This window comes from Pseudomonadota bacterium, from assembly GCA_039193195.1.
Taxonomy (GTDB): domain Bacteria; phylum Pseudomonadota; class Gammaproteobacteria; order Steroidobacterales; family JBCBZW01; genus JBCBZW01.
In genome coordinates, this window is sequence record JBCCWS010000006.1 from 173,014 (window position 1) to 220,078 (window position 47,065).

38 protein-coding genes and 4 pseudogenes (1 of these 42 cut by a window edge) are annotated in these 47,065 nt (G+C 63.5%); 21 read left to right on the forward strand and 21 right to left on the reverse strand.

Annotated elements, in window-relative coordinates:
* The 5 genes in view from AAGA68_08250 to cobD are tightly spaced (at most 23 nt apart) and all read left to right on the forward strand, a layout consistent with a single transcriptional unit that may run on beyond the window.
* Positions 1-356, forward strand: the final stretch of a protein-coding gene (locus AAGA68_08250) for an ABC transporter substrate-binding protein (protein MEM9385041.1). It extends 520 nt beyond the left edge of the window; the window shows 356 of its 876 coding nt (coding positions 521-876); its start codon lies off the left edge, out of view; its stop codon occupies positions 354-356.
* On the forward strand, positions 353-640 hold the full coding sequence (locus AAGA68_08255) for a hypothetical protein (protein ID MEM9385042.1): 288 nt from the start codon (positions 353-355) through the stop codon (positions 638-640). The genes AAGA68_08250 and AAGA68_08255 overlap by 4 nt, the downstream gene beginning before the upstream one ends.
* Positions 641-648: 8 nt before the next feature.
* The gene (locus tag AAGA68_08260; protein ID MEM9385043.1) at positions 649-2,205 is read left to right on the forward strand and encodes a cobyric acid synthase; all 1,557 of its coding nucleotides are present in this window, start codon (positions 649-651) and stop codon (positions 2,203-2,205) included.
* Positions 2,202-3,254, forward strand: a complete 1,053-nt coding sequence (gene cbiB, locus AAGA68_08265) for an adenosylcobinamide-phosphate synthase CbiB (protein MEM9385044.1) — start codon at positions 2,202-2,204, stop codon at positions 3,252-3,254. Before AAGA68_08260 ends, cbiB begins: the two co-directional genes overlap by 4 nt.
* Positions 3,255-3,277: 23 nt before the next feature.
* Positions 3,278-4,276, forward strand: coding sequence for a threonine-phosphate decarboxylase CobD (cobD, locus tag AAGA68_08270; protein MEM9385045.1), 999 nt, complete (start codon positions 3,278-3,280; stop codon positions 4,274-4,276).
* On the opposite strand, the gene cobU is transcribed toward cobD, so the two are convergent.
* From cobU to AAGA68_08295, 5 genes and pseudogenes are all read right to left on the reverse strand, one after another.
* A complete protein-coding gene (gene cobU / locus AAGA68_08275) occupies positions 4,260-4,778 on the reverse strand; it encodes a bifunctional adenosylcobinamide kinase/adenosylcobinamide-phosphate guanylyltransferase (protein MEM9385046.1) in 519 nt (172 codons plus the stop codon). The two genes, cobD and cobU, sit on opposite strands and share 17 nt — an antisense overlap.
* Before the next feature lie 180 nt (positions 4,779-4,958).
* A pseudogene (dksA, locus tag AAGA68_08280) lies at positions 4,959-5,402 on the reverse strand (RNA polymerase-binding protein DksA).
* Between the two features lie 422 nt (positions 5,403-5,824).
* Positions 5,825-6,100: a cobaltochelatase subunit CobN gene (locus AAGA68_08285; protein MEM9385047.1), complete on the reverse strand. Its 276-nt coding sequence runs from the start codon at positions 6,098-6,100 to the stop codon at positions 5,825-5,827.
* A gap of 29 nt (positions 6,101-6,129) precedes the next feature.
* Positions 6,130-10,029: a hypothetical protein gene (locus AAGA68_08290; protein ID MEM9385048.1), complete on the reverse strand. Its 3,900-nt coding sequence runs from the start codon at positions 10,027-10,029 to the stop codon at positions 6,130-6,132.
* A gap of 167 nt (positions 10,030-10,196) precedes the next feature.
* Positions 10,197-10,904, reverse strand: a complete 708-nt coding sequence (locus AAGA68_08295) for a hypothetical protein (GenBank protein MEM9385049.1) — start codon at positions 10,902-10,904, stop codon at positions 10,197-10,199.
* Between the two features lie 470 nt (positions 10,905-11,374).
* Here AAGA68_08295 and AAGA68_08300 point away from each other — a divergent pair, with 470 nt between their 5' ends.
* Complete coding sequence (locus tag AAGA68_08300; protein MEM9385050.1) at positions 11,375-14,011, forward strand: protein kinase; 2,637 nt, start codon at positions 11,375-11,377, stop codon at positions 14,009-14,011.
* A gap of 90 nt (positions 14,012-14,101) precedes the next feature.
* Here the strand turns inward: AAGA68_08300 and AAGA68_08305 are convergent, their stop codons facing one another.
* Positions 14,102-14,896, reverse strand: coding sequence for an aldo/keto reductase (locus tag AAGA68_08305; protein ID MEM9385051.1), 795 nt, complete (start codon positions 14,894-14,896; stop codon positions 14,102-14,104).
* Between the two features lie 100 nt (positions 14,897-14,996).
* On the opposite strand from AAGA68_08305, the gene AAGA68_08310 reads away from it, so the two are divergent.
* The 6 genes from AAGA68_08310 to AAGA68_08335 all read left to right on the forward strand — a co-directional run bounded on the left by AAGA68_08310 (position 14,997) and on the right by AAGA68_08335 (position 21,435).
* Positions 14,997-15,932, forward strand: a complete 936-nt coding sequence (locus AAGA68_08310) for a LysR family transcriptional regulator (protein MEM9385052.1) — start codon at positions 14,997-14,999, stop codon at positions 15,930-15,932.
* A 313-nt stretch (positions 15,933-16,245) separates the two neighbouring features.
* Positions 16,246-17,769: a serine hydrolase gene (locus tag AAGA68_08315; GenBank protein MEM9385053.1), complete on the forward strand. Its 1,524-nt coding sequence runs from the start codon at positions 16,246-16,248 to the stop codon at positions 17,767-17,769.
* A 954-nt stretch (positions 17,770-18,723) separates the two neighbouring features.
* Positions 18,724-19,209 carry a type II secretion system protein GspG gene (locus AAGA68_08320; GenBank protein ID MEM9385054.1) on the forward strand — a complete coding sequence of 162 codons (486 nt, stop codon included), beginning with the start codon at positions 18,724-18,726 and terminating at the stop codon, positions 19,207-19,209.
* 75 nt (positions 19,210-19,284) lie between these two features.
* Positions 19,285-19,917 carry a hypothetical protein gene (locus AAGA68_08325; GenBank protein ID MEM9385055.1) on the forward strand — a complete coding sequence of 211 codons (633 nt, stop codon included), beginning with the start codon at positions 19,285-19,287 and terminating at the stop codon, positions 19,915-19,917.
* A 422-nt stretch (positions 19,918-20,339) separates the two neighbouring features.
* Positions 20,340-20,756 (forward strand): MbcA/ParS/Xre antitoxin family protein, encoded by a 417-nt coding sequence (locus AAGA68_08330; GenBank protein MEM9385056.1) that lies wholly within the window; start codon positions 20,340-20,342, stop codon positions 20,754-20,756.
* Complete coding sequence (locus AAGA68_08335; protein ID MEM9385057.1) at positions 20,749-21,435, forward strand: RES family NAD+ phosphorylase; 687 nt, start codon at positions 20,749-20,751, stop codon at positions 21,433-21,435. Before AAGA68_08330 ends, AAGA68_08335 begins: the two co-directional genes overlap by 8 nt.
* A 704-nt stretch (positions 21,436-22,139) precedes the next feature.
* Here AAGA68_08335 and AAGA68_08340 read toward each other — a convergent pair.
* The 3 genes from AAGA68_08340 to AAGA68_08350 all read right to left on the reverse strand — a co-directional run bounded on the left by AAGA68_08340 (position 22,140) and on the right by AAGA68_08350 (position 24,881).
* The gene (locus AAGA68_08340; GenBank protein MEM9385058.1) at positions 22,140-22,895 is read right to left on the reverse strand and encodes a hypothetical protein; all 756 of its coding nucleotides are present in this window, start codon (positions 22,893-22,895) and stop codon (positions 22,140-22,142) included.
* Between the two features lie 255 nt (positions 22,896-23,150).
* The gene (locus AAGA68_08345) at positions 23,151-24,518 is read right to left on the reverse strand and encodes a peptidoglycan-binding domain-containing protein (GenBank protein MEM9385059.1); all 1,368 of its coding nucleotides are present in this window, start codon (positions 24,516-24,518) and stop codon (positions 23,151-23,153) included.
* Between the two features lie 228 nt (positions 24,519-24,746).
* Positions 24,747-24,881: a hypothetical protein gene (locus AAGA68_08350; GenBank protein MEM9385060.1), complete on the reverse strand. Its 135-nt coding sequence runs from the start codon at positions 24,879-24,881 to the stop codon at positions 24,747-24,749.
* An 83-nt stretch (positions 24,882-24,964) separates the two neighbouring features.
* Here AAGA68_08350 and AAGA68_08355 point away from each other — a divergent pair, with 83 nt between their 5' ends.
* Positions 24,965-25,192 carry a hypothetical protein gene (locus AAGA68_08355; protein ID MEM9385061.1) on the forward strand — a complete coding sequence of 76 codons (228 nt, stop codon included), beginning with the start codon at positions 24,965-24,967 and terminating at the stop codon, positions 25,190-25,192.
* Positions 25,193-25,260: 68 nt separating this feature from the next.
* On the opposite strand, the gene AAGA68_08360 is transcribed toward AAGA68_08355, so the two are convergent.
* Together AAGA68_08360 and AAGA68_08365 are read right to left on the reverse strand one after the other, a co-directional pair.
* Complete coding sequence (locus AAGA68_08360) at positions 25,261-27,006, reverse strand: molybdopterin dinucleotide binding domain-containing protein (protein ID MEM9385062.1); 1,746 nt, start codon at positions 27,004-27,006, stop codon at positions 25,261-25,263.
* A gap of 26 nt (positions 27,007-27,032) precedes the next feature.
* Positions 27,033-27,512: pseudogene (locus tag AAGA68_08365) on the reverse strand (molybdopterin-dependent oxidoreductase).
* 135 nt (positions 27,513-27,647) lie between these two features.
* On the opposite strand from AAGA68_08365, the gene AAGA68_08370 reads away from it, so the two are divergent.
* Both AAGA68_08370 and AAGA68_08375 read left to right on the forward strand, forming a co-directional pair.
* The gene (locus AAGA68_08370; protein MEM9385063.1) at positions 27,648-28,367 is read left to right on the forward strand and encodes a hypothetical protein; all 720 of its coding nucleotides are present in this window, start codon (positions 27,648-27,650) and stop codon (positions 28,365-28,367) included.
* Between the two features lie 73 nt (positions 28,368-28,440).
* A complete protein-coding gene (locus AAGA68_08375; GenBank protein MEM9385064.1) occupies positions 28,441-29,193 on the forward strand; it encodes a DUF3307 domain-containing protein in 753 nt (250 codons plus the stop codon).
* Here AAGA68_08375 and AAGA68_08380 read toward each other — a convergent pair.
* The 8 genes and pseudogenes from AAGA68_08380 to AAGA68_08415 form a co-directional block, all read right to left on the reverse strand.
* Entirely contained in the window at positions 29,128-29,985 is an 858-nt protein-coding gene (locus AAGA68_08380; GenBank protein MEM9385065.1) for a penicillin acylase family protein, read from the reverse strand. The genes AAGA68_08375 and AAGA68_08380 overlap by 66 nt on opposite strands.
* Positions 29,894-30,883, reverse strand: coding sequence for a penicillin acylase family protein (locus tag AAGA68_08385; GenBank protein ID MEM9385066.1), 990 nt, complete (start codon positions 30,881-30,883; stop codon positions 29,894-29,896). The genes AAGA68_08380 and AAGA68_08385 overlap by 92 nt, the downstream gene beginning before the upstream one ends.
* A gap of 323 nt (positions 30,884-31,206) precedes the next feature.
* Positions 31,207-32,982: a hypothetical protein gene (locus AAGA68_08390; protein ID MEM9385067.1), complete on the reverse strand. Its 1,776-nt coding sequence runs from the start codon at positions 32,980-32,982 to the stop codon at positions 31,207-31,209.
* 130 nt (positions 32,983-33,112) lie between these two features.
* Positions 33,113-34,837: a hypothetical protein gene (locus tag AAGA68_08395; GenBank protein MEM9385068.1), complete on the reverse strand. Its 1,725-nt coding sequence runs from the start codon at positions 34,835-34,837 to the stop codon at positions 33,113-33,115.
* 425 nt (positions 34,838-35,262) lie between these two features.
* A pseudogene (locus tag AAGA68_08400) lies at positions 35,263-35,874 on the reverse strand (isochorismatase family protein).
* Between the two features lie 337 nt (positions 35,875-36,211).
* The gene (locus tag AAGA68_08405) at positions 36,212-36,511 is read right to left on the reverse strand and encodes a hypothetical protein (GenBank protein MEM9385069.1); all 300 of its coding nucleotides are present in this window, start codon (positions 36,509-36,511) and stop codon (positions 36,212-36,214) included.
* Between the two features lie 26 nt (positions 36,512-36,537).
* Positions 36,538-36,714 (reverse strand): hypothetical protein, encoded by a 177-nt coding sequence (locus AAGA68_08410; GenBank protein ID MEM9385070.1) that lies wholly within the window; start codon positions 36,712-36,714, stop codon positions 36,538-36,540.
* 30 nt (positions 36,715-36,744) lie between these two features.
* Positions 36,745-36,879, reverse strand: coding sequence for a hypothetical protein (locus tag AAGA68_08415; protein MEM9385071.1), 135 nt, complete (start codon positions 36,877-36,879; stop codon positions 36,745-36,747).
* A 424-nt stretch (positions 36,880-37,303) separates the two neighbouring features.
* Here AAGA68_08415 and AAGA68_08420 point away from each other — a divergent pair, with 424 nt between their 5' ends.
* From AAGA68_08420 to AAGA68_08430, 3 genes are all read left to right on the forward strand, one after another.
* Positions 37,304-39,421: a hypothetical protein gene (locus AAGA68_08420; GenBank protein MEM9385072.1), complete on the forward strand. Its 2,118-nt coding sequence runs from the start codon at positions 37,304-37,306 to the stop codon at positions 39,419-39,421.
* Positions 39,422-39,922: 501 nt separating this feature from the next.
* A complete protein-coding gene (locus tag AAGA68_08425; protein MEM9385073.1) occupies positions 39,923-40,396 on the forward strand; it encodes a hypothetical protein in 474 nt (157 codons plus the stop codon).
* A gap of 145 nt (positions 40,397-40,541) precedes the next feature.
* Entirely contained in the window at positions 40,542-40,769 is a 228-nt protein-coding gene (locus tag AAGA68_08430; GenBank protein ID MEM9385074.1) for a DALR anticodon-binding domain-containing protein, read from the forward strand.
* Between the two features lie 1,013 nt (positions 40,770-41,782).
* Here AAGA68_08430 and AAGA68_08435 read toward each other — a convergent pair.
* Positions 41,783-42,799, reverse strand: coding sequence for a hypothetical protein (locus AAGA68_08435; GenBank protein ID MEM9385075.1), 1,017 nt, complete (start codon positions 42,797-42,799; stop codon positions 41,783-41,785).
* Positions 42,800-42,856: 57 nt separating this feature from the next.
* On the opposite strand from AAGA68_08435, the gene AAGA68_08440 reads away from it, so the two are divergent.
* Complete coding sequence (locus tag AAGA68_08440) at positions 42,857-44,122, forward strand: hypothetical protein (GenBank protein MEM9385076.1); 1,266 nt, start codon at positions 42,857-42,859, stop codon at positions 44,120-44,122.
* Between the two features lie 619 nt (positions 44,123-44,741).
* Positions 44,742-45,122, forward strand: a complete 381-nt coding sequence (locus tag AAGA68_08445; protein ID MEM9385077.1) for a hypothetical protein — start codon at positions 44,742-44,744, stop codon at positions 45,120-45,122.
* A 203-nt stretch (positions 45,123-45,325) separates the two neighbouring features.
* On the opposite strand, the gene AAGA68_08450 is transcribed toward AAGA68_08445, so the two are convergent.
* Entirely contained in the window at positions 45,326-45,628 is a 303-nt protein-coding gene (locus tag AAGA68_08450; GenBank protein ID MEM9385078.1) for a hypothetical protein, read from the reverse strand.
* An 85-nt stretch (positions 45,629-45,713) separates the two neighbouring features.
* On the opposite strand from AAGA68_08450, the pseudogene AAGA68_08455 reads away from it, so the two are divergent.
* Positions 45,714-46,894: pseudogene (locus AAGA68_08455) on the forward strand (acetyl-CoA C-acyltransferase).
* Positions 46,895-47,065: the final 171 nt, after the last annotated feature.

Below are 47,065 nucleotides of genomic sequence, written 5' to 3' on the forward strand. Positions count from 1 at the left end.
TGCCTGTTGAAGCGCTGTACATGACGCCATCGGGCGTAAGCCCCGGCCCGGGCACGCTGGTCGACGAGATGATGCGAACTGCAGGGCTACGCAACTTCCAACGTCGGCCCGGCTGGCATCCCCTGCCACTGGAACGGTTGGCCTACGAGCGCCCCGACCTTCTCGCGCTCGCGTTCTTCGACACCAACACGAACCATGCCGATGCTTGGTCGCCATCGGCGCACCCCATCGCTCAACGCCAGCTGCGGGAGCTGCCCAGTGTTTCGCTGGATTCCGCGTGGGTGGCGTGTGGCGGTTGGTTCCTGGTGGACGCCGTAGAGGCACTCGCCGCTGCCGGGCGGGAAGCGCTCAGGTGAGTGCATCTGGGAACTGCCCCACCAAGACGTGGTTGCTCGTCGAGCTGGGCGCGGCAACTCAAGTGGGAGTGATGTTCGCCGCCATTGCGCTGGGGACCACAGCGCTACCCCCTGGGCGTAGCGCTGCCGCCCTGTTCAGCGCCGGTTCGCCGAGCCACGGTATCGTCGTTGGGGAGTTTCGCCTACCGCGCGCGTTGGCGGCAATGCTGGCTTTCGAGGCACTGCCCAGCCACGGGCTCGGTGCTCGCCTGCCCAATGCCGCATCACCTGTGAGCGGTGGCTGAGGTCTCTAATGGCGGCACGTGCCCTCATGATACAAGGCACCGGTTCCAACGTCGGGAAGTCGGTGATCGTTGCGGGCCTCTGTCGTTTGGCACGGCGCCATGGGCTGCGCGTTGCGCCATTCAAACCGCAGAACATGTCGAACAACGCGGCGGTCACGCAGGAGGGTGGCGAAATTGGCCGCGCCCAGGCGCTCCAGGCGCGGGCAGCCGGTGTGGTGCCCAGCATTCACCACAATCCTGTACTGATCAAACCAGAGAGCGACCGCGGAGCACGGCTACTTCTGCACGGCCGTCCGATCGGTCGCCTCGAGGCGCGCCACTACCGCGACCGCCGCGAGCGGTTGCTGGGCGGGGTGCTCCACAGCTTTTCCCATCTGGTCACGAACAACGATCTAATCCTCGTCGAAGGCGCCGGAAGCCCCGCCGAAGTCAATTTGCGCGACGGCGATATCGCCAACATGGGGTTCGCCAGCGCGGCCGGTGTGCCCGTGGTCCTGATTGGCGATATCGACCGGGGTGGCGTCATCGCTTCCATTGTCGGTACCAAGACGGTGCTCGCGCCAAACGATGCCAGCCACGTGCGTGCTTTCATAATCAATCGCTTTCGCGGAGACCCGGATCTGTTCGCCGAGGGTATCGAGGTCATTCATCGGCAGACCGGCTGGCCATGTCTCGGCGTCATTCCATGGTTGGACGTAGTCGGTCGACTTCCCGCTGAGGACGCTGTGGACCTGGAGCGACCTATCGCCGGTAATCGGCAGGCGGTGAAAGAGCAGGTGCGGGCATTTGTCGAGCCACTGCAGATCGCGGTTCCGCTGATCTCGCGCATCGCCAATTTCGATGACCTTGACCCACTGCGCGCGGAACCCAACGTCGAGCTTCGCTTCGTGGTGCCAGGCACACGCCTTCCCGCAACCACTGATGTAGTGCTGCTGCCAGGTACCAAGGCCACCCTGGGCGACCTCAACATGCTGAGAGACCAGGGATGGGCGGAGCAGATCGTGGCGCACGCGAGGCGTGGTGGTTGGGTCACCGGGATCTGCGGTGGGATGCAAATGCTCGGGCGATCCGTTGCCGATCCGCAGGGGCTCGACGGTGTCCCCGGGGCGACCGAAGGCCTCGGTTTACTGGACTTTCGTACGGTGATGGGACCCGAAAAAGAAGTGCGCGAAGCGAGCGGTCGGTGTCTCGCGAGCGATGCTCCCGTGCGTGGATACGAGATCCACTCGGGCAAAAGTGAGGGGGCCGCGCTCACCGCGCACCCGATGCTGCGGCTAGAGCGGCGCTTCCATGGTGCGCGCAGCCCCGACGGGCGGATCGAGGGGTGTTACCTGCACGGGTTGTTCACCAACGACGCCTTTCGGCGCGCTTGGCTGGAGAGACGGCGACCCGGCGCAGGCTCGACCCTTTCCTTCGATGCAGAAGTAGACGCAGCGCTCGACGAGCTGGCCGACCGACTGGCCGAGCATCTGGATATCCACCAGCTCTTCGACATCGCGTCCGCGCCATCGCCGTCAGAGCCATCGGCCTCAGAGCCGTCGCCGTCCCCGGCCTCCAGTCCGTGAGTGCCACCGGCGCCGCCACCGTGCTCGTGGCGCTGCTGGTGGAGTGGCGCTTCGGGTGGCCCGACTGGCTCTATCGAGCGATACGCCACCCTGTCGTCTGGATCGGATCTCTGGCCGCCTGGTGCGAACGGCGGTTCAACGTGGCGCACCACCCGCACGCCCTACGCTACATCGCTGGCTTGATGACCTCGGTTGTGATCCTCACGGTCACGGTGGCGGTAGCCTGGAGCGTACAACAGGGCACATGGGGCGTATTCACCATTTACCTTCCAGATCTACTAGGTTATCCACCGAACGTACCCACGCTCATTGGCGCGACCGCGCAAGCGACCTCCGCCGTCGTCGTCACGGGCGTTGTCGCCTCCAGCCTGATCGCCGCCAGATCGCTGCGTGAGCACGTAACAGATGTGCACGCACCCCTTAGCCGCGGCGAGCTGCACGCCGCCCGTGCCGCCGTCGCCCGGGTAGTCGGCCGGGACATCGATTCCTTGGATGCGCCCGCAGTGGCGCGCGCGTCAATCGAAACACTGGCCGAGAGCACCTGCGATGGGGTGGTCGCGCCACTGTTCTGGGGCGTGTTGCTCGGCCTGCCCGGCATGGCCGCTTACAAGGCCATCAACACCCTGGATTCGATGATCGGACACCGCAGCGATCGCTTCCACGCGTTTGGCGGATTCGCCGCCCGCCTCGACGACCTCGCTAACTGGATCCCCGCACGCGTTACCGCGCTCTTGATCGTGACGGTGGCTCACAAGCGGCATCAGGTCGCCTGGAGAACGGCACGACGGGAAGCAGCCAACCACCGCTCGCCGAACGCCGGCTGGCCCGAGGCGGCAACGGCGGGCATGCTGGATGTGCGGCTATCGGGGCCGCGCCAGTACGAGGGGCAGACAGTGAACGAACCTTGGATCAGGCCGCAGGCGCCCGATCCCGATGCCAACACCCTGGCGACGGCGCTTGAGCGCTATCGCACCTCGATCGAACTCGTGCTGGTGCCGGTGCTCGCGGGCATCACAGCGTTGGGCCTGATCCTGGGGGCCGCCTGGTGAGCGGAGAGTTCTCGGCAGATCTCATGCACGGCGGTGCGCTGGATATCCTCCAGGCATCATTCCCCGAAGCACCTACTCCCTGGGTTGATCTTTCCACGGGCATCAATCCTTGGCCGTGGCCGATCCCCACGATTCCCGAGGGGTCGCTCCATCACCTACCCACCCGCGCGGCCTCCGATGCTTGCCGGGAAGCAATGGCCAGCGCGTTCGGTGCCCCGGTGGACAGTGTGCTGCCCGTGCCCGGCACCGAGCTGATCATCCGCTTGCTCCCCACCGTGCTCGGCGCATCAACCCGCCGAATCTGTCTGGGCCGCACGACGTACGCCGATCATGCGAACGCGTGGCGCGCTGCCGGTGCCGCCATCCGCGAGGTCGACGACCCGCTGGCAGCGAGCTCAGACGAGGACGTCGTCGTGTGCAACCCCAATAACCCAACCGGGCAGGGGTGCGACCGGGCCGAACTGGAAGCGGCACGCGCGGCGCGTGAGGACACGGGCCATTGGCTGATCATCGATGAGGCGTATGCGGATCTCACCCCGGCCCGATCGCTCGCCCAATGGGGCGGACGTGACGGACTGGTGATCCTGCGATCGTTCGGCAAGTTCTTTGGCCTGGCCGGCGTCAGGCTCGGCGCGCTCATCGCGCCGCATCGGGTAATCAAGGCGGTAGAGAAACTGCTCGGGCAGTGGGCGGTGGCCGGCCCGGCCCTGTGGCTGGGAACGCTCGCCTACGCGGACAAGGGCTGGCACGAACAAACGCGTCAACGACTGCAGCAGGCGCAGGCAAACCTTGATCACACGTTGTGCCAGGTCGCCGCGGCTCATCAACTGTCGATTGAAGGGGGTACTTCGTTGTTTCGCTACGTGCGGGTGCGCGACGCCCATGCTCTGTGGTTCCACCTCGCCCGATCGGGCGTGTATGTGCGCCGATTTCACTGGTCGCGATATCACTTGCGCATCGGACTGCCCGCCGACGAGCAGGGCCTGGCACGCCTGCGCGAGGCGGCTACCCCTTCAGCTTGAGGGGAATGCCGGCGGCAATGAACTCGACCGTAGCGACGGTTTGCGCAACGCGTTGGTTGAGGCGCCCCTGAGCGTCTCGAAATGCCCGCCCCAGGGAGGTCTCCGGCACCAAGCCCAGGCCCACTTCGTTGGACACGAGCACCACCGGCACACCGCTATCACGAAGTGCGGCCAAGAGCTGATCGGTCGCCTCGTCAACACCAGGTTGCACCGCCTCCATCAGGTTGGCCAGCCACAGCGTGAGGCAGTCGACGGCGATGCCGTCCGACCGGTCCTGCAATTGCCCTATCGCCTGCGCCAGGCCGAGCGGCGATTCCACCGTCTCCCAGTGCGCGCCGCGCTCCTGCCGATGACGCTGGATTCGCGCCGCCATTTCGCCATCGCGCGGCTCGGCGGTGGCGATCATCGCGGGCCGGCGCATGTTCTCCATGAGCGCAAGCGCGCGAGCGCTCTTACCTGATCTAGCGCCGCCAAGAACCAGTGTGTGCAGTCGTTCAGTCACAGGCAGATCGCTCTCTAGGTGCCTTGGCGGGTAGGCGTCCGGCCGGACGCGACCTGACCGGTTCGCGAGCTGGTACCACGCCCGGCCCCGCTTACGTCATGAGGAGGCGCTTACCGCTACCCTTGATCCGGAGTGTGTACGCAAGGAGTACGACTAGGCGCCGGCTCCAGGTACCCGGTTTTACTGATCCCCCACGAAGCCGCTCCGTCCATCACGCTTGCTGTAGTGACGCTCGGTGAGTTCGTGCCGTTCCTGCGCTTCCAAGCAGAGCGTCGCGATCGGACGCGCCTCCAGACGACGCAGACCGATCTCCTCGCCCGTTTCCTCACAAAAGCCATAGGTGCCATCGCTGATGCGCTCCAGGGCGGCGTCGACTTTGCGAATCAGCTTGCGCCCCCGATCCCGTGTTCTCAGTTCCAAGCCGAGGTCGGTCTCCTGGGTCGCGCGATCGTTCGTGTCGGGGAGCGCGCCGCCTCCCTCTTGAAGCAGGTTAATCGTGCGATCCACCTCCTCCATCAGGGCACCCTTCCAGTTCTCGAGGATGGTGCGAAAGTGCTCGACTTGGCCTTCGCTCATGTAGGGTTCGTTCTTCTTCGGCTTGTAGGGCGCCACACCGTAGGCGCTGCGTCCCGCGGAGCGATTCTCATGGGGGGCGGTTGCCGCCTTCGATCGCACGCTGGAGCGCGCTACTACCTCTTTCGAACTTGCCTTGGCTTTCGAACTCGCTTTGGCTTTAGTCCTGCCGCTGGCCTTGGCGGTCTTTGTGGCTGCCTTCCGCCGGACTCGTGGTGTTTGCGCCATTCTTCGACCCTCTGTGAGCGGAGCGCGCTACGTTGAAGGAACCCGGCGAGGGCCGCTGATGAGACGCGGCACTCGCACGCCACAAAAGCAGGATACCAACGGGCCTACTAAACGCAGGCCTAGGGATGTTATAGGGTTACGCTTAGAGCCCGCAAGGCTACGGGAGGACGCGAGTTCCGCACGAGCGAGACTGTCTGGTCGGCGCCTCATCCCCTCAGCCACCCCTCCGCCTCCGGCAGATCCGCTCAATCCCCCGGGGCCTGCCACAACCCCTGCTGGATCGCCTCCATCAGCTGCTCGCAGCGGTCGTACAGCGCGTCCGGATTGTGCCGTTGTGGGAACGGGAGGGTGTCGTCGTCGCCTACGTATTCATCGGTCACAGCGGCGTACTGATCGTCCCGCACCAACCTCGCCGTGGCGTCGCAGTCGAACAGGTAATCCACCGTCACCGCCATCTTGAAGCCACCCTGGGAATCAAGGGCCTGGTGCCCTAGTGGATCGAGGGGCCGAAGCCCCTCGATCTCGCCTCGAACACAGAGGGAGACTCTCCCTAGGGCACGATTTCGCTCGGTCCCGGCGGCTGCCCGAGCAGGCCACGGAAGATGACGAAGTCCGCCCCGGTCACGATGCCATCACCATCGAGATCCTGGTCGGGGCTGTCGGTGCTCTGGATCTCGTTGCGGAACAGGAAGAAGTCGATTCCCGTGGTGAGTAGATCGCCGTTGAAGTCACCGTCGCAAAGATTGCCGAAGCCATCGCCATTCGAGTCCCGCTGGTCCGTATTGCTCACGAACGTGCAGTTGTCGTAGGCGTTACCGATGCCATCGGCGTCAGCGTCACTGTCCGCTCCAACGGGCAAACGAACCACGTGCCAGCTTTCCGTGCCCGTGGCCTCCGTGACCCGCAAGCGCCAGTCGACGATACTGCCCTCGCTAGTGCCCAACGACACGAACGGCGGGAGACTCACCGTTAGCTGCTCGCCTGGATCGATGCTATCGATGTTCCAGATCAAGAAGTCGTTGGCACTACAAGAGCTGGAGTTGCCATCGTTCGCCTGAGCGCAGGAAGCGCCCGTGTCGATGCCCCCGGTGGCCTCCGCCTCGTTCAAGTTGTTCAAGCGCTGGGGATAGCGGATGACCAACTGCGCGTCGAGGATCGTGTTGTTGGTGAAGTTATCCACCACGGCGACCACGTTCGTCTGTTGCCCCGGCAGGGCCGGTAGGGGGTTGACGGCGAAGCGTACCGCAAGAGGCAAGGGACTCGACACGTAGCCTGTTTCGCGCACCCGGCGGACCGTGGGGGCGAAGCCGCTGGTGCCTTCGAGCGTGGCTCCTACCACCAGCAGATCGCCGGCTTCGGCCACATTCCTGACGCGCACCTGAACCACTCGTTGACCGATGCTGTTCACCGGGAGATCACCCAGCTCCCAGCGTACGCGCGTGCCCGCAAGGACGCCTCCGTCGGTGGCCCCCAGGAAGATCACGTTGCTCGGCAGCGTGAGTGTAAGAGAGGCATCGGAAATGCCACTCTGCGAGGGGTTGCCGTAGCGGACGGCATAGCTGACCACCTGACCGGGCGCGGCCGGGTCTGCACTCTCGTCGATCGACAGGGCGGCCACGGCGTTGCTGTCCACGGCGAGCGTCGTGCTCTCCCAAGCCCGTGAACCATTCGCCTCGGTGATGCGCGCCTCCCAATCGACCAGCGCACCGCTTGGGGCACCGGTACCCACCGTGACCGGGAACGATAGCTCGACGGACTGGCCTGGGTTGAGCTGGTCGAAGTTCCAGATCAGCAGATCGTTCACGGAGCAGCTGGAGGAGTTGCCATCGTTGGCCTGAGCACAGGAGCTACCCACGTTCAAGCCGCCGAGCGTCAGCGCCTCGGAGAGGCTGAACAGACGTTCGGGGTAGCGCACCAGGACCTCTGCATCGAGAACGGGGCTATTGCTGGTGTTCGTCAGATTCAGGCTGACCAGCACCTGCTCACCGGGCGTTGCCGGGGAGGGGTTGACGTTCATGGACAAGGCAAGGGGGCCACCATCGTTCACGTAGGCCGTCTCGCGGATACGCCGGACGCTCGGCTGGAAGTTGGAGGTGCCCTGGAGCTCACCGTTGGCGGCGAGTAGCGTACCCGGGGCCAAACCTGCATCGACCATGACCGTCACCGACTCCTGGCCGACGAAGCCCGTGGGCAGATCACCGAAGTTCCAGCTCACCTCGTCACCGTTCACCATGGCGCCATCGCTCAGGGCCACCAGGGTGACGGCGGCGGGTAGCGTGAAGGTCAGCTGAGCATCGTTGAGGCTGGTGACCGATGGGTTGCCATAGGTGAGTGTATAGGTCATCAGCTCGCCGGCGGCGATCGGATCCTGGTCTTCATCGATCGCCAGGGATGCGACCGCGTTGGCGTCCACGGCGAGCGTGGTGCTCTCCCAGGCGCGAGAGCCGTTTGCTTCGGTCACGCGTGCCTCCCAATCGATCAATGCACCGCTGGGCGCACTGCTGCCCACGGTGACAGGGAAGGACAGCTCGATGGACTGACCTGGGTTGAGCTGGTCGAAGTCCCAGATGAGCAGGTCGTTGATCGAGCAGCTCGAGGAGTTGCCGTCGTTCGCCTGGGCGCAGGATGCAGAGACGTTCAGGCCGCCAAGGGTCAGCGACTCCGAGAGGTTGAAGATCCCCCCCGGGTAGCGCACGAGTACCTGCGCATCGAGCACGGGGCTGTTGCTGGTGTTCGCTAGGTTCAAGCTGATCAGGACTTGCTCGTTGGGCTGAGCCGGTGCGGGGTTCACGTTCACGGTCAGGGCCAAGGGGCCACCGTCATTCACGTAGGCAGTCTCGCGGATGCGCCGCACGGAGGGGAGGAAGTTGGAGGTGCCTGTGAGCTCGCCGTTGACCGCCAGTAGAGTGCCCGCGGTGAGGCCTGCGTCGACGGTGACCGAGAGCGTCTCGCGGCCGACAAAGCCCGTGGGCAGGTCACCGAAGTCCCAGCTGATCTCATCGCCATTCACCATGAAGTTGCCCGAGGCGGTGAGCAGCGTCGTGCCAGGCGGCAGCGTGAGCGCAAGCTGCGTGTCGTTGAAACTCGTGGTGGACGGATTGCCGTAGTTGAGCGTGTAGGTGAGCACCTCGCCCGCCGGGATGGGGTCGCGGTCCTCGTCGATGGAGAGAGAGGCGACGGCGTTGCCGTCCACGGGCAGCGTCACACTCTCCCAGGCAAGGGAGCCGTTAGCTTCGCTGATACGCGCCTCCCAATCGATCAGCGTGCCACTGGGGGCGCTGCTGCCAACGGTCACGGGGAAGGACAGCTCGATCGACTGCCCAGGGTTCAGCTGATCGAAGTCGAAGATCAGAAGATCGTTGATCGAGCAGGAGCTGGAGTTACCGTCGTTGGCTTGGGCGCAGGAGGCGCTCACGTTCAGCCCGCCCACCGTGAGCGATTCGCTCAAGTTGAACAGGCGGCCTGGGTAGCGCAGGAGCACCTGCGCATCGAACACCGGGAAGTTAGCGGTGTTGGCTAGGTTCAAGCTCACCAGTACCTGCTCGCTGGGCTGCGCGGGCGAGGCGTTGATGTTGACGGACAGCGCCAGGGGGCCACCGTTGTTGACGTAGGCGATCTCGCGCGTGGTGCGCGTGGAGGGCAGGAAGTTGGAGGTGCCGGCGAACTCGCCATCGACCGGCAGCAGAGTGCCCGGCGCAAGGCCCGTATCCACGGCCACGGAGACGCGTTCACGACCGACGAAGCCCGCCGGTAGGTTGCCGAAGCTCCAGCTGACTTCGTTGCCGTCGACCACGGCGCCGCCGGAAGCACTGACTACCGTGGTGCCTGCGGGAACGTCCACGGTGAGAACCGCGTCGTTGAAGTTGGTGACGGAGGGATTGCCGTAGTCCACCGTGTAGGTCAGCAGTTCGCCCGCACCGACGGGATCCTGATCCTCGGCGATCGTCAGGGAGGCTACCGCGTTGCCATCGACGATGATCGAAGCATCGTCGCTGCTGCGTACGACACCGAACTCCGTGACTTCCGCAACCCAAGGGATCGCGCTGCCTTCGAAGGCGCCCGCTGAGACGGTGACGGGAAACGACAGGATCGTGGCTGCCCCTGGCGCTAGCGGGGCGAGGTTCCAGATCAGCAGATCCCCTTCGCTGCAGCTGCTGCTATTGCCATCGTTCGCTTGGGCGCAGGACTCGGACACACTCAGGCCACCGAGTACCAGGCTTTCGGACAGGTTGTTCACGCCCGCAGGGTACGGGGTCGTGACCCTCAAATCCGTCTCGAGAGAAGTGCCGGGATTCGACACCGCAATCGACACGATGACCTGCTCCGACGTTTGCGCCGGGTTTGCTGATAGCTGCACATCGACATCCACCGCGGCGAGGGCTTGACCGCCAACGCCCAGTGAGAGTCCGCAGGCCGCCAGGCAACCCCACCAGGCGGGGTTCCTTCTCATCCTCTCCGTGGGAGGTTGCATTGCATTCATCGTTAAAGTCCTCTTACACATCGCTTTGGATAACATCAACATTCCTTCTCCCGGACATCTTTCGATGTCTCTACGCTCCTCACTAGGTCACTCGTCTTCCTCCCTTGTGGCACTAACTGCCCTGACGTCGCACCGGTCTACGGCTCCGCAAGCCCGCATTTCAGGGCGATCTGAAGACCCAGCAGCGGATTGGTGCGGGTGATTCGCTGCACGCTGTCCCGCGTGAAGTGACTGGCGTGCAAGTTGGGTAAGACGCTCGCGCCAATATCGGCGAGGCACGTGCAGTCCTCTTCGGAGTGGCGACCGCCGAAGAAGGAAACGCAGCCCCTCACGAAGTCGCCGTCCGAGCCACGTGCACCCAGCAGGAGCCAGGCATCGATGCCCTCGGCGATGCGTTTGCCGCGGGCGCTGCAACCGATGGCTGCGGCGGCGCGGCTTCCAGCCGAGTACGGGGCTGCGCTGGTGCTTGCGTACGCTGTGTCGGCAGCCGTGCCTGGGAGTGCATAGCGCCGGCCTACGGCGGCGACGATGGCCGAGGATGAAAAGAACGTAAGCAACCTGGCGCGAGATGTGTGGTGGGCTGGGAAGGCGCAGGTGCGTAGCCACCAGCCGCCGGCGCCGGCAACGAATAGCTGCTCGGCTTGTGTGAAGGGCGTGGCGCAGCGATTTTCGAGAATGGGAAGCACCCGTACGAGGCCCGCCGGCTCCGTCCGCGTCAGGAGGTCCTGGCACGTCGAATCGGCGAGGGCATCGGCGCTCCACAGGCTCAGCCCCAGGATGAGGCTGAACAGGGCCCTGAGAGCACCGAGAGCACCGAAGGGCGTGCTTGGCCAGCCGACGCTCATCGAACGCGCCCACGAACCCTTGCGGCGCTGGCCGTGCTGTTGCCGTAGTGCATTGGAAGTGGACTCCTTCGTATCACCTTCGGCCCTTCGCGCAGGGCCACCTTGGCGCCGCCGGGGCACCCCCGACCGATCCTCAGGGGACGAGAGTGCGAAGCGCACCGCGACCGCCGCACTACTTCGCAGCGTGTTGCGGCGTTCGCTCGCGATCGCCCTGACGATGGTGCTGGTGGCTGCGCGCTGGTGGCGAGGGGCGAAGCTTCTCGGAAGTGTTTCGAACGGCCAAAGGGGTCGGGAAATCAACCCCTTGGGCAAGTCTCTCGGGAGTTTGATGGGGCCGCCCTGGCAGCGCTTGGGGGCGTACTAGAGGCAGTCTCCCGGGGGCATTTGAGGGCGATGGCGCCACGCGATCAGCGCGAGGAGTGCCGCGTGGTCGGCACGCCTTCAGGCCTTGCAATCAAGGAGACCAATCGATGGACGGTGACTTGCTTCTCGCCGATGGACGCTTCGAGTACGTCTACGGCGACAACCAGATCGTGTTGAACACAGCTCGCCGCCAGCTGCTCATCGACGGCTCACCGGTGCAGCTCGAGCCAAAACCCCTGGCAAGTTTGGTGCAGCTCATGCACTCGCCGCGGGCTCTGCAGCCGTTTCAGTACGGTCTGACGCCGGACGAGGCACGCAAGGTAGGTCAGTGGATCCATAAGGTGCGCAAGGCCCTAGGCCAGCGCTACAAGGCGCTGATTCAGAACAAGCGCGGTGAGGGCTACGTCTTCGATGGCGAGATTCAGCGCCGCGTGCTCGATCAAGTACTGCCAAGCACCCGTTTAAGCTGCGGCGATCGGGTAGGCGACTGCCTGCTGGAGATGGCCCTAGCGGCGCGTGATGGCGTAGAGGTGTGGCGAGCTCGCCTCGACGAGGCGGTGGTCGTGGCCAAGGTGGCAACCGACGGGCAGGGCGCCCGACGCTTGGTGCGCGAGTATTCCTTTTGGCAGCTGATCGCCACTCAGGTGCCCGATCACGCGGCCTTGTCCCCGCCCCTGCACGCGCAATTCGATGACCCCTACCAGCACCTGCTCTTCAGCGACCAAGGGCAGGATCTTCTCACCTGGCAGCTCTGTGCCAGCGAACCCTGGACGATGCAGGGCAAACTGGACCTGGCAACACAGCTCCTGGAGGCGGTCGTTGCGCTCCATGGAACCGGCGTGATCCACGGCGATCTAAAGCCAGCGAACATCCTCATTGCGCGGGACCATGGGTGCACCTGGCGCCTGCGACTCACGGATCTGGGCTGTGCCCGCAAGCGCTACGAGGAGGTGTTCGCCGAGAACAACCTGCGCCCGATCGGCTTGACCATGAGCGAGCAAGACCTAACGGCGGATGGCGGAACTCCCCTGTACGTCGCCCCCGAGTGTTTGCGATCGGGGCCCTCTGCCGTTGGCGATGTCTTTGCCCTTGGGGTGGTTCTATACCAGCTGTTCGCGGGCGACTTTCGCCGTCCCTTCGCCACGGGCTGGCAACGCGAGGTAGATGACCTGGCGCTGCGTGAGCTCATCGCGCGGGCCACGGAGGGGGATCCGGCTCGCCGCTATGGCTCTGTGCAGGAGATGCTTAACGCCCTGTGTCAGCTGGGGGAGCGTACACGAGAGATTAGGGCCCTGGCGCGATACGAGCGCCTGCGTCAGCGCCGCCCCTGGATCGTTGCGCTGCTGGTGGCTCTCGCCCTAGGTACCGTATTTTCGGCAGCCTTCGCCTGGCATGCGCAACGCATGCAGCGCGCTGCCGATACGGAGCGTGCGATCAACAGCCAAGCCACAGACTTCCTGGTCGAGTTTCTACGCGCCGCCGGTGACCCGCGTACGGAGACGGGGGCTGCCTACGAAGCCCTGGCGAAGGCGCTCGATCGGGTGTCCGCAAGCCTGGATCGGGAGGAGCCGGAGGATCTGCGTATTCGCGTGGCGATCAACGCTGCCTTGGTGGAGATATACGATGGTCACAAGCGCCTAGAGGAGCTGTTTCGCGAACGCCGGCGTACCGTATCGCTCATGCGAGCGCTGCACGGCCCCGCCAGTGAGCAGGCGCTCGGGAGTGCCTATCGTCTAGCCGAACGCTTGGCTAGTAACCAGCACGCGGACGAGGCTATCGAGGTGATGGCCAACACGGAACACACACAGATCGTCGACCCGTCGGCCGCGGCCCGTCTAGATCGCCTCGCTGCCTTTGCGCACGCCCGAATCCATGCCGCACACCTGAAGTTTCGGGACGTGGTATCCACCCTGGAGGGGGCCGTGCAGAGCTACCGATTACGGGGTGATGTGGACGCTGACTACCACGGCATCATGTCGGCCTACGCTGAGTCCTTATCCCGCACCGGTGCCCTGGAACTGGCGCTCGAGGCGCTGCGCGAGCTGGACCGCGTGCGTGCGAGAAATGGCCTCGACGTCCCCCTGTGGCAGCGCCTAGCCAGCGACGGACAGAAGGGCCAGATTCTGGGCATGCTCGGCCGCCAAGACGAGGCGATTGCGCAGCTCCAGCCCGTGCTAAGCGACACCACCAAGATGTATGGGCTGCACAGCGCTCGAACGGCCTGGGTCCATGCCACCTTGGCCCAGCAGTTCAACGCCATCGGCCAACGGGAAGCGGCCTTGACCCACTACCTGGCTGCACGCGAGGGCTTTTGTACGGGCGAGATGACGCCCTATTGCGCCTACGTCGGCGGCAACCTCGGCAACCTCCTCTATCTGATGGGGCGCGCGGAAGAGGCACTGGCCCATCTAGATGTCACCCAGGCATACTTCGATAGTGTTACGCCAGCTCCGATGCCGGCGATCGCCCTGTTCAGCTACTACTACGCCAACGCCCTGCTGGAGCTGCGACGTCCGGCGCAGGCGCGTTCCTATCTCGACATCCTGCGCGTGGAGTGGCTCGAAGCTGCCGCGCCTGGCGCCCTGTGGGCCTTGCGACTGCGCCTGCTGGTGGCGCGACTCGCGCTGTACGAGGGAGGCGGCGATCTTGCCCAGTTCGAACTGGCGGCCAACGAGTTGGCGCAAGAGGTAGAGCCTAGTGAAATCGAGAGGCTGGCAATGGTGCCAGCTGAGCTCCTCCCTTGAGGTTGGTGATGTCGAGCTCGTCGAGCAGGGTAACGACGCGTCGGTGCCCCGCAGTACGGGAGTGAGCCGATCACGCGGGTACTCAGTCGATTACACCCGATCCCAAGCCGAGACGTTCTGTTCGAGATGTGCGATTGATGTGGTGCCGGGGATAACGATCACATTGGGCGATCGAGCCAACAACCACGCGAGCGCCTTCACGGGCTCGAGAGTCGCGCCGCGCTTCATCGGATGGGCCCCCAGGGGACCGTAAGGTATGAAGGCAACGTGCCGCTCAGCGGTGTAGTCGACGAGGTCGTCCTGAGTCTCCCGCTCGGCCATGTTGAAGCGGTTCTGCACGCTGGCGATGGGCGCCACCGACAGGGCACGATCAAGCTCGCCGCGCGTGACGTTGGACAGACCGATGTGCCCTACTCGCCCGTCGGCCTGCGCCTCGGCGAGCGCCGCCACGGACACCTCGATGGGCGTTTCCGGATCCACGCGATGCAGCTGGAAGAGATCGATCCGATCCCGGCGAATGTTTCCGAGCGCGCCATCGATCTGGCGGTGGAGCGCGTCGCGGGATCCATCGACCGTGATCTTCCCAGCCGCTGGCTTGTCGACACCGCCCTTCGTGGCAATGACAACGCTCGCGTCGCCGAGCGCCTCGCCCACGATTTGATCCGCAACCTCCGGGCCGTAGGCCCAAGCACTATCGAAAAAGTTCACGCCGAGGGCGGCGGCTCGACGCAATAGGGCGAGGCCATGCTCCCGGTCTTCGAAGGCTCCGTAGTTGCCCGGCTGGCCGGTAAGGCGCATGGCGCCGTATCCAAGCCGATTGATCTCCAGGTCCCTGCCGAGGCGGAAAGTCCGGTTGATGCCCGCGGTGCGATTGTTGTCGTTCATGGCGTTCCTCACGTAGGTGATCGAGTGTGGGGAACACTCTGGCGAGCTTTCGACGACCTCGGTAGACGACTAACGCGGATATCTGATATGCGTATTACGCATGAGCAAAGCCTTCGATCGACTCACCTTACTCAGCACCTTCGTGCGGATCGCCGAAGCCGGTAGCATAAGCGAAGCCGCACGTGGCTTGGGCCTGTCTCAGCCCGCAGCCAGCAGGCAGCTCGCGGAGCTCGAGTCGCGCCTGCGCAAGCAGCTGATCACCCGCACTACACACTCGCTTACCCTGACCGAGGCGGGCGCGGCTCTGCTGGTCGACGCTCGCGCTATGCTGGGAGGCTGGGAAGCCCTGGAAGAGCGTCATCACCACGACGATGGCATCCTGCGAGGGTCCATCCATGTGGTGGCACCTGTCGCCTTCGGCCAAACGGCACTGGCCCGACTGGCCGCTGCGTTTCTCCTGGAGAACCCAGCACTAGACGTCCGATGGGAGCTGGACGACCGCCCCATTCGCTTCGCCGAAGTGGGTTGCGACTGCTGGATCAAGATCGGCGCCGTACCCGATGACACGCTCATCGTTCGGGAACTTGGGTCCGTTGAGCGATTGCTGGTGACAGCACCGACCCTGCGCACCGGTAAGGGTCCCTTGCGCACGCCCAAAGCCGCCGAGAGCCTCCCACTGGTGGCGTTGGCACCGTTCGAAAGCGGGAGGATTCCCTTGCGCCACGAACGGGGAACGCGAACGACCATCTTCCCCCGACCCAGGCTCACGACTAACAATATCGTTGCCTTGAAGGAGGCTGTCCTCGCGGGGGTTGGGATGGCCATCCTGCCCCGTTGGTTCGTGCACGATGACCTCGCGTCCGGTCAACTCCTCGACCTGCTCCCCAGGTGGCGAGCCCCCCGCCTCCCGATCAACGTGGCCTACCCGTCCTCTCGCTACCGACCCAAACGGTTGGTGGTGTTTCTAGATTTTCTTCATCGACACATAAGATCGATCGGCGGTGTGGAAGCAAGCACGCTACGCGCCATCGACTAGCGCACCGACCGACTGTGTGGACCCCGCCAGCCATGCTTGCCTCCGGGGCGACCGACTTGGGTGAACTGCGCGCCTGGGACCTCTGTAGGGTGCCCGGCGACTTCGTCGCCAACGCCACGCCATGGGTCAAACGGCGCCCTGCCTGCGCCCAGAGGTGTGCACCCCCCGCAGGCTTCCATGACAAGCGGGCGGAATGGTGGTTGCGAATGAACGAACTCCCTAGTGCTTCTCCGCCTGATCACATCGTCCGCGGCGACTAGTGCCCCACAACGCCACATGGCAATGTGCACCTTCCTAGGAAGAGAGCGCTGCCATGAACCTCAAACCCCTAACGTCCCTGCGCCCGCAATGCCCACTGTTTGTGGCAGCCGCCTTGGGTGTAGCGTCGCTAGCCGCACACGCAATCACTCCCTCAGCCGCACGCCAGGCGATCGAGGGGACGCAGTCAGGCGAACACGCCGAGGGTCTCGGCGCATTTTCCGTCGACGATCTGCTCCAAGAGCTCGGCGTGCCCGGTGCGAGCGTGGCGGTAATTTGGAACGCCCAAGTGCATTGGGCCAAAGGCTACGGGGTAGCAGACGTGGTCACGGGTCGCCGAGTCGACACGCACACCCTCTTCCAGGCGGCCTCCATCTCGAAACCCGTTGCTGCCATGGCGAGCCTCGAGGCTGTGCAGGACGGCAAGTTCGGACTGCATCAGGGCGTGAATGAGATCCTCACATCATGGAAGCTCGATGGTGAAGGCATGACCTCGCAGCGTGCCGTCACTCCGGCGGCGCTCATGAGTCACACCTCGGGCCTAGGTGATGCCTTCGGTTTCCCCGGCTACCCACCAGGTGAAGACCTCCCAACGACGATCGAGATCCTCGAGGGCAAGGCCCCGTCGAACGTACCTCGCATCTTCATGGAGCGTGAACCGGGCGTGGCATACGAGTACTCCGGTGGCGGCGTCATGCTGCAACAGCTCGTGTTGAGCGACGCAAGAGAGATGCCGTTTGCTCAGCTCATGCGCGAGCGCGTGCTCGAGCCACTGGGCATGGCCGAGAGCACTTACGAACAGCCGTTGCCCGCGTCGTGGGCCGAGAAGGCGGCGCGAGCGCACTCGGCGAAAGGCGAGTCCCGGGCCGCGCCGTGGCATGTCTACCCCGAACTCGCCGCCGCCGGCCTGTGGACCACGCCGACGGATCTGGCCACCTTCGCCATCGAGGTGCAGAAGTCCGTCGCAGGCGAATCGAATCGGGTGCTCGATACCGATCACGCGCGCCGCATGATCACGCCCGTGGGCGTCGGTCGCTTCGCCGTCGGCTTTTCCATCGAGCAGGACGGCCAGGGCTGGTACTTCTCCCACGGCGGCTCCAACTGGGGATTTCGCGCCCGCATCGTTGCGCACGTCTCAAAGGGCTACGGCCTGGCCGTGATGACCAACTCCGATAGCGGCGGCGCGCTCATCGAGGAAATCAGCAAGCGGGTCCAGCGCGCCTACGCGTGGGATGTCCTGGCGGAACCCGTGCCTCGCGGCTATCGGCTTGTCGAGCGCGACGAGATCGACGTCCCCCGTCAGATGCTTGCGCGCTACGTGGGCGTGTACGCGGGAGAGGCGCCGATCACCGTGACCCTGGGTGAGATGGGTCTGTTAGCGCGGGTCGAGGGTGGCGATGGCGACGCGCCGCTCTTCGCCTCCTCGCCTACCGAGTTTTTCCTGAAGGTGGCGCCGATCACCATGGAGTTCTTGAGTGAGGGAGATGACGTGGTCGGGATGGTGCTGGTGGTGCCGTCCGGGGAGTCGTACACGCTCGCGCGGGAGCCGAGCGAGGGAACAGCCGACGCCGAACCCTAACGACCCGCCTCTTCCCTGTCGCACGCCGCATGATCAACACGGCTGATCGCTATGCACCTGGCTTCGCCGATAGCGTCCTGGGGTAGGTAGCGCTGAGCCCCACAACTCTAGCCCGCATGCTCGGACTGACCAGCGGGGGACGGCTTCCACGGTGCATTGGCCGTTAGGCGGCTCTACAGCCCCGGACCCACGCTTGGCGCGGCAACTATGGCATGCCGGTAAACAGGCTCTACCTGTGCGGTAGTGATGCGCATCCGGGTGTCGATGTGACCGGGATGCCTGGCCACCATGCGGGCGCAGGAGTTGGCAAGATGGCCTTCGTGGACTGGTTGCAGTCACGTTGCTCATCGGCGACGCGAATCGACTGCACGAGGCCGGGTGGTGAGCCGTTGGCCGAGCGCCTGGAGCAAGTGTTCACCGATAAGGTCATGTGGAGATGGGACAGGTGATGGATCACCAGGGGAGTTTTGGTATTCACTCTCGAGAGGAATCACGGTCGCGATGCCAGTCGCGGCATTCCCGATCGTCATTTTCTGTTTCCTCGATACGTACTACCTACGATTGGAGCGGAGAGTTCGCAATCTCTAGATTGCGTTTGCAGAATTGCTCCGCAAGGGCGCTGACTCCAACTCTCCTGAAGGCTGAGTTTTCCATTTCGGCCGCGCCGAGGGTCCGCTGAGCTCATAGTGAGCCTACCAATAGTCCTCAGGCGTGCTCGGGGCGAGGTGAACGCTCACTTTGTCTCCGACGAGGGCGTCGCACGAGTTTAGCGCCGCGGCAAGAAACAGGGACCCGACTGGCTCAAGCGTTAGTGTCTGCAATGCTTATCTCCCCGCGCGGGCATGCTCCCCAAGGCTAGCGTTTCCGGCCGTCATTGGGTTAGTGGCGACGTACCGCGAGCATTTTCCTGTGATTTGCCAAACCCACCTTACGGGCCGGCGACGATAACCCTCCATGTCATCCTCCTTGGAGTCACTGCGAATGCTGGGTAGAGACTGGCGCCCCTGGCGATGGGGGAGTATCGCGCTTGGGACCCTGGTGTTGCTGTGGGCCATCAGCTGCTTCGTCAGCAGCAGCGGGTCTCATTCGGACTCGGCCTCAACGAAAGCGATCTCCGACGTGCGAGCTCTCGCGTCGGCCGTGAACTTGTTCGTCCTTGACCACGAACGACTCCCGACAGAGCTCGAGGAGCTGGTGTATCCGCCTCCTGGCACGGTAAGCCTCTACGTTGCAGCGCTGCCCGCAGACCAATGGGGAAGGCCCTATCACTACGCGACGCGCCAGCCCGCTCATGTGCAGGAAGTTCTGCCGTTCTACGTGTGGAGCAATGGGGCCGACGGCCTCGTTGGCGGCACAGGATTTAACTGCGATACGGGGAACTGGAGTCGCGAGGATCGCTGTTACGGGTCGCCATCCGGGGCTTGGTGCGGCGTCAGGTAGGCGCGCGTCTTGATTGTGGCGCTCGGCACGATGACACTGGAAGCACTAACGAGCGCGTCGTACAGGAGCTGTGTGATGAATCAGATATCTTGGGTGGTTTGTGGCATCGTTGCCTTGGCGGCCCCGCTCTTAGCGAGCGTCGGTGAGTGTGAAGCCACAGGAGAGCGCGGTCGCTGCGTCCTCGCCCTGGCCAATAGCGGGCAGGCGGTCATCGTCGAACGCTTCGAGCCCGATGGTACGGTGCCATGGCGCCCGGTAGCGAGCACGACGTCCGCCGAGGTCAGCGTGGATGGTGGTGGTCTGTATCGGGTGTGTCGCGCAGGTGGTGCGCCATGCGACACGCAGGCCCATTGGGTGCCGATCCTGCCCCAGGGCGTCGACGAGATTCCGTCTCACGTTCAGATAGTCGCCGGCCGCCACGGGAGCGCCATCATCTCAAAGAATCTAGGCTATGCGGAGCAGGTGTATCAGTACAACAGCGCTCTGGCGGCGAGGATGTTGGTAGATGTTCGTGATTGCGAGGCGTTACCTGTCCTGGCTCCGCCGATTGTGGACCCCTTTGCCTTCAGCGACCGGCGCAGCTGGGAACGGGCCCTCTTTGAGGCGACGCGACCGTTCCCAGCGCTGCAGGAAACCGCTGAGCTCTCCCGCCACGCCTTCTATCAGGAATATGAGGGATGTCGCCGGGACCTACCGGATTGGTTGTAGCACTTACGTTCAGCTTGGGCGCAGCTGCAGCCTGAGGTAGCGCACGGCACCGCCGCTCACGGCCTGCTTAAAGCGGTCCAGCCAACGCTTAGCCTTTCCAGCTCGAAAGGCAGACTGATCGCGTCCGCGGCAAAGGCGCGACCGGCACTCAGCACGAGCAGGAGACGCTTCCACTCGCGCACTACCTGCGTGAGGCCTGCGCTTTCGTCTACCAGCGAATCGATCTAGAAACCTGCGTCCTCGCACACCTCGCGCCAGCCTACTTCGTTCCGTGCACCACAGGTAGCTTCCCTAGGGCAATGAAAGGCCTACTTATTTCTCGCGCTTACATGGTGTAGAGGTGTTGGGTATGCGTTCGGCAACTGCCCTACTTCGGGCGGAGCGCATTGCCAATTGCGGCATATCTGGATAATAAGAAGCGTATGACAACACCGTTAACCCCTGTTATCGAAGCCCCCGCGCCGCGGCCACTGGCCGAGCTCGATCCCACGGAGATTCGGCGTGTGGCAATAAGGGCCTGTCTCGGTATTGCTAGCCGTTGGGAACTGACACGAGACCAGTCTCTGGTGTTGCTTGGAGGCCCTAGTGAGCGGACGTTCTACCGGTGGCGAGACGGCAAGGTTTCTGGCGTTCCTACCGATACGGTTGAGCGGATTAGTGTCCTGATGGGCGTGTACAAGGCGACTCACATTCTGTTTCCCGTGGCGGAGCGCGCCGACGGGTACGTTAAGCGGCCAAATGCTGCCTTCGGCGGGATGTCGGCGCTTGATGTGATGTTGCAAGGGCGAGTGGACGATCTCTACCAAGTGCATCGGCATCTGGATGCCTGGCGTGGGTAAGATCCGGCGTAAGGACCTCAAAAACACGCCCCAGTTTCGGATCATTCCCTCACGCTTTCCTCCCATCCCAATGTTCGAGGCTCTGGTCGACCCGGAAGAGTTAGAGATCGCTTTCGCCTTGGAGTCGGCAACCAACGATCGCGTCAGGGCTGAGGCCGGAAACCTATTCCTCGTCGACAAGTCGCAGTGGGTGACTGGCCCAGGGGCGAGTATCGTGATGGCCGCGTTCACGCACTTCGGCAGGGAAAGTCGGTTCAGTCGCGGTGACTATGGCGTCTACTACGCCTCGCTCGATGAAGAAACGGCGATCGCGGAGACCGTGTTTCATCAGGAAAGACGATTAAAAGAGACGCAGGAGGACGCCATCGAGCTTGAGATGCGATGCTATTCAGGGACCGCGCTGCTTCCCATGCATGACATTCGCGGGAGCGCACATCAGGCGTTGAGCAACCCGGATATAGCTACGTGGCCAGCGTGCCAGCGTCTGGGAGCTGAACTGCGTGACAGCGGATCGAACGGGCTGCTGTACAGGAGTGCTCGCCGAACGCCCGGGAAGTGCATTGCGGCCTTTGAGCCGACGGCTGTCTCCTTGCCAATACAGAGTCAGCATTTGAAGTACTGCTGGAACGGCGATCGCATCGATCGAGTTTTCTCTGTCTCCGACATACGCGTCTTGTAGAGGGATTGGGAGTAACCGAGGCGACACGCAGGGGGAAGAACGCTATCCAAGTACCTGAGCGCGTGAGCTCGATAAGTGGCCTGATCCTGGCTCGATGGTGCGATTTCGCCACTTGCGCCCGTCGAGGCTCGAGAAGAAGGCTGCTAGTTGCGGGCCTCGAGCAGGATTGTTGCAGGTCGGTGTTGTGACTCTAGGGGGAAAATCGGTTAGAGCGGACTGGTCCTTACCTTGCGCCATGATCGATTGCTCAATGAGCGTAGGGTCTTGGTTCGTTCAGCAGGTTCTTCGTCGATCCGTAGGAAACGCTCACCGAGAACCCCACGCGTCTCGCCAACTGACCAACTGCGAGTTCCTCCGACGTAAGAGTACCGACAGAGAGCATCACCGTCCTGCTATCCGCTGACTCGTTTATCCTCGGTCGGTGGCGACGATTTGCGGTGCTTACACTTTCCAATAGCTCAGCCAGGTGCTGACGTGCCTCACCAGCCTCGAGAAGGTATGTGTTGACCGGCCGAAGGTCCTTTTTCAACTATGTTTTTGAACGGTGTACGGAGCTTCTCGTGTGGAGAAGACCCTTGATCAAACACGCGTGGCACAGCAATCGCTCAAGAGGAGGTGGAGGGTTTGGCAGTCGCGGTTGGTTTTCTTGTCGCTGCTTTTGTCGCTCTGTCGAGCTCGATGGTCTGACCAAATAATATTGCTCGTCACTTGGACCCTACGGGCAGCGTAGGAGCCATCAGGATGGGCGCCGTCGCGCGTGCACCATCCCCACCTATCCAGCCAGCAGCAGCGCTGTTACCGGGGGTTTGTGTTGCCCCCAGGGGGACTCGCGCGCTATCCGAGTTGGGTCCGACGGCCTCTCGAGCGCCAACCGATCGCCAGGAATCCCGTGAGAACCAACGCCAGCGCGGAGGGCTCGGGCACTGCGAACGCCTCGTAGCGTAGGTCGTCGAGCACAGTGATGACGCCGTTACCACCACGATCTCGACGATTTGAACGCGGAAGATGTCCTGCAGCGACTCAAATCCGAAAAACACGCCCCCCGCCCCGGTGCTTACGGAGAACGAATCCAGCAGTTGCTGCGTGTCGTCGAAGATGGAGATGGAAAACGTCGCGAACCTGAAGTCCGCCAGATAGAAAGCAACTCGGTTGACCACCTGGGAGAAGTCCATCGTGAAGTTGCCCTCGGCGATGTTGTTAGCGAGCATATCGCCATTCGACGCGGGCACGTCGCCGAAGAAACCGAAGCGATCAAACGTGTCCAGCGAGCCGATGTTGTCGCCGGTGCCCGTATAGGTCACGCCATCGAGCGTAAAGGACCGTGCGGCTTGTCGGGTGCCGGTGAAATCCTGAACCGTCTCAGATCCCGAGAAATCGTTGAGACCGATCTGTCCCGCTGTCCCGATCGTTGGCAGGCAGATCGCGATGCAAGAGAGCAGAGCCGCAAGTGTTGATCGCATTGGAGGCTTCCCTGTTGTTAGCGGTTGTGGAGACACACCTTATGAGGTGTCTACCGTTACTTGGCGCAGAACGCTCGGAAACTGTGTCGCCGGGTGATAGACAGTCGGACCGCAGCGTGAGGCAAACGAGGTCGCCTAGCTCACAATCGAAAGGGAGTTCCCCCGCATTGTTCGGCGACACCACGCCGCTTTCCGCTGGCAACGGGGTGCGGGGCGTTTCACCCCAACCGCACCCAGTTGCCATGCGTACCTACCTCATTCTATGGACGTCAGCAGTTGGCCCCACGTCCGCCTACCCACTACGCCGTCCACCTTTAGGGGGCGCTGACTCTGATATGTCTTCACCGCTGCCTGCGTGCGCGGGCCAAACACGCCGTCGATCCGAAGGGATGGGGCGTCGCTTAGCGGCGAGCGCCGTAACAGCGTCTGCAATGAGTGAACACCAGGACCCCGGCTGCCTAATGTGAGTAGGGGGCGCAACGAGGCGACCTCGCAGCGCATGTGGTATTGCACCCATTCCGTGCGTATCGGGCCGTTCGCCCCATTTAGGATCTCTAGCTGAACCGAACCGCGATGCTCGCCCTCGGGTAGCGGCTCCACCTGGAAGCTAGAGGCGCCTCGCAGTGGCGTCCGGGGTGAAGGCACCTGATCGGGTAGGGGCACGTACACCGCGAACGAATCAGTCGGGCGAGACGGCAATGATCCTCCTCCTCCGCTCACCGGTGGCGGAAGGGGCAGCGGCACGCTGTGAGTAATCGTCACTGGACCGTCGACAGTTCTCCGGAATACGGTGGATACCGGCCCGTTGGCGAAGTGGAAGCGATATCGCACCTCATGTGCTGCTATCCCAGGCGCCTTCGTGAAGGTCGCTGTTAGCAACAGCTCCGCTGGGCAGGGAACCGTGGCTGGTTCACTGGCCGCGTGAGTCGTGGGTGCACTATCAGGCGTCGTGGTAACGGTGAATCGAGGGAGGATCTCCTCACTTCGACGTGCCAATAAGCTCCCAAACCCAGCGGTCAAGGTAGGCTTGAGGTCGGCCACAGCCTGCGCTCGTGTGCCTACCTCCGTGCAGTGAAAAACGCCATCAAAGTCTCTGATGCAACTTTCCAGGGATGGCGGTTGCTCAAAGAACTCAGGGGGAAGGACATCTGTAGGGTCCGGCAGCTCAGGTGGCGGAATCTCCGTAGGCTTGGGTAGCTTCACGCCGCTATGGTTCAGCCAGGTGATCTGCCTCTCGGTGCTGAAGCTCGCGGTAAAGGACCCTGCGCCAGCGATGATGGGATCTTCCACGCTGAGCGGTACACCGTCCAACTGGGTGGTGAATGTGAAGGCACCGCTATCACATCCCCTCACCGGTCCGCGGGCCTCCAACTCACTTACCAGCGGCACTTGATAACGGCTGGCGAACGCTGACGAGTAGGTTACTCCCAGATATTCAAGTACTTGTTTCGTTCCAAAGCGGAAGAAGCACCATGGTTCATCCCATCCGTCGGGTCTCGTTAGACGGAATCCACAAGCTTCCTCCGGGATCTCGATGGGGGTGGAGTGACCGAGAACTTCGATGTTGGCTCTGGGGGCTCCGGACCCGTCGTATCCATCCCAGTAGATGGTGATGTTAGGCATTCTCTGAGTCTCCGTGTGTCAGATCGCGTCGGGCGAGGTATCACCCGCTTACAGGAGTAGTGACGGCCAAAGGGGCTGAGTTGGACTCGTGAATTGAGTGGAGATATCTAACGGCGAACGCGGGGGGAGGGAGCTGGTTTCACACTTTTCGGTTGACTGTAGTGCAGCCTTTCGCCAATTGCGGCAAGCGCATCGATGGGTGGCGCGGGCGCGAGGCTGGTGAGCGCGTCAACCAGGCGGATCGATCTCCCACATCCTCGCGTCCACCTCCGCCAAGCGGCAAAAGCGCCCCAGCTCTGCGTGCAACTTCTCCACTCGCCCAGCCGTCCACTGCACCCGCGGCCCCTGCCAGAAGTTGATCACGCGAAGCTCACCCGCCCTGCGGTCAGCCTTCGCCTCGGTGGGGCCGCTACTCCACCGGCAGCGAGTTCGGCACGCTCTTCGAGATGGACTTCGACGCTGGCTCCGCGGTGACCTGCACCGGATTGGTGATGGCAACGACGACGGCCGAGCCGATCTCTATCTACGGGCGCAACGTGGGGCAGGACAACTTGTCTGGCACGCCGGATCTGCTGCAGATCAAGTGGTATGGGCGTCTGGGGTTGGGGGGTACCTTCGACAACTGGACCATCTGGCGGGAAGACAGCGGGGATGACGGGGATCTGTATCCCTGATCGCCTGACTGGCAACTGTTTCAGTTAGCTTCGCGGCGGGCGGGTCCCAGCGCCCGCCGCCGCGGGCCTCACGGTTTGTCGAGCACACTTATGCTGACTGCGACACCGTTGAGCACCGCGTTGCCCGAAGGCCCATCCAGTTCGCCGGGCACGAGATCGTTGACACTCACACCCGCGTGGTACCGTGCGTAACGCTGGCGAACACCGCTGAGGCCGTGGCCGTAGCCATGAGGAAGGCTGACCACGCTCCGCCGCATCTCCTCGTGGACCTCTGCGGGCGCCACCACCTCGCCTACCGCTGAACGCACCCGCACGAGCCCACCGTCCCGCACCTCGAGCGACGCCGCATCGTCCGGGTGCAGCCGTAGTGTGCAGCGTTCCGGGCGCTCGATGAGTGACGGCAGGTTGTGCATCCACGAGTTGTTCGAATGCACGTCGCGACGACCGATGAGCAACCAGCGTGCATCCGCCACCCCTTCCAACTCGGCGCGAGCGCGCGCCAACTCGCCCTGAATGCTGTCGTGGGCAAACTCGATCGTGCCCGAGGGAGTACTCAGGTACCCGGGCAGGCGCTCCCGCAGGGGGCCGAAGTCGATGCCGTGGGGGTTGGCTTTGAGGGATGCCAAGTCGAGGCCATCGCCTCCACCATCCAAGCCCCTACCGAACGGGCCCGTGCGCAGGAGCAGATCGAGCAAGCGCTCGCTCAAACTCTCGCCGGTCAGGCTTGCCAGGACCTCATCCACCTCAGCACCGAACATCGGGGAGTTGGGGTTGCTCAGCTCCCGTTCGATAGCGCCTCGCAAGTAGGCTTCCTCAATGGCTCGCGGCTCGTGGGCGAGCGTGCCGTGGCTTGCTAAGTGCGCGAGCTGCAGCAGGACGGACTCTTCCGAGGGGGTATCGCTCGGAAACGAATGAGGCGAGTAGTTGGCCACCGAGCGGATGGCGAAACGCGTGAACACCACATCGTAGTGATCACGCTCCAGGGGAGAAGGCGGCGGCAGAATCACCTGGGCATGGCGCGTGGTCTCGTTTAGGTACATGTCGACGCTGACCATGAAATCGAGGGTGGCGAGCGCCCTATCCAGGCGCGCGCCGTCGGGGGTGGACAGGACCGGATTCCCCGCCACCGTCAGCATCGCGCGTAGCTGACCGGGCCCAGGGCTTTCGATCTCCTCGGCCATGGCGGCCGCGGGCAGTTCCCCCATGACCTCCGGGTGCCCACTGACACGCGAGCGCCAGCGGCCCGTGCGAAAGCCGCGCCCCCCCGCCTGGCCATCGCTCATCCGTTCGTGGGCGGCGAGGGGGAACATCACGCCTCCCTCCCGATCGAGATTGCCCGTCAGTACATTGAGCAACTCCGTCGCCCACGCGGCGAGCGTGCCGTAGCGCGCCGCCTGGATGCCAAGGCGCCCGTAGACCGCGGCGCGCGGCGCCGCGGCGAGTTCGCGAGCAATCTCTCGTGTGACGCTCGCATCGATACCACACCTTGGCGCGACGGCATCAGGAGTGAAGGGCGCAAGCGCTGCATCCAGCTCGTCGAGCCCGCTAGTGAAGGCCCCCAGGCGGTCCAGGGAGGCCAGGCCCTGACTGCGAATCTCCTGGGCGAGGGCGAGGAGCCAGAAGGCATCCGTGCCTGGCGTGATCGGCAGGTGACGATCGGCGTTGCGCGCCGTGAGCGTGCGCCGGGGATCCACCACCACGAATCGCCCCCGCGCTTGCGCAGAGCCTTCAGACGCAGTGGTAGGCCCGGGGCCGTCCACAGGCTGCCGTTCGACGCCCACGGATTGGCCCCAAGCAACAGCAGATAGTCGCACCGATCCACGTCGGGCACAGGCAGCGCCGACGGGTCCCCAAAGAGCAAACCGCTGACGAGCTGCTTGGGGATCTGATCCACCGTAGAGGCGGAGAAGATATTGCGGGTACCTAATGCTTTGAGTAGCGGGCGTAGGAACAAGCCGCCCGCGAGATTGTGTACGTTAGGGTTACCGACGTAAGCGCCGATCGCCTGGCGCGCCGCAGTATCCTCGAGGTAGGGACGCAGCCCCTGCGCGACATGGGCGAAGGCCTCGTCCCAGGTGGCCTCGCGAAACCCGTCGCCATCGCGGATCAGCGGGACGCGCAAACGATCCGGATCGTCGTGCAGCTCCCCAAGCGCCACCCCCTTCGGGCATAGATAGCCGGCGCTGAGCACATCTTCGGCGTCACCGCGAATGCGGGTGATGCTATCGCCTTGCACCGTGATGGCCAAACCGCACATCGCCTCGCAGAGGGGACAGGTGCGATAGTGGACGTGTGGCTCCGTGCTGGGCGAGGCACTCATGCGTTCAGCTTCCGTGGGTCCTTCGATGAGGTCAGTGTACTGCCCCCGCGACCCGACGGTCCTCCGCTGCCTGGTATGCGGCCCTGGCACGTGGTGGTCGTCGGAGTCCACTTGACATACGAATTCGACTGTCTGATGCTAGACAGACTAATTCCACTGTCAATGCCCATGCCGACCACCCCAACGCTCCACGCCGTACTCACCGGCGATCTCATCGAATCGCGTGCTCTTGACGATCAGGAACTCGCCGCCGCCCAGCGGGTGATCCGTCAAGGGGCAAAGGACTACGCCAAAGCGACTGGCCACAAGGTGCCTGGGGCCCCCGACTTCTTCCGAGGCGACGCCTGGCAACTCCTCCTCGACAGCCCCGCCACTGCCCTGCGCCTCGCCCTGCTGTTGCGTGCGCGCCTGCGTGCCGCAACCCTAGGCGACACGCGTATCGCCATCGGCATCGGCTCCACACGGCGCGTGAACCGTCGCAAGACCTCCCTCTCCTCAGGGCAGGCCTTCGAGTTATCTGGCCACGCGCTGGACCGCATGAGTGGCTACTTCGACCTCACTGCCGCCGTTCCCCACGACGTTGGCTGGGCCGCCGAGTGGCTCCCCGTCGTCATGCACCTGTGTAGCGAGCTGGCTCGCGACTGGACCACCCGGCAAGCGGAGACGGTCGCCGTGGCGCTACTGCACCCCGACGCCACCCACGAGCAGATCGGCACCCTGCTACCTAAGCCCGTCAAGAAGCAGACCGTCACCAGCGCCCTGCGCAGCGCCCACTACCGTGCTTTACTCGAGGCCCTGCGCCTGTTCGAAGACTGCGACTGGCCGGCCTTGCTCATCACGGACGACACCCGATGAAACAGCGCCAATCACCTGTCTCATCCCAGACAGCCCCAAACGCCTGTCCCGCACCTCCCAGGACGACGGCATCGTGATCGAAACCTGCGTACTATTGTTGGCCGCCCACCTGCTGGCCGACTTCCCACTGCAACCGAACTGGCTGATCGAGCGCAAACGCCAATTCCCCTTCTTGCTCGGCCACATCGTGGTGGTCGCACTCACCGCGGGTGCCCTGCTGGGCACACTGCATTGGCCGCTACTGGCGATCCTGGTGGCCACCCACACGCTCATGGACGCCGTCAAGCTCTACCTGTTGCGGAACACGCTCGGCGCGTTCCTGCTAGACCAATGCGTGCATCTGGCCGTGATCCTAGGCCTCGCCGTCGCGTTCCCCGATGCCTGGCAACACGGTTGGTGGGCTCAACTCCACCCAGCGCACCTCCCCCTCGCCTTCGCTGCCGTCACGGTGCTGTGCGGCCTGATCGCCACGCTGCAGCCCGGTGCCATCATCATTGCCAAAGCCACGGACGATTTCTCGCGCGAGATCAGCGAGGACCGCCAGGCAACGCAGATCAAAGGACTCACCGACGGCGGCCGCTACATCGGCTATCTCGAACGTCTACTGGTGATGCTGTTGATGCTCGCGGGCTTACCCGCTGGCGTAGGTTTTCTCATCACGGCCAAGTCGATACTACGCTTTGGAGACGTAAAGGAATCCACGCAACGGAAGATGACCGAGTACATCATCATCGGCACCTTCATGAGCTTCGGCTGGGGCTTACTGGTGGCGATTCTCACGCAGGTCGGTGTGAACTACTGGCTGACGTCGCCTGCTAGCGGGTAGCGCGTTCTCCCGAGCCCAACCCGCCGGCGAGAGAATCAGCGTGTGTTCCGCCTGGATCGCGTTGCGCTCCGTTGGGACGGTGAATCGCTCACCTGCCGCAAAGCGTGGCAGGAAATCATCGTAGTGCGGCGAGCGGTAGTGCCGCGACTGACCGGTACTCAGCATGAACCTCGAGGCATCCAGATTCGATAGGTCGTAGATGACTTGCAGCGATGGGGTGAAGTCCGCCGTAGCGAAGCTCGGTGCGTTCGAGGCATCGATGCTCTTGATCATCAAGGTATCCGGGCCTCCCGGGTAGGTGCCAACCCGCGAGAACCGCTGCCCCAGCAACGGCAAGCCGGCGAAGCCTTGGTGAGGGTGGGTCATCGGTGTGGCGTCACCCCACCGCCAGTCGGTCGCCGATTCACCCAGGCGCGTCGCCAGCACCTCGGCAGCGCGCGACAGGGACCGGCGCAGCACCGCCGAGCAGTCCGGCACTGGGCTGTCGCCCGCCTGCGCGAACCACCGCGCATTCTGGCCCTCCAGCACTGCCAGGGCAATCGGCGGCAGCGGCGATCTCCTCATCCCGGGCCACATGGCAGGGCCAAGCTCGTCCGCGGCGAGTTCCTCGTGGAAGAAGCGCATCCACGTGATGAAGACCGTTGGGCCCGCGGAGTCGTTCTCGAAGCGGAAGTCCCACTGCTGCAAGGCGTCGAGCATCTCACGCTCTGCGTCCGTGAGTGCGTCGTGCTCGACTTCGAGCATCTTGGGCACCGCTCGGCTGGCGGGTTCCAGGAAGGTGTCTCGCTGCATCGCCAGGAAGCTGTCCGTCGTGCTTTCCTTGCTGATCCAGGAGCGCGTGGATTCGCATAGCGCAGTGTGGGTCGGCCCAGGCGTCGCTCAGGTAATAGGGGAAACTATCGCCGACCTGTTGCTGGTTCGCGGCGACGATGCGGCCGCTGTTCGGCCCTATCGTCTGTGGGTTGTCCGTGTAGGCAATCGGTGACCAGGTCGATCCATCGGCAGGCCTATAATCGATGATCTGGCCCGCATCGCCTTGCCGCTCGGCGTACCTGCCAGCAGACACGTAGCCGATCTCCCCGTCGACATCCGCGATGATGAAATTCAGGGACGGTCCCGTGAACCTGGAGAGCGCGTCAACGGCCTGCGCCGTGTTCCTGGCGCGGTTCAGGGCGAAGAATGCCGAGAGCGAGGTGTCGCCCTCGAAGTGGACGATCGGCAGCTCCACGAGTGCGTCCGGATCTTCCGAGAAGGCCGGCCTGATCTGGTTGCTCGGGATGATCGTGCCGCCCTCTTCCGTGGCGAGGACGCGCTCCTTGACCTCATTTCCAAAGCGGACCTGGAATACCTCGTCGCGGACGTTAAGGGGCTGCCACACGCCGTCGGACGTTCTCCGGTAGCGCGTGGCGTCTGGATCACCGTGTACGAGGGCCAGGTCCGCCGGATCGACGTTGCCGTCGGTGATGCCCCAGGCGATATGGTCCGTTCGCCCAACCGCGATACTCGGTAAACCAGGCAGGCTCGCCTCCACATGATTTTCACCGGCGATTGAAAGGTGCGTGAGATACCAGAAGTTCGGCAGGGTTGAGGGGAGTTGCGGGTCGTTCGCCAGGAGCGGCATCCCTGAGGTGGTGTGTTCGCCGCTAAGGAGCCAGCTGTCGGAGAATAAGCGGTGTTTTGATGGGCGCAATCGAGGCGCTCGCTGCTCGCTCCTCCTCTACGATAGGCCGAACTTGGAACGGTCGCAGACCCGCGAGCTCGGAGGCTCGCGCATCCGCCGCGTGAAGCAGCAGGCGTTGCGTGAGCGGAGTAGGACGGTGCCGATGTAGATGAGGGGGAGGGGGAGGAGGACGATGACGGCGAGCACTGCGGCGGTGCTGAGGATGAGCTACTTCATGCACGGACCATACGCCACTTTCGGAAGGAATGGTCCGGCGCTCCGTTCAGCCCTAGAGTCGCTCTGGTCGGCACCAAGCCGCTTGGGAAAACGATCAGTACGCTATCCTGCAACGGTCACTCGAATTGCCTAGTTAGTTCACCGAGGGGCACCCCGAGTGAGATGGTATTGAGATCGTCAGATATTGAGCCAGTAGTGACCACAGGTGTGCCCGTTGGCGTCTCAAACGTGATGGACACACGCGATCCGGTACGCTGTCCGTACAGAGGGACCTGACCGGTCGGCAGTAGTACGGCCCCAGTGATGCGGCCTTCACCGCGATCGAACAAGACCGCGTTTGCGCCGAGCGAGGCTGAGCGGAAAGTACCAGATATGTTTGTGGGCTCGCCGAGCGCTGGAATCTTCACGCGGAAAATCGTGTCCAGGTTGCTATCGGAAATAGCGAACAAGTCCCCAGCCCCCAGGGTGGTAACTCGAAAGGCCGTCACAAGCCCTTCAACGTCCAGTACGAAGTACCCTTCGACTTGGCCGTTACTATCGACTACGTACATAGCGTCGAGGTTGCCACCCGCAACGCTGACCACTGCCGCACGACCGAATGCCGCTTGATAGGCCACCCCTCGTGCGCCCTCAATAGCGTCCTGAGTGCCATTTGCCAGAAGCGAAGAGGTACGAAGTAAGTTGCAATTGGTGTCTATGACCGCAAGCGCCTCACCGCTGCTGAGTACCAGTTGCTCAAGACCAACGAACGCATCAATACCCGATACGACAAGACCCTGCTCTGCGACAGAGCATTGCCGTTGGACAACTCCAGATGCAAAGTCCACAAAGTTGAGGGTGCTTCCATCCACCACCACCAACTGCTCTGTGGAGGGAAGATACGTGATCTGAGCAACTTCGACTACACCGGACAGATCGAGTACGCGCCGAAGGCTACAAGTATCGGCATCAGCCACGTACACGCGGTCATTGCCGGCGTCCCCCCACACCAAACTGTTGGTCGCGCCTACGTACGTGACCCCGGACGGGGTATCGCTGGAAACGGCCGCCGTATCGCAAAGTTCGGAAACGGTGCCATTGATATCGAGCTCGTACAGGTCGTACGACGCGAATAGTTCGTCCGATGGATTGGCCATGAAGATGCTGTCCCTAGCCGCCACGTAGACAGCCACAACGTTGCCAGGACCGTAGACTGAAAACGGCTCAAAGCTAAAGATAGGCGCGAAGTCTGCGTCAAAGAGACCGACCTGCGATCTACCGTTGATCCCCAGATCCACTACGAGGTACTGATTCAACCCAGGGATGAACTGGATGCCACTGGGGGCGGCGAAAGGTAGCGGCTCAATCTCCATCCTCCCCACCTCCTGACAAGGCCCGCCGTTGAGCTCACTGCGATCAAGGGTAATGAGCACGTCACCAGACCGGAACGCGACCAGGTAGGTGTCCGTCTCTGGGAGATGAGTAAGACCGGTGAACAACCCACTGCCGAGCGCCGATAGATCGCATGAGCCCACGAGCGCCCCCGTCCGATCGACGATGAAGAGCTCCTGGTTACTCTGGGTAAAGTTGCTGTCCAGGATAGCGTACTGGTCATTGGTTGCGTCGTAGGCGATGTCCTGAAGCTCCTCGCTCGCGAAGTCCCCAATACTGAACGTTGCCTCGATCTCGCAGTCGTAGTTGGTGAGGTAAACGCTGGCGGTCTCTTCATCCAGAATCGCTAGGCGATCGATCGACGTGTTTACAGCAACCCCTCTAGGATTGAATACCCCGCCAGTACTGAAGCTGCAGAAGTTCTCGAAGAACAGCCCTCGCTCCGCGCGTACTTCCCCCGCCATGAACGCCAGAACCACGATCACGACAGCGCGCATGACAAGCATTGAACGGTTGGACATCAGAGTCATCCTTGAGGGGTCGATCGCGTCGGTACGAGAGGCTAACACCCGAGATGTTCAATCCGCGGCCGCCACGGATGCGACGCAGTCCACCTCCTGGACGAAGCCCAACTAGTAGCTGCAGGGAACACTAATCGAGGTTTCGTGTTAACACGCCGAGCGGTGCGCTCAGGTTTAAGACGTTAAGATCTGCAGACACGCTTCCACTACTGTTCCCCGGTGCACCCTCAGCTGTTTCAAAACTCAGGGAAACGCGAGAGCCCGTGCGCTGGCCGAACACCGGGAGCTGCGCATCGGGCAGCAACACGGCACCGGTAACGCGCCCCTCCCCGCGGTCGAACAGCACAACGTCGACGCCTAGCGCTGTGGATCTAAAGCTGCCAGAGATACTTCCCACCGGAGGAATCCGTGGCACATCGAAACGAATGATCGCGTGCTCAAAGATCCGATCGACCAGCACAGAGAAGGCGCTACCGCTATTGAGGTTAGCGATCCCCTCATCAGCGCCCGCCCCCGCCCGGTAAAAGTCCGTCTGAGCCCGACCGCTACTGTCGATAACAAACACTCGGTCTGTTCCGCTCAGCACCAAGGTTCGACCAAGTGCTGAGTCGTAGCCCACCCCGTCCGGAGCACGTGCTACGACCTGGCTTCCGTTGCGCTCAAGTGAAGCCGTGCGAAGCAGGTTGCACTCGGCGTCAATCACCGCTATCGCGTTGGCATCTCGATCCACAACGACAAACTGACCCAAGCCATCTATTGCGTCTATGCCGGACACAGCGCTGAGGCCCACCTCCCGCAAGCTGCATACGCTTTCCTCAACGGCGGAGTCGAAATCCAGCAAAGTAACGGTTCCGTTGCTGGCAACGGCAAGCTGGTTGTCTGCAGATACGTAGGCGATATCGGAGACACTCGGCGCCACAGGTAGCGTGCGGTCCACGGCGCAAGTTTCGGCATCCGCCACGACCGCGAGGTTAGTCGAGTTGTTCACCCAGATGTACTGATTCGTCGACTTAATGTAAGAGAAGCCCGCCACTGAGCGCTCGCCGATGACACAGAGATCTTCCGCAGTACCATTGATGTCGAGTTCCGTGAGCAGCTTCGTCTCAGCGTCGACCGAGTAGACGCTGTCTCGAAAAGCCACGTAGGTGACTCCCTCGAGGTTCGCGGAGTCGTAACCCACCCCGGTATCGAAGGTGTCGATCACCGAGAAACTAGTATCGTACAAGCCCACCTTGTCGACAGCGGTATCGCCCAGCAGATATTGGTCGAGCGCCGCAACGTACTCGATAGCTTGGGCACTTGTCGCGCCAATCTCCCCCAGATCGAAGCTATTGAGCTGAACGCAGGGCTCCCCGCCCAGTTGCCCAAGCCGGACGACGACCGCCTCATCGAGCGTGGGATCAGTGACGATGTAGGCGTCGGCGCCATTTCGATAGGTCACATCGGTCGGATCGACGACGCCGAGCTCAGCTAGATCGCATGACCCAACGAAAGACCCGTCGGAATTTGCGACATAGAGTTCCGCCGCGCGTCCATCCACAATGACGTAGTGCTGGGTAGCCGAGTTATAGGTTACGCCTTGCGGATCATCGCTACCGAAGACTGCGGTACTGAACTCAGATTCCACGCTGCAAGTGAATCCGACAATCGAGACTGCGGCACGGACATCGTCTACTACAGCGAAGCGCCGAATAGCTGAGTCAAAGGTCAGCCCTGACGGACTCACGATGCCGGCATCGTCGAGACGGCACGCGCTCTTGACGTAAGGCACCCGCTCGGCAGGAACGGAAGCCCCTACAAGGCCAAGGGCAGCGGCGCTGAGCAAGCTAGCGATAAAGCGAGGACGGCAGAACACTAGACACCGCTCCCAGTCTCAGTTGGCGTCGCAGACCTTCGCCCTCGCACGGCGAGAGAATCGAAACTCAGGACCCCATTGACGCAGGATCCTAGCTCCTGGCTATGTTGATAGCAACCTAAGCTCCCAATGAATTCCATCAGATGCCTGCGCGATATCTGGGGTCATCGATAGCGCTGAAACTGGAACGCCAAGCTCGGGTCGAGCTCGCGTCGCGCCTCTCGAGGAGGCGCCTTCGGTTCCGCTTCGATGGGAGGAGGCGCAGACGCGCATGACCCTACCGTGCGCCCACGCGCCCCTTTTCACCCAATACCTGGGATTGTTGGCTAGACGCGGGATTGAGCATCGGGGAAGGGCCTCTGGCGGCTCCGAACGGACCTGCCACCCCACCACAAGGACGCCGCCAGAGCCAACCTAGTTTGCAGCTAGATGAGCGATAACTTCTTCAGCGGTGACCACATCTGCATACCGCCGCCCCACATCCCGCGATTCTCATGGTGCGACCCCTCCGCCATATCCCCACAACAATCCTCCGGCACGATCACCCGGTACCCGTTGGAGAACGCATCGATAATCGACGCCCGAATACACCCACTGGTGGTGCACTCGGTAATGATCACCGCATCCACCTGATGCTTGATCAGAAACGTCTTCAACGGCGTCTCAAAGAAGATCGACGGCGCCGTCTTGCAGAAGGTGAAGTCGTGGTCCGGATCGTGGATCCGCTCATCGAGCTCCGTTGAGGGATGCCTGTAGAAGAAGTCCTTGTACAGCACCTCCACCTTCCAGTACGGAATGTCTCGCTTAGACTCGTACGCCGTGTAGCACTTCGCCACCGGCACCCCAAGCGGGCGCGCCACCTCCAGCAAGCGCAGCACCGATCCCATCGCTTCGGGCTCGCGTGCGAACAGAATTCGCAGCGGGAACGGCACGCTCAACACCCACTGGCGGATCGGCACCGCCGGTAGCACCTCTTCCACCAGCAGCGCCCACGTATCTGCCATGCGCCGGGCACCGCAGCTCGGGCACCAGCCCTGGGCCAACGACCCTTCGGCGTTCTCCCCGACTGCTCGTCTGGGTCTACTTCATCGCCGCCGGACTCGCCAGCGTCATCGGTGGCATCGCCGCAGGTCAGTCGGCGCAATTGGCAAGCCTCTCCCCCTTCTCGTCCGACGAGGAGCCGATGCTCAATTAGGTGCTCTGTTTCGTCTTCATCTCCGTAGGTTCCGCCTTGATCAGAGATCGAGGACGAGACGGGATCGATTCAGGTGCGGGACGTGCCCGGCCTCGTCCACGTGCTGAGCCATACCAGCGGCAGCATCGAGATCACGCGGGTGGGAGCCGTACGCGTCGACGAGGACAGCTCAGGCTCCATCAAAGCGTCGACCGTGGCAGGTCCGCAAGCCATTTGAAGCTGCGGACCGCCGTGACCGGGAACGCCTCCGAATGACCTGACCGCTCGACCACCTCGAGCGCGTGCAGCTTGAGGCCGGCACTGCCGTTTCCCCCCAGCGTTGATATCAACACCTGAATCTCGGCCATGGCCTCCGTTTCTTTCTCGCCAACACTAACGTAAACGTTGGCATCGAAAGCCGTACCCTCCGTTTTGCGCTTGGCCGCGAGACCCTGGACGAACTCCAGACTCCCGGAGTTGAAGGCGGGGCTGCCGAGCACGTCGTGCGTGAACGTGTCCGGCGCTTCTAGAAGAATCCGAAGGAACCGCCCAGCGAGACGCCGAAGTAGATGCGCTGCGCCGGGTCCGCAGCGTAGTTGGCCTCCACGTAGTTGATGACGTCATCGCGAATGAGCGTCAGATGGTTGCGACCCTGACCCACCTTGTAGTTGGCCTGCACCTCGGGATCGGAGGCTGGGACCACCGTGTAGTCGCGGAAGCGGCTGATGTGGGGTCACTCATCACCTTCGAAATCGTCCTTCGCGTTCTTCTGCCACGAGATCATCACAACGATGGCGTTCGGCAGCATGTACTGCGCCGCGCCGGACAACATCTCCATATGCCAGGCGCCGTCCGTGGCGTACACCACCGGGTGCCGGGTGTCTGTAGCTTCGCCGTAGCTCTCGGGCAGCCGGCATCGAATCGGCTATTGTCGACCCTAATTCAAACGCCAAACTCGCGCTTGTCGCTTCTAACGGAGTGGACGATGCGCCAGATCGTGCCACATCCGCCAGCGCTCTGCGCGCCGTTGCGGGAAGGCACTCTGACCCGGGCGCAGACGCGGCACCTCGTCGGGAGCGGAGGCCGCATCGGCACCGGGTAGGCTCATAGCGAAGGCCCTGCAGCAAGGGCCAACCTCGCGATCGACCAGCAAATACCGCTCATCGCCGGCGCGCGGACAAGGCACGCCGCCTCCACGTACCATGCAAGCACTACGATTGAGCTTCCCGTTCTGCTAGCCAGGATTCTAACCCTGCGGCGCACCATAGCCCCCACAAGGATGAGGAGACACCATGGCCCACCCCTTCCCATCGCGCCAGTCCACTGCATCCACGGTCACCCGCAGCGCGGCTGCGGCTCCCCGCGCACCCGCACCACGCGCATGCCCGCGCCGCACGCTGAGCATCGCCTGCGCCGCTGCCATGGCCACGGGCGTGCCGCAAGCGGCGCTCGCCCAGCTGCCCGCCAGTGCCCATGGCACGCAAGCCGGCTTTGTACTCAACGGCGTCAACGCAGGCGACAGTGCGGGCCGATCCAGCGCCGTAGGTGACGTCAACGGTGACGGCATCGGTGACCTACTGATTCGCGCCTCCGGTGCTGCCCCTAACGGCATGCGCAGCGCCGGGGAGGCGTACGTCGTGTTCGGGCGATCCGGTGGCTTCCCGAGTGAATTCGAGCTCTCCACCTTGGCCGTGGGCGACGGTTCTGAAGGGTTCGTCATCAACGGCATCGATATGGTGGATGTCTTGGGGAACGAACTGGCCGGCACCGGCCGCGTGCCCGGGGATGTCAATGGCGACGGCATCGACGACATCGTGCTCGGCGCTGCCGGCGCGGACCCCGGCGGGCGGCGAAGCGCCGGCGAGGCCTACGTGATCTTCGGCCGCATCAGTGGCTTCCCGTCGGAGTTCGAGCTCAGCACGCTGGCCACCGGGGATGGCAGCGAGGGATTCGTCCTTAACGGGATCGACGTCGAAGATCAGACAGGCGTGTCCCTAGGCGGCGCCGGGGATGTGAATGGCGACGGCATCCAGGACATCTTCATCGGTGCAGACCGCGCCGACCCGAACGGCGTTTACAACACCGGCGAGGCTTACGTGGTCTTCGGCCGCAACACCGGCTTCCCAGCGCAGTTCGAACTGGCTGACCTGGCCACGGGCGATGGATCCTCCGGTTTCGTGCTGAACGGTGCCGGTGAGCGCGACAGCTTCGGCTACTCCATCGCCGGGCTTGGCGACATCAACGGCGATGGCCTCGGCGATCTGTGCATTGGCTCCCTGGCCAGCCCCGACTTGACCTACGTGGTCTTCGGTCGGGCCAGCGGCTTCCCAGCGCAGCTTAACCTCGGCGACTTACCCGGTGGCGACGGCACCGAGGGGTTCGCCGTGCGCGCAGCCGACGCCTTCGACGGCACCGGCGAGGCGGTCAACGAGGCCGGTGACGTCAACGGCGATGGCATCGATGACATCCTGATCGGCGCGGACAGCGCAGACCCGGGGGGCCGCAACGGCGCCGGCCGGGGCTACGTGATCTTCGGCCGAACCACCGGCTTTCCCCCCGTATTCGACCTAGGCGTGCTGCTCGCGGGTGACGGCACCGAGGGCTTCGCCATGAACGGCGTGGAGGCCGCCGACGACTCCGCCCGCCGTGTCGGCGGGGCAGGGGATGTCAACGGCGACGGCATCGCCGATGTGATCATCAGCGGCGACAACGCGGACGTCGACGGCAAAATCAACGCCGGTGAGTCCTACGTGGTATTCGGCCGCCAGAGCGGGTTCCCCGCGCAGTTCGAGCTCTCTTCCCTCGCCGCGGGCGATGGTAGCCAAGGGTTCGTCATCGTGGGCATCGACGAAGACGATCGCGCTGGCAGCGCCGTCAGCCGCGCGGGCGATGTGAATGCGGACGGCATCGACGATGTGCTCGTCGGCTCCTTCAATGCCAGCCCTGACGGCAAGCTTTTCGCGGGGGAGACCTACGTGGTGTACGGCACGCGCGACGGCTTCCCGCCCGTGTTCGAACTCGCCACGCTGACGCCTCCTATCGCGACCACGACCTTTGCGGGGGCCGATGCGCGGGTAATCGGATGCCGCAACGTCACCACCGGCGAGGCCGAGGTGTTTGCCGATCCTCCACCCAACGTGAGTACGCTGATCGATTGTGGGGCGAACGGCGTCGGAGTGGTGACGGGGGATGAGATCACCATCACCGTACGCGGCGTGAGCCTCACGACCGTGCTCACCGGCGGCACCGACGGCCTGACCTTACAGAACGTGCTCTGCACGAACGAAACGACGGGCGACCGTCGACTCGCGCTCATCGATGCGAACGGCCGGTGGGACTGCGACAACAACGGGTTCCCCCTGGGCAACGAGGCCAGCGTGTCCGTGAACATCGCCGCGACGGTTCAGTAGGCGCAGCAGGGGCTTACTGCGCCGCCCCGGGGGCGGGAAACGCCCGCCCGACTCCGGGAGTGGATCCCAGGCGCGCGACGAACGCGCCCTGCTAGAACCCCGCCCCATGGCCAATGCCGATGCCCCTCCCCCACCGCCCGACGCCGACGCTCGCGCCCGCGCGCGGGCCTACGCCCGCCAGCGCGTGACGGACCCGCGCCTCGCCCGTGAGCTCGCCCCCGGCTCGTACGGGAACCAGATGCGACGACACTCAATGTAGCCCCAACCGACCTGCGCGAGGAGATCGCGAGAGCAGAGACTACCGCGAGGCCTACTTGAACGATCTGAACGGGATTTATCCGGGCCTCACCGCGTTGCAAATGGGAGCGACCCTAGAGCACGAGGCGGAGGATTCGCCGGAGTGGCTTGATGCTCTTGGCTCTGACGACGAAGCTCGCCACGAGCGTGCGAAGTTGCAGTCTGATGTCTCGGCGTCGAGGCATTCCGTGAGGATAGCGATTGATGCGAGCGTTGAGCCTGATGTTCCGCGCGGCCGACGACGACTTGGTGGTCGGTCTCGCTTCGGGCGCGCCAGGAGGCGATGTGATCTTCCATGAAGCGTGTCGCGAGCAAGGCATCAGTTCGTGGGTCGCGCTACCGATGCCCAAGGATGACTACGTAGCCCGTGCGTTCGGCGACTTGGACAGCTGGCGATCGAGATTCCTCTCTAGCGCGGGGCACGGCAAGGTCTTGGAGCTATCGGACCGACCCGGACTACCGCGTTGGTTAGATGATACGCAGACCGAGTGCGACGCGTGGAGCCGCGGGAATCGCTGGACGATCTCGATGGCGCAGTCATGGGGTGCCGACGAGACGATCGTCTTGGTCCCTTGGGACGAACAGGACGATGGTGCGCTTGGGCGGACGACCGAGTTCGTGCGACTCGCGCGCAACACCGGCCTGAAGGTGGAGATCATCCCAATGCCACAAGGCTAAGTGCATGCGGTCCCGCAAGTAGTCGAGAAGTCCTGCCCCCCTTGGGTTGGGCTAGCACTTTCATCTTCCGGCCTTTGCACCCTGTCTGGCGCCTAGGCACGGGTCGAGAGACTGCAAGGACGAAGAGGGGAATCTGCCCGGTGCCATCAGGGTAAACGACGCGACTGAACGCGCGCTGGCGTTGACTCTAGATCGGTTCGATGAGGTGCTGAAACAGTCCCGGGACAAGCGGATTCCGCATTCCCTGTGTGAGCACGTGTACAGCCTCGCGCAGGCTTTCGCCGCCTTCTACAGCGCCCTTCCCATCGCCACAGAGGCGGACTCGGACCTGCGCGGCTCCATGCTCGGGCTATGTGAGGCGGTTGCACGGTAACTGCGAACCGGGCTCTACCTATTGGGTATCGAAGCGTCCGAGCGGATGTAATTGGCGCGGTGCGCTCATCATCAATACGTAAAGAACGTAACCCACGACCTACACCTCTGGATCAGCATCCAAGACTGAGAGCTACAACAGAAGGAGAACACGTGGTCTCCGTTGATAGTGGCGGAGTGGCCGTGCAAGGTAGCCGCCTCGCTGCTGTCGCCGTTTATTGCTGCGACAAAGAGCTCGACGGTCGGCGTACCCGCTTCTGTAGCCTCAGGCTCAGTGCGTTGATCGCTAGAAACCGGTGGGTCGAACGATGGGGGTTGTGCTCCCCAGCGTCCGGCTCCGATGAACGTAACCGCCACCAGCGCGGCCACCGCGACACCACCAAGCTAAATCACGGTTAGGCATAGGGGAGACCCCTCTGGTTTTTGCACTCACGTCTAATCCGCTACGCTTGTGTACGTGCGACCGTGGTCACGTGGGTAACACTGAAGCTGGGAGTTGGTTGAAAGGCACGGATATGCGGCCGAGCTAGTGCCTCGACGAGGCATCGCAGCATGCCGAGAATGACCGAACCTGACACCCCGCGCCAGTCATACGCGCTGTCGTTGACTTTGCCGGATACATCACCGTGCAAACACACCCGTGGAAGCATAAGCAGAGTGAACGGCATCGCTGAAGTACGCTCCGACCCCACCGAAGGCGCTGACGCCCGCATTTAGAAGTCCGCAGCCGCGACTCCCACCATGTCGACCCAGACAGCCCGTTCGTCTTTCCAGCAACTCCGCCCTCTTTCGCCACCGCTCGTCGAACTCGCCACGGGCCAAACCGTAGCGCCCGTCGATCGCGGCCACTCGAGATGCCCTCAATCAACATACCCAGACCCGAGCCCCTATGCTGGCGGCCCACGCGCCCCCCGTCGCTCGATCCGCGCTTCCCACCCCCAACTCCTGAGAATGCCTATCAAAATGATTGGCTCGGAACCTAGCGAGAGCGGAAGATCCTCGATAGAGAGGCGATCAGTGCCCCAAGCAGCACGCAGAGTTTTGCTCCAGCATGGTCTGCGCCAGGTGCCGGGCTTGCTCGCGTTCGTGGAGACGCAGCAGGCTCATGCGAGCGTCCGTCGCGGCGAGCATCCGGTTCACGGCGCGGCCCGCGATTCGCTCCGGGTTGGGCTCGTACTCCGCCCGCAGCAAGGCCGTGTAGAGCAACATGGTGGCCGCCGCTTCGATGTGTGCGTCCGGCTGCAGGCCCTGCTCGTAGCGGGTGATGAGTAGATCGACTAAACCGTATAGGGCGAATTGGTTGCCCAGCTTCCAGGCGTCACGCAGCAGCGTCTCCTTCAGCTTGGGATCCTGCACGTGCTCCGCATAGTTCATCTTCGCTTGGCTGTAGGGGCCTTCGGCAACGCGGGCAAGCAGCGCGAGTTGATCGGCCTCGGTAGCGCGCGGAACGCCCTTGCAGTCGTCGTAGGTCTCGCGTAACCGCTGCGCCATCTCGGCCCGCTTGTCGGACTCGGCGAGGCGAAAGACCCCGCGACCTGGCCATTCCAGCCGGTGCGTCTGCTCCATCGTATCAATCGCATTGCTCAGCGATTGCTCGGTGCTGTGCGCCTGCCGACACGTCTCGAGGATATCGTGCACCATGAGTGTGGCACTCGGATCGCCCGCGTCCATCATCGGCTCGAGCTCTGCCAGGGCGTCCGCGTAGGGTGGCGGCCGCCACCGCGAGGGCTGCGGCATCGCGGGGGGTGCCTCCCAGCGCAGGGCGCGAGGGCCGCCGTCGCCGAGACAAACGTGGTTGAGCGGGCAGCGGCGAATCACCTCGCTGATGGCGGTGGGCGAGGGCTTGGAAGCCGTGGCCGCGGCGCTCCTCGTGGTCGCCGGCGGCGCCGCGTCTTGGACAATCGATTCGAGCGGTGCTCCCACGTCGGGTGGCGGCGCGTCGTTCCGTTGCTCCTCAGCAGGCGTGCGCAGGATCATCGTCGTGAGTACGCCAACACCAAGCAGCGTGGCGAGGATCACTGGCGTGCGCATGGATCGTCCCCACCTGTTACGGTGATGAGGTGCCTGGGAGCGTGGCTAGGGGGGCGCATGCGATCGTTACTAGGGATGGCCTTGCTGGCCGCCATGCTCGTCCTCCGGGGCGCTGACGCGAGCAGCCGAATCTACACCCGTTTGCCGCAGTACATCGACCAGTCGAGCTTGATCGTACTGGGACGGATCCGATCGGCACAAGGTGAGCGCAGGGACCTGGGCGACGGGGACACGGACATAGTGACCCGGCGCGTCTTCGATGTGGAACGGGTGTTCTACGATGCCTCGGGCGCAGTCGTAGCGGGGCAGCAAATCGAGTATCTGACCTCGGGCGGGCGGGTGCCTGGAAGTGACGAAGAGGTGGTCACCGTCGGCGGCACCAGGCACTACGGCAAGGGCGCGCGCGCAGTGCTCTTCCTGCCAGGCCGCCTGTGGTTGGGGGATCGAAGTCCGCCCATGTACGAGGTGAAGGTCGCGCTCGGACCCGACGGGCGAGAGTATTTGCTCACCCAGGACGGCGTTCTGGAGGACATACGCTCCGCCGAGTTCGCCTTCGCCACCGCGAGCACTGCTGATGGTCGTCGGGTCCGGTCTTTGGACGAGGTGACGCCGGACCTGCCGACGGCGAGCGTGTTACTAAACCGTTTGCAGAGCGCCATCCGCACGGTGAAGGAGACTCCCGTGGGGCGCTGCCTGGCGAAGCCACTGCCGCATCTGGAGGGGCGTGATGCGCAGTGGTGGGAGTATCAGGATGAGGAACCCGCGGGGTGTGCCTTCTCGCGCGACTTCTGTGGCTGGTTGACGGACTACACGCTGGCCGTTGCCGGTGACCCCGACCGGTACCTGACCGCCCGCGATGCCTTACTGATGACCCAAGGCTACGATCGCTTCATCGACGACATCTCCCGGGCGCGCCGGGAGCTTCGGGGCGAGATGGAGGGCTGGATGTTACTGGCGTGGCACGATCCTAGATCGCGCGGCCAGCATCGCTTGATCTACGTTGCCTACGGTGACGAGCGCTCCTGCCAAGCGACCTACCTCGTGGCAAGCGCTGGCGGCGGCGGACAGGGCTATACGCTCGCCCACGGCGCGAGCCCTCTGCGGTCCTGCCAGGTTCCGAGATTTCCCGTGATCTGCGATTCCGCCGAGGCCTACGAGTTCGAGATCAACGCACTCACCGCGTCCCATGAGGGCGAACCCACCGTGTTCTTCGTTCGCGAGGACGGGGACCTGTGCGGTCTGGCGCTGCCCGCGGGCGAGGCGCCCGAGTGGCTGCGAGAACTGCAGCAGGGGACGTTCCTAGCGGTGCCCTGGGTGCTCTGAGGCGACGGGCGGTAAGCAGAAGCAGAACATACGGTATCGCTGAAGTACGCCCCGACCCCACCAAAAACCGCTGACGTCCGCCTGCGAGCCCGCAGCCGCGACTCCCACCGTGTCGACCCCACAGCCAGTTCGTCTTTCCAGCAACTCCGCCCACTCTCGCCACCGCCGCGTGTCCGAGGGTCCGCTCCCACGGCAATGTGGATAGATCTCGTTACCTTCCCGTGTCGAAAAGAACTTGGTAAAAACGCTAGCGCTTACCTCGGAGCCCCTAGGGCGTCCTCGTAGATCGCGAGTGTGTGATTGCCTATTGGCGACCCCGTCTGAGCGGTAAACGCGAGAGGCGTGCCAATATGAGTTCAGGTAGACCGATCCGTAAGGTTTCGAAGGATAAGACAAATAAACGCTATCCCCGAAGTAGGCGCCGATCCTTCCGTGCCCCGCTGATGCCCTCCTCATCTGCTCCCTAAGGACGGCTAGTCCCCTTTCGACCTAAATGGGCTGCGCCCTTTTCCAGCAACCTTACCCAGTTTCACCACCGCACCGCTGGTCCGACGCGAGCGAAACCGCAGCGCCCGCCAATCACGGCCAACCGGCCGAGCGACCAGGTGTCGACCCAGGCGTGAGCGAGATTCTGCGCCTGCGCGATCCAGCTGCCCGCCTCGCCGCCCTGCGCGCGAGCGACCACCCCCAAGCCCAGTTCCTGTGGGCCTTGCATCGCGACCTGTTCCACTACTGCGCTTATCACCTAGGGGACATCGCCGACGGTGCCCGTCAGCTCGATTTCGCCATCCGTTGGGGCTACGGCTGGAAGCTCGGCCCCTTCGAGCTGTGGCAAGCCGCTGGCTGGCGCCAGGTAAGTGAGTGGATTCGTGAGGATATCGCTGCAGGCAAAGCGCTGTGCAACGCACCGCTCTGCTTCTCGGCGAACCTAAGCCCGCAGATAAAATGGTGGAGGAAACCGACTCCATCCGCTTGTGGACCCTCGATGATGAGGTGCTGATCGCCAGCTTCAGGACCAAGCGCAACACCATGTCGCTCGGCGTGCTGGAGGGCCTGCAACGGGCTGCCGATCTTCCCGAAACGGGCCCGTGGAAGGGCCTCGTCGTGTGGCAAAGACGACGAGCCCTTCTCCTTCGGCGCCGACCTCACCCAGGCGACGGACCTGGTGATGCGCGGCGACGCGGAAGGGCTCAACAGCATGATTCACAACTTCCAATCGACACTCATGCGCCTGAAGTACTGCGGCGTACCGACCGTCGCCACCGTGCGGGGCATGGCCCTCGGCAGTTCGTGCGAGCTGATCCTGCAATGTGATCGCGTGGTCGCCGCCCACGAATCATGCTCGAAGGCCACTTCATCAGCGAGCACGACTACGAGATCGGATCGCGCATCGCCGATGCCCTGTGCGGCGGCGACGTCGACCCAGGCACCCTCGTAGACGAGGAGTAGCTCCTGCGCCTCGAGCGCGAGCACTTCGTCGCCTTGACGCTGGACAAGAAGACCCAAGCGCGCATCATGCATACGCTCGAAACCGCCAAGCCCGTGCGCAAATGATCAGGAGATTCGACGAATGACCGAGAAAGCCTAGAGCGTTGCCGCCGCCCGCACGCCCACTAGCCGCGCAAACAAAGGTGCCTTCGCCAGCACCCGACGTGACGACCTCCTCGCCCACGTGCTGCGCGGCGCGGTCGACCAGGTGCCGTCCATGGATCCCGCCGCCATTGAAGATGTCATCATCGGCTGCGCCATGCCCGAGGCCGATCAGGGCATGAACGCCGCCCGCATCGCCACGCTCCTCGCCGGATTGCCCGAGTGCGTGCGGGCCATGACCGTCAACCGCTTCTACTCCTCCGGCCTGCAGACCATCGCCACCGCCGCCCTGCAGATCCAGCTAGGGCAGGCCGACGTGATGGTCGCCGGTGGCACCGAGTCGATGACCATGGTGCCCATGATGGGCCACAAGGTGTCCTTCAATCCGGCCATCCTCGCCAACGACGAGAACGTCGCCATCGCCTACGGCATGGGCATCACCGCTGAGAAGGTGGCACAGAAGTGTGAAGTGAGCCTCGATGCTCAAGACGCCTTCGCCCTGCGCAGTCACCCACGCGCGCCATCGCCGCCATCGAGCCGGGTAAGCAACAGCTTGGATCCCTGCCGTACGAGGTGATTCGCCACCTACCTGGTGACGGCGGCAGCGTGCGCGAAGTACGCCATACGATCGAAGTGGACGAGGGGCCGCGCCCAGACACCAGCCTCGAGGTGCTCGGTATCCTGCGCCCCGTGTTCGCTGCCAAAGGATCTGTGACCGCCGGAAACAGCTCACAGATAAGCGATGGCGCCGCAGCGCTGGTCCTCATGAGCGAGCGCGCGGTCAAGGATCACAATGTGGAGCCGCTAGCGGTGTTCCACGGGTTTTCCGTGGCGGGCGTACCGCCGCAGCTAATGGGCATTGGGCCAATCGCTGCGATTCCGAAGGTACTAAAGCGCGCCGGAGTGAAGCTCGACGACCTGTCGTGGGTCGAGCTGAACGAAGCCTTCGCGGCCCAAGCCCTGGCGGTGATCAAGGAAGTTGGGTTGGATGAGGAGAAAGCCAATCCCCTAGGCGGCGCGATCGCCCTCGGCCATCCCCTGGGCGCAACAGGGGCCGTGCTCACGACCAAACTGCTGCACAACGTCAGAGCCGACAAGCCGGCCGGGCAGTCTGCCTACGGCATGGTGACCATGTGCATCGGCACGGGCATGCGGGCCGCCGGCGTCCTCGAGGTGCTGTAGGGCCTGATAGTCGCCGTGGGGGAGTCGCTTCCGCTTTCTATCGACGCTGGCGCCGTCACCTCCCCTCGAGGCCATGAAGCGCCGAGCCCCCCAATGCGGCTCGGCGCCCCCCGCATACACAGCGTCGCCCGGCTTAGTTTACTGCGGGTGTTACCGCACCCCCACAGACTC

What these genes read in the sequence shown, in the direction of transcription:
- AAGA68_08260 (MEM9385043.1), top strand. Translation starts at nt 649, where the DNA reads ATGGCGGCACGTGCCCTCATGATACAAGGCACCGGTTCCAACGTCGGG.
- cobD (MEM9385045.1), top strand. Translation starts at nt 3,278, where the DNA reads ATGCACGGCGGTGCGCTGGATATCCTCCAGGCATCATTCCCCGAAGCA.
- AAGA68_08290 (MEM9385048.1), bottom strand. Translation starts at nt 10,029, where the DNA reads ATGAGAAGGAACCCCGCCTGGTGGGGTTGCCTGGCGGCCTGCGGACTC.
- AAGA68_08295 (MEM9385049.1), bottom strand. Translation starts at nt 10,904, where the DNA reads ATGAGCGTCGGCTGGCCAAGCACGCCCTTCGGTGCTCTCGGTGCTCTC.
- AAGA68_08300 (MEM9385050.1), top strand. Translation starts at nt 11,375, where the DNA reads ATGGACGGTGACTTGCTTCTCGCCGATGGACGCTTCGAGTACGTCTAC.
- AAGA68_08305 (MEM9385051.1), bottom strand. Translation starts at nt 14,896, where the DNA reads ATGAACGACAACAATCGCACCGCGGGCATCAACCGGACTTTCCGCCTC.
- AAGA68_08310 (MEM9385052.1), top strand. Translation starts at nt 14,997, where the DNA reads ATGAGCAAAGCCTTCGATCGACTCACCTTACTCAGCACCTTCGTGCGG.
- AAGA68_08315 (MEM9385053.1), top strand. Translation starts at nt 16,246, where the DNA reads ATGAACCTCAAACCCCTAACGTCCCTGCGCCCGCAATGCCCACTGTTT.
- AAGA68_08320 (MEM9385054.1), top strand. Translation starts at nt 18,724, where the DNA reads ATGTCATCCTCCTTGGAGTCACTGCGAATGCTGGGTAGAGACTGGCGC.
- AAGA68_08325 (MEM9385055.1), top strand. Translation starts at nt 19,285, where the DNA reads ATGAATCAGATATCTTGGGTGGTTTGTGGCATCGTTGCCTTGGCGGCC.
- AAGA68_08330 (MEM9385056.1), top strand. Translation starts at nt 20,340, where the DNA reads ATGACAACACCGTTAACCCCTGTTATCGAAGCCCCCGCGCCGCGGCCA.
- AAGA68_08340 (MEM9385058.1), bottom strand. Translation starts at nt 22,895, where the DNA reads ATGCGATCAACACTTGCGGCTCTGCTCTCTTGCATCGCGATCTGCCTG.
- AAGA68_08345 (MEM9385059.1), bottom strand. Translation starts at nt 24,518, where the DNA reads ATGCCTAACATCACCATCTACTGGGATGGATACGACGGGTCCGGAGCC.
- AAGA68_08355 (MEM9385061.1), top strand. Translation starts at nt 24,965, where the DNA reads ATGGACTTCGACGCTGGCTCCGCGGTGACCTGCACCGGATTGGTGATG.
- AAGA68_08370 (MEM9385063.1), top strand. Translation starts at nt 27,648, where the DNA reads ATGCTAGACAGACTAATTCCACTGTCAATGCCCATGCCGACCACCCCA.
- AAGA68_08380 (MEM9385065.1), bottom strand. Translation starts at nt 29,985, where the DNA reads ATGCAGCGAGACACCTTCCTGGAACCCGCCAGCCGAGCGGTGCCCAAG.
- AAGA68_08390 (MEM9385067.1), bottom strand. Translation starts at nt 32,982, where the DNA reads ATGTCCAACCGTTCAATGCTTGTCATGCGCGCTGTCGTGATCGTGGTT.
- AAGA68_08420 (MEM9385072.1), top strand. Translation starts at nt 37,304, where the DNA reads ATGGCCCACCCCTTCCCATCGCGCCAGTCCACTGCATCCACGGTCACC.
- AAGA68_08425 (MEM9385073.1), top strand. Translation starts at nt 39,923, where the DNA reads ATGCGAGCGTTGAGCCTGATGTTCCGCGCGGCCGACGACGACTTGGTG.
- AAGA68_08435 (MEM9385075.1), bottom strand. Translation starts at nt 42,799, where the DNA reads ATGCGCACGCCAGTGATCCTCGCCACGCTGCTTGGTGTTGGCGTACTC.
- AAGA68_08440 (MEM9385076.1), top strand. Translation starts at nt 42,857, where the DNA reads ATGCGATCGTTACTAGGGATGGCCTTGCTGGCCGCCATGCTCGTCCTC.